Raw genomic sequence first — 56,977 nt, 5'->3', positions numbered from 1 at the left:
CACGTCGACCTGCGCGTAGTCCTCGCGGTAGCGCAGCGCCAGGGCCCAGGTGTGCGGCGGGGTCCAGAAGAAGACGACCATGAACAGGATCAGCGGCTCCCAGTTCACCGAGTTGGTGACAGCGGTCCAGCCGATCAGTGTCGGGAAGCAGCCGGCGATGCCGCCCCAGACGATGTTCTGCGTGGTGCGCCGCTTGAGCAGCATGGTGTAGACGAAGACGTAGAAGGCGTTGGCGGCCAGCGACAGGCCCGCGGAGAGCCAGTTCACGAAGAACCCGAGCACCAGCACCGACAGCACGGCGAGCACCGACCCGAAGATGAGGGCCGCCCGCGGGGTGACCACGTGCCGCGGCAGAGCCCGGCGTCGCGTACGCCTCATCTGCTCGTCGATGTCGCGGTCGTAGACGCAGTTGAAGACCGAGGCCGAACCGGCCGAGAAGATCCCGCCGACGACCGTGGCCGCGACCAGGCCGACACCCGGCACACCCTGGGCGGCGAAGAACATCACCGGCACGGTGGTGAGCAGCAGCAGCTCGATCACGCGGGGCTTCGTCAAGGAGACGTACGCCGAGATGACATCGCGCATTGACGCGCGGTCGCTACGCTGGTCGAGGTCGGGGACCGGCTGTTCGACGTGCGTCACTGAGAAGATCCTTCTCGATCGGGTTGAGGCTTCACATGCGGCTCATACAGGCAGTTCACAGCATGCGGCTCGCAGTCTAACCCGGGGCGTGAGTAGGCTCGGATTCGGCAGCCCCCCACGGCCAGCCCAAGAACTTCCCAAGTGGACTCTACGATTTGAAAAGGCACCTCGTGAGCACCAAACCTGTACTCGAGTGGACCGATCTGGACAGCAAGGCCGTGGACACCGTCCGCGTACTCGCCATGGACTCCGTGCAGAAGGTCGGCAACGGCCACCCTGGCACCGCGATGAGCCTGGCCCCGGCTGCCTATCTGCTCTTCCAGAAGGTGATGAAGCACAACCCGGCCGACACCGACTGGCTCGGTCGTGACCGGTTCGTGCTCTCCGTCGGCCACTCCAGCGTCACCCTCTACATCCAGCTCTACCTCGGCGGCTTCGGTCTCGAGCTCGGCGACCTGGAGAGCCTGCGCACCTGGGGCTCGCTGACCCCGGGCCACCCCGAGCGCGGCCACACCCGCGGCGTGGAGGTGACCACCGGCCCGCTCGGCCAGGGTGTCGCCAACGCCGTCGGCATCGCGATGGCCCAGCGCCGGCTGCGCGGCCTGCTCGACCCGGACACCCCGGTCGACCAGCCGAGCCCGTTCGACCACAAGACGTACGTCCTGGCCGGCGACGGCGACCTGCAGGAGGGCGTCAGCAGCGAGGCGAGCTCGATCGCCGGCACCCAGAAGCTCGGCAACCTCACGATGATCTACGACGCCAACCGGATCTCGATCGAGGGTGACACTAACGTCGCGTTCACCGAGGACGTCGCCGCTCGCTACCGCGCCTACGGCTGGCACGTCCAGGAGGTCGACTGGACCCACGACGGCACCGGCTACTCCGAGGACGTCCCGGCGCTGTTCGACGCGATCAACGCCGCCGGCAAGGTCACCGACCAGCCGTCGCTGATCGTGCTGCGCACCGTCATCGCCTGGCCCGCCCCCAACGCACAGAACACCGAGGCGGCCCACGGATCGGCGCTCGGCGCCGAGGAGGTCGCGGCGACCAAGGAGATCCTGGGCTTCGACCCGGCGAAGTCCTTCGACGTCGACCCCGAGGTGCTCGCCCACACCCGCAAGCTCATCGAGCGCGGCGAGAAGGCCGAGCAGGCCTGGCGCGCCGAGGAGGCCGCCTGGGCCGAGGCCAACCCCGAGGGCGCCAAGCTCCTCGAGCGGATGCAGGCAGGGGAGCTTCCCGCCGACATCGCCGACGCGCTGCCGTTCTTCGAGGCCGACGCCAAGGGCATCGCCACCCGAGCCGCGTCCGGCAAGGTCATCAACGCGCTGGCGCCGGTGCTGCCCGAGCTGTGGGGTGGCTCGGCCGACCTCGCCGGCTCCAACAACACCACCATCTCCGGTGCGCCCAGCTTCGTCCCCGAGGACCGCTCCACCCACGAGTGGAAGGGCGACCCCTACGCCGGCCGCGTGCTCCACTTCGGCATCCGTGAGCACGCCATGGGCGCGATCCTCAACGGCATCGTGGCGCACTCGCCCACCAAGGCCTTCGGCGGCACCTTCTTCCAGTTCTCCGACTACATGCGCGGCGCCGTACGCGTCGGGGCGCTGTCCAAGCTGCCGGTCATCCACGTCTGGACCCACGACTCCGTCGGTCTGGGCGAGGACGGCCCGACCCACCAGCCGGTCGAGCACCTCGCCGCGGTCCGGGCCATCCCGGGACTCGACGTGGTCCGTCCCGCCGATGCCAACGAGACCGCCGCCGCCTGGCTCGAGGTGCTCAAGCACCACGACCGCCCCTCGGCGCTCATCCTGACCCGTCAGGCGCTGCCGACCTTCCCCCGCGGGAAGGACGGCTACGCCGACACCAGCGGCGTCGCGAAGGGTGGCTACGTACTCCTCGACTCCCCCACCGGCACCGTCGACGTCGTGCTGCTCGGCACCGGCTCCGAGGTGCAGTACGCAGTCGCCGCCCGCGAGGAGCTGGCGAAGGAGGGCATCGGCGCCCGCGTCGTCTCGCTGCCCTGCCTGGAGTGGTTCGAGGCCCAGGAGCAGGACTACCGGGACTCGGTGATCCCGCCCAACGTCAAGGCGCGCGTCAGCGTCGAGGCCGGTGTGAAGCAGGGCTGGCGGGAGTACGTCGGCGACGCCGGCCGGATCGTCTCGCTCGAGCACTTCGGCGCCTCGGCGTCCGGTGCGCTGCTGTTCAAGGAGTACGGCTTCACCCCCGAGGCGGTCGTCACGGCCGCCAAGGAGAGCCTCGCCGCCATCAACAAGGGAGCATGAAATATGTCTGACCGTCTCAAGGCGCTGGCCGAGGCCGGCGTATCCATCTGGCTCGACGACCTCTCCCGCGAGCGGATCGAGACCGGCAACCTCGCCGATCTCGTCAAGGAGAAGTCCGTCGTCGGGGTGACCACCAACCCGACCATCTTCGCCGCCGCGATCGCCAACGGCGAGCGCTACGACGAGCAGCTGCGCTCGCTGGTGGCCGACGGCAAGACCGTCGACGAGGTCATCTTCGGCCTCACCACCGAGGACGTACGCAACGCCTGCGACATCCTCGCGCCGGTGGCTGAGTCCACCAAGGACGACGGCCGGGTCTCGATCGAGGTCGAGCCGACCCTGGCCAACGACACCGAGGCGACCATCGCCTCCGCGAAGGCGCTGTGGGCCTCGGTCGACCGCCCCAACGCGCTGATCAAGATCCCGGCAACCCTCGAGGGGCTCCCGGCGATCACCGCAGCGATCGCCGAGGGCATCTCGGTCAACGTGACCCTGATCTTCTCGGTCGAGCGCTACCGCGCGGTGATGGACGCCTACCTGACCGGTCTGGAGCAGGCCAAGGCGGCCGGCAAGGACCTGTCGACGATCCGCAGCGTGGCGTCGTTCTTCGTCTCCCGCGTGGACACCGAGATCGACAAGCGGCTCGAGGCGATCGGCACCCCCGAGGCCAGCGCGCTGCTCGGCAAGGCCGCAGTGGCCAACGCGATCGCCGCCTACGCCGCCTTCGAGGAGGTCCACGCCAGCGAGCGCTGGACCGCCCTGGCCGGTGCGGGCGCCAACGCCCAGCGGCCGCTGTGGGCCTCGACCGGGGTCAAGAACCCGGCCTACCCCGACACCCTCTACGTCACCGACCTGGTCGTGGCCGACACGGTCAACACCATGCCGGAGAAGACGATGGAGGCCTTCGCCGACCACGGCGAGGTCAAGGGCGACGTCGTCACCGGCAAGGGCGCTGAGGCCGCTACGGTCTTCGAGTCGCTCCGCTCGGTCGGAGTAGACCTCGATGACGTCTTCCTGGTGCTGGAGACCGAGGGCGTGGACAAGTTCAAGGTCTCCTGGACCGAGCTCGTCGACACCGTCGTCGCCCAGATCGAGGCGGTCAAGAAGTGAGTGAAGGCCCGGTCGACCCGACGACGACGGACGCTTGGAAGGCACTCACCGAGCTGCGGGCCGGCTTCGAGCCAGACCTGCGCTCGTGGTTCGCCGATGATCCCGGCCGGGCCTCACGCTTCACCTTCGAGGCGGCCGACCTCCACGTCGACCTCTCCAAGGACCTCATCACCGACGACCTCCTGGCCAGCCTGCTCGCTCTCGCCGAGCAGGTCGGCCTGGAGTCGCGGCGGGACGCGATGCTCGCCGGCGAGCACATCAACGTCACCGAGGACCGCGCGGTGCTCCACACCGCCCTGCGGCTTCCCGCCGACGCCTCTCTCGAGGTCGACGGCACCGACGTCGTGCCCGCCGTCCACGAGACCCTGGCGAAGATGTACGCCTTCGCCGACCGGGTCCGCTCCGGTGAGTGGAAGGGCGTCACCGGCGAGCGGATCCACACCGTCGTCAACATCGGCATCGGCGGCTCCGACCTGGGCCCGGTGATGGCGTACGAAGCGCTCGAGCCGTTCCGTCACCCCGAGATCGAGTGCCGGTTCATCTCCAACATCGATCCCACCGACGCCGGCCAGAAGCTCAAGGGGCTCGACCCCGCCACCACCCTGTTCGTCGTCTCCTCGAAGACCTTCTCGACGCTGGAGACGCTGACCAACGCCCGCCTCGCGCGCGCCTGGCTGCTCGACGCGCTCGGTGACGACGTGGACTCCGCCGAGGCCGTGAAGAAGCACTTCGTCGCGGTCTCCACGGCGCTGGACAAGGTGGCCGCCTTCGGGATCGACCCTGAGAACGCCTTCGGCTTCTGGGACTGGGTCGGCGGCCGCTACTCCGTCGACTCCGCGATCGGCACCTCCCTGGCGATCGCCATCGGTCCGGAGGGGTTCGCCGAGTTCCTCGGCGGGTTCCACGCGATCGACGAGCACTTCGCGAAGACGCCGCTCGCGCAGAACGTGCCGGCGCTGATGGGTCTCCTGAACGTCTGGTACGTCAACTTCCTCGACGCTCAGACCCACGCCGTGCTGCCCTACTCCCAGCTGCTGCACCGGTTCCCTGCGTACCTCCAGCAGCTGACGATGGAGTCCAACGGCAAGTCGGTGCGCTGGGACGGCACCGCGGTCACCACCGATACCGGCGAGGTGTTCTGGGGCGAGCCCGGCACCAACGGACAGCACGCGTTCTACCAGCTGATCCACCAGGGCACCCGGGTGATCCCGGCCGACTTCATCGCGTTCGCCAACCCCGCCTATCCGCTCGTGGACGCCAGCGATGGGCAGAGCGTCGACGTGCACGAGCTGCTTCTGGCCAACTTCTTCGCCCAGACCCAGGCGCTCGCCTTCGGCAAGACCGCCGAGCAGGTGCGCGCCGAGGGCACCGCGGAGGACATCGTCAACGCGCGGGTCTTCTCCGGCAACCGGCCGACCACCTCGATCATGGCGCCGTCGCTGACCCCCGGCGTACTGGGCCAGCTGATCGCGCTCTACGAGCACATCACCTTCACCCAGGGCGTGGTGTGGGGCATCGACTCCTTCGACCAGTGGGGCGTCGAGCTCGGCAAGCAGCTCGCCGTCCAGATCAGCCCGGCGGTCTCCGGTGACGCGGACACCGCCAAGCGGCAGGACACCTCCACCCAATCCCTCATCGCCTACTACAGAGAGAAGCGCAAGTGACCAGCGACGGTCATCCCGAGTCACTCATCGAGGTCCACGACACCGCTGAGGCCCTGGCCTCGGCGGTCGCCGGAGAGTTCCTCAGCCGCCTTGCCGACCTGCAGGCGGCCGGCGACGTCCCCACCATCGGCCTGACCGGCGGCACGATCGCCGAGGCGATCCATCGCGAGATCGCCCGCCTCGCACCCGAGTCGGGTGTCGACTGGGGCGCGGTCGAGTTCTTCTTCGGCGACGAGCGCTACGTCGCCGCCGACTCCCCCGACCGCAACGCCGGACAGGCCCGCGCCGCCTTCCTGACCGAGGTCGGCGTCCCGGACCACCGCATCCACGAGATGCCCGCCACCGACTCCGGCCTGAGCGTCGACGAGGCCGCGGCACAGTTCTCCGAGGACGTACGCAGCCACGGCTCCGGCGGCTTCGACATCCTGATGCTCGGCGTCGGCCCCGACGGCCACATCGCCTCCCTCTTCCCCGGCTTCCCGCAGCTCGAGGCGAAGGGCGCGATCGCCGTCGGAGTCACCGGCTCCCCCAAGCCCCCGCCCGAGCGCATCACCTTCACCTTCGAGGCGCTGCGCCGGTCCACGACCGTCTGGTTCCTGGTCAGCGGCGAGGGCAAGGCCGAAGCCGTGGCCAAGGCACATGCCGGCGCTCCGATCACCGAGATCCCCGCCACCGGCGTCACCGGCACCACCGAGACCACCTGGTTCCTGGATCGGGCCGCCGCCTCGAAGCTCTGACCGACGCCGAGTCGGCGCGAACGTCTCGGGAATTCAGTTACCCAGCATGCTAACGCCGGGTAAATCTTTCCCGCATCGGGTGCCGCGCACCCCTTCGGACCTGCCACCATCCGAGCATGTCCTTCAGCGCCTCTCGGCGGCTCGGCCTGACCCTGGCCAGCCTCGTTGCCCTCGCCCTGGCGAGCTTCATGGCGGTCGTGATCACGACCGCCCCGGCCCAGGCGGCCACGATCAACGTCACCACGGCGATCGCCACCCAGAACGGCTCGACGGCCACCGTACGCGGCTACGTCGTCGGCCAGCCCACAGCGACCAGCACGGTCGTGACCAGCAACTACCCCAACGACTACGCTCTCGCGATCGCTGACTCGGCATCGGAGACCAGCACGTCCAAGATGCTCTACGTGCAGATCCCCGACGCGTTCCGCAGCGCGTGGGGCCTCCGGTCCAACCCGGGCCTCAAGGGGCGTCAGATCGACGTGACCGGCACCCTGACGGCGTACTTCTCCCATCCCGGCCACAAGAACGCCACCGCCTTCGCGTTCGCCGGCTCCACGCCGACCCCGACCCCGACTCCGACCGCTACCCCGACCGCGGACCCGAACATCCCGGCGGGCTACTACGACTCGGCCGCCGGCCTGTCCGGCTCGTCGCTGAAGTCGGCGCTGCACAACATCATCGACGGCCACACCACGCTGTCCTACAGCGCGGTCTGGGAGGCGCTGAAGGTCCTCGATCAGGACCCGAACAACTCCGCGAACGTCATCGAGTTCTACTCCGGGCTCTCCACCCCGAAGACCAACAACGGCGGAGACGCCAACAACTGGAACCGCGAGCACACCTGGCCGCAGAGCCATGGCGACTTCGGCACCAGCAACGGTCCCGGCACCGACGTACACCACCTGCGGCCCGAGGACGTCACCGTCAACTCCACCCGCGGCAACAAGGACTTCGACCTGGGCGGGTCGGCAGTCTCGGAGTGCAGCGACTGCTGGACCGACGCCGACTCCTTCGAGCCCCGTGACAGCGTCAAGGGCGACCTCGCCCGCGGCATCCTCTACATGGCCGTGCGCTACAACGGCGACGACGGCTTCGCCGACCTGGAGGTCAACAACTCCATCAACGGCTCGACCAACTACCTCGGCAAGGTCTGCGTCCTGCTCGGCTGGCACAACGCCGACCCCGTCACCGCAGCCGAACGCACCCGCAACAACACCATCTACTCGACCTACCAGCGCAACCGGAACCCCTTCATCGACCACCCGGAGTACGCCCAGTCCATCTTCGGCGCCACCTGCTGACCCCCGCGCCGAGTCGGCTCATCCTGACCGATATCGGTGCCGAGTCGGCTCGTCCTGACAAGATCCAGCGCCGAGTCGGCTCGTCATAACGAGCCGACTCGGCGTTCTAAGTTAAATGTCGGTGGTCCCGCTCATGCTGGGCGCATGGATATCGAACAGATGCAGTTCACCCGTACGCTCGGCCCCGACTTTCCGCTGGCGCCGACGCTACCGTTCACCGCCAAGATGGCGCTCGAGTCCGGCGTGACCTATCGGCAGTTGCGCGAACTCGTACATCTCGGCCTCATCCGCCGCCTGATCAAGGGCGTCTATGTCGCGACGGAGATCGGCGACACGCTAGACCTGCGGGTCGCGGGGCTCAAGCTTGTCGTACCCAAGGACGCTGTGGTGGTCGATCGGCATGCCGGATGGCTTCTCGGCGCCGAGATGATGCTCGCCCCCGGCGAGCACCTCGACCTGCAGCCACTCTCCGTCTTCCTCCCCGCCGGCCGAGGACGTCTACGCAACGACCTCGCTGCCAGCGGCGAACGTACCTTCCGCGACGATGACATCGTCGAGGTCGAAGGTCTGCTGGTCACCAGCGCGCTCCGCACAGCCTGGGACGTCGGCCGGGTGCGCTGGCCGGAGCGGGCCATCGCCGCGATCGACCAGATACACCGGCTCGGGCGCTACGACTGCGACGAGTTCCTCGCTGGAATCAACAGATTCCGCGGCCAGCGGTACGTCACCACGCTGAGGGCGGTCGGACCGCTCGCCGATGGTCGCGCCGAGTCACCTCCGGAGTCGGTGCTGCGGATCTGGTCGAAAGAGGTGAGGGGCCTCGACCTCGTACCTCAGCTCGAGGTCCGTCGAGGGAGCCGATTCCTCGGACGCCTCGACCTCGGCAACGAGCACCTGAAGATAGGCGTCGAATACGACGGGGCAGAGTGGCACAGCACCCCCGATCAGCTGGAGCGTGACCGGAACCGACGAGCCGCGATGATCGACGACGGCTGGCTCATCGAGGTCTTCACCAAGGACGACACCTTTCGCAGGCTCGCTGATCCCGGGGTACGGCTGCGGCAGCTGCGTGACCGCGCCTATCAGCGCCTCAACGACGTCGCGGCGGCCTGACAGTGCCGAGTCGTCTCGTCCTGACCAGACCCAGCGCCGAGTCGGCGCGTCATAACGAGCCGGCTCGGCGCGGGTTGTGGTCAGAATGCGCCGAGTCGGCGCCTCTGCTTGGAGCAGATGCGCCGACTCGGCGGGTGTTTCAGAAGATGATCTCGCCGGACTTGCGGCGGGAGCGGAGGAGGGCGATTGCCTCCTCCAGGATGTCCTCGGCCTCGGCGTCGGAGCGGCGCTCCTTCACGTAGGCGAGGTGGGTCTTGTAAGGCTCGATCTTCGGCGCCGGGGGCGCGTTCTCCTCGTCCAGACCAGCTGGGAGCCCACACTTGGGGCAGTCCCAGGAGTCCGGTGGCGTCGCCTCGACGGCGAAGGTGATGACCGAGCGATGTGCGTTGGTGCAGAAGTAGGTGACGGCCTTTCGTGGCGCAGCTTCGCCGCGCTCCGCCTCACCCATCGGCCCAGCACCGACTCGGGAGCCCCGAATCGCGTTCCCTCCACCTGCCATGGTGCTGCGGTGTCCTCTCTCAACTTAGATTTCGCAGCCCCGAGAGGCCACTTTGGGGGAATCGGACGGCAAAATCTCCGTCCAGCGTCGAAGAGTTTAGACGCTATCGCGCGTGCGCTGAAGGGGAATGTTTCAGTAGGCCATCAGCAGGCCGAGCGCGATCACACAGGCGAACCAGATGACACCGATGCCGATGGTGAGCCGGTCGAGGTTGCGCTCGACGACTGAGGATCCACCCAGCGAGCTCGAGACACCGCCACCGAACATGTCGGAGAGTCCGCCACCGCGGCCCTTGTGAAGCAGCACGAGCAGGATCATCAGCGCACTCGCGATGACCAGGATGATGGTGAAGAGAAGTTCCACGTCTGAAATCCTATCTGGAGAGCCCGAAACCTACAGCACCGGCCTAGAGGACCGGCTTAGAGGACGGGCAGGTCGTAGTAGCGCGAGATTGCCGCGAAGTCCTCGACCGAGAGGCTCGCCCCGCCGACCAGCGCCCCGTCGACGTCGGCCTCCTGCATCAGCGCGGCCACGTTGTTGGGCTTCACCGAGCCGCCGTAGAGGATGCGTACGCCATCGGCGATCTCCGCGCCGTAGCTCTTCTCGAGCTGGTCCCGGATGCCGGCGCAGACCTCCTGAGCGTCCTGTGCGGTGGCGGTCTCCCCCGTGCCGATCGCCCAGACCGGCTCGTAGGCGATCACGACCTGGCCGACCTCGGCGTCGGTGAGCCCGGCCAGCGAGCCCTCGACCTGGGCGGTGCAGTGGTCGAGGTGGTTGCCTGCCTGGCGGACCTCGAGGCCCTCGCCGACGCAGACGATCGGGATCATGTTGTGCTTGAGCGCGATCTTGGCCTTGAGCGCGACGATCTCGTCGGTCTCGCCATAGTGCTCACGACGCTCGGAGTGACCCACGATCACGTAGGAGCAGCCGAGCTTGGCCAGCATCGCGGCCGAGACCTCGCCGGTGTATGCGCCGGACTCCTGGGTGGAGACGTTCTGGGCACCGTAGGTGATGCGCATCTTGTCGCCGTCGACCAGCGTCTGCACCGAACGGATGTCGGTGAACGGCGGGAAGACCGCCACCTCCACGGCAGCGAAGTCGTGGCGCTTGTCGGAGAGCGTCCAGGCGAGCTTCTGGACCAGGACCACCGCTTCTTGGTGGTTGAGGTTCATCTTCCAGTTGCCGGCGATGAGCGGGGTGCGCCCCGTGGCCGGCTTCTTGGCCGCCATCAGCCCAGTCCCCCGACCACGGTCGCCTCGTCCAGCACGGCGACGCCCGGAAGGGTCTTGCCCTCCAGGTATTCGAGCGAAGCACCCCCGCCGGTCGAGATGTGACCGAACTGGTCATCGGCGAACCCGAGCTGGCGGATCGCCGCGGCGGAGTCGCCACCGCCGACGACGGAGAGACCGTCGATCGTGGTGAGCGCCTGGGCGACCGCGCGGGTGCCCTCGGCGAAGGCGGCCTGCTCGAAGACGCCCATCGGGCCATTCCAGAAGACCGTCTTGGCCCCCTCGAGCGCGGCGGCGTAGGTCTGGGCCGACTCCGGACCGATGTCGAGCCCGAGCGAGTCGGACGGGATCGCGTTGGCCGCGACCACTCGGGCGGAGGCCTCGTCGCCGAAGGAGTCGGCGACCACGACGTCGGTCGGAAGCAGGATCTCGACGCCGATCTCCTCGGCGCGCTCGAGGTAGCCGAGCACGGTGAGGATCTGGTCCTCCTCGAGCAGCGACTGGCCGACCTCGTAGCCCTGGGCCTTGAGGAAGGTGAAGACCATGCCGCCCCCGATGAGCAGCTTGTCCGCCTTGCCGAGCAGGTTGTCGATCACGCCGAGCTTGTCGGACACCTTCGAGCCGCCGAGGACGACCACGTAGGGGCGCTCAGGGGTCTCGGTGAGCCGCTTGAGCACCTCGATCTCGGTGGTCACCAGGCCACCCTGCGCGCTCGGGAGCAGCTTGGCGACGTCGTAGACGGAGGCCTGCTTGCGGTGGACCACGCCGAAGCCGTCGGAGACGAAGGCGTCGGCCAGGGCGGCGAGCTCGGCGGCGAAGGTCGCCCGCTCGTGGTCGTCCTTGCTCGTCTCACCGGCATTGAAGCGTACGTTCTCCAGCAGCGCGACCTGGCCGTCGGCGAGGCCGCCGACGACCGAGCTGGCGGAGTCGCCGACGGTGTCGGTCGCGAAGGCGACCTCGGCACCGAGCAGCTCACCGAGGCGGACCGCCACGGGGGCCAGCGAGTAGGCCGGGTCCGGCTCTCCCTTCGGCCGACCGAGGTGGGCGACCACCACGACCTTGGCGCCGGCGTCGGCCAGCGCCTTGATCGTGGGCACCGAGGCACGGATACGACCGTCGTCGGTGATCGTGGTGCCTTCCAACGGGACGTTGAGGTCGGAGCGCACGAGAACTCGCTTGCCCGCGACACCCTGCTCGATGAGCTGCGTGAGATTCAGAGACATAACGGGCTAGACCCTAACCTGTGAGGCAGGTCGCTGGGTCACAGGCTCGCGCCAACGTACGCCACCAGGTCACCGAGTCGGTTGGAGTAGCCCCACTCGTTGTCGTACCACGCCGCGACCTTGACCTGGTTGCCGATCACCTTGGTCAGCGGGGCGTCGAAGATCGAGGACGCCGGGTTGGTGACGATGTCGGAGGAGACGATCGGGTCGGTCGAGTAGACGAGGAACTTCCCGTCGGCGGCCTTCTCCATAATCGAGTTGATCTCCTCGACCGAGGTCTCGCGCGAGGCCTCGAAGGAGAGGTCGACGATCGAGCCGGTCGGGACCGGCACGCGCAGGGCGTAGCCGTCGAGCTTGCCCTTCAGCTCCGGCAGCACCAGGCCGATGGCCTTGGCGGCGCCGGTCGAGGTGGGCACGACGTTGAGCGCGGCAGCACGGGCGCGGCGCATGTCCTTGTGGATGTTGTCCTGAAGGTTCTGGTCGGCGGTGTAGGCGTGCACGGTCGTCATCAGGCCCTGGTTGATGCCGACGCCGTCGTTGAGCGCCTTCGCCAGCGGCGCCAGGCAGTTGGTCGTGCACGAGGCGTTGGAGATCACCGTGTGGGCCTCGGGGTCGTAAATCGACTCGTTGACGCCCATCACGATGGTGGCGTCCTCGTTCTTCGCCGGCGCGGAGATGATCACCTTCTTCGCCCCGCCGGAGTCGATGTGAGCGCGTGCCTTGGTCGCGTCGGTGAAGAACCCGGTCGACTCGATCACGACGTCGACGTCGAGGTCCTTCCAGGGGATGTTGGCCGGGTCGCGCTCTGCGTACGCCTTGATCTCCTTGCCGTCGACGACGATCGCGTCCTCGGTGGCGGACACGTCGGCGCCGAGCGGGCCGAGGATCGAGTCGAACTTCAGCAGCGTCGCGAGCGTTGCGTTGTCGCTGAGGTCGTTCACCCCGACGATCTCGATGTCGAGGTCGGAGGCGCGCACCGCGCGGAAGAAGTTGCGGCCGATCCGGCCGAATCCGTTGATGCCTACTCGAACTGTCACGTGGACTCCTGGTTCGCGTCGAAAAGATTGTGCGCGGGATCACCCGCTGACGCCGACACTACCCAGCGCCTCTGAACAGCGGGAGACTGGGTTGGATCGTTCCAAAAGACGGACGAGTAGCAAACGGCCCGAGCCCCTCGATCAGTCGAGGGGCTCGGGCCGGTTTCAGGTCGTGGATGCGGCTCTCAGGCGTCCTCGGCGAGCATCTCCGCGGTCAGCGACGCCTCGGTGTCGGGGATGCCGAGCTCCTCGGCCCGCTTGTCGGCCATCGCCAGCAGGCGGCGGATGCGGCCGGCGATCGCGTCCTTGGTCAGCACCGGGTCGTGAAGCTGGCCCAGCTCCTCGAGCGAGGCCTGCTTGTGCTCCAGGCGGAGCTTGCCAGCCTGGCGCAGGTGGTCGGGGATGTCCTCGCCGAGGATCTCCAGGGCGCGCTCGACGCGAGCACCGGCAGCGACGGCCGCACGGGCCGAGCGGCGCAGGTTGGCGTCATCGAAGTTGGCGAGCCGGTTGGCGGTGGCGCGGACCTCACGGCGCATCCGGCGCTCCTCCCAGGCCATCAGCGACTCGTGGGCGCCCAGGCGGGTCAGCAACTGGCCGATCGCGTCACCGTCGCGGATGACGACACGGTCCACGCCGCGTACCTCCCTCGGCTTCGCCGAGATGCCGATACGGCGGGCGACGCCGACGAGGGCGAGGGCCGACTCCGAGCCCGGGCAGGTCACCTCCATCGAGGAGGATCGGCCCGGCTCGGTGAGCGAGCCGTGGGCCAGGAAGGCACCGCGCCAGGCGGCCACCGCGTCGCAGGCCCCGCCCGAGACGACGGCAGGCGGAAGACCTCGCACCGGCCGGCCACGCTGGTCGAGAAGGCCGGTCTGACGCGCCAGCGCCTCACCGTCCTTGACCACGCGCACGATGTAGCGGCTGCCCTTACGAAGCCCGCTCGCCTGGATGAGAGCCACCTCTGCCTCGTGACCGAAGACGTCGGCGATGTCTCGCTTCAGTCTCCTGGCGGCCAGACCGGTGTCGAGCTCAGCCTCGACCACGATCCTGCCTGCCACGATGTGGATCCCCCCAGCGAACCTCAACGTCGAGGCAACCTCTGCCTTCCGGCAGCATGTCTTGGTGATCTGAGTGGAGGCCAGCTCGGCCTTCACCTGTCCCGTCATCGCCATGCCGGAGAGTCTTTCATTGATGTCAACGACCCTCGAATCGGTTCCACGTCGGAGCCCGCGCTAACCCGCCCCGATCACCCTCGCGTACGCAGCTGCCAGCCGCTCCGGGTCGTGGCGAGGGGTGCCGTCGCCGACGGCGACATCGGCGACCTCGACCTGCGCACCGCACTTCTCGGCCACCCGCGACAGCTCGTCGAGGCCGTCGAGGGAGGAGTCGACGAGGACGGTGTGGATGCGGAGGTCGGGGGCGTGCTCGAGGAGGACGGAGAGGTGCTCGGCGGGGCCGAAGCCGGTCGTCTCCCCCGGCTGCTCGCCGAGGTTGAGCACGACGACGATCTTCGCGGAGGTCGCGACCAGGGCCTCGCGCAGGGCACGGACCATCAGGTGCGGCAGGACGGAGGTGAACCAGGAGCCGGGCCCCAGGAACACCCACTCGGCCTCGCAGATCGCCTTGACGGCGTCGGGGGCGGCCGGTGGGTTGTCGGGGACCAGCTGGATGGACTCGATCCGGCCGTCGGTGGTGGCGACCTCGACCTGCCCGCTGATCTCCAGCCGCGCCTCCGGGTCGCCCGGGACCAGCCCGCTGACCTCGGCGACGATGTCCATGGGCACCAGCGCCATCGGCAGAACCCGGCCCTTGGCGCCCAGCAGGCGGCCGACCCAGTCGAGGGCCTCGACGTGGTCGCCGAGCTGCTCCCACAGGCCCACGATCAGCAGGTTGCCGAGGTTGTGGCCGCGCATCTCGCCCTCGCCGGCGAAGCGGTGCTGCAGCACCTGCGCCCAGGTGTCGTCCCAGCGGTCCGCGCCGCACAGCGCGGCGAGCGCCATCCGCAGGTCGCCCGGCGGGAGCACGCCGAACTCCCGTCGGAGTCGGCCGCTGGAGCCGCCGTTGTCGGCGACCGTCACGATCGCGGTGAGCTGGTCGACGGTCAGGTCGTCGACCAGCAGCCGCAGCGCGCTCAACGACGCGTGCAGTCCGTGCCCTCCCCCCAGGGCGACGACGGCCTGGGCATCTGCCCCGGGTCGGTCGGCCCCGGCCACTCTCACTCCCGCCCGAGGTCTCGGTGGATCGCCTTCGCATCCAGGCCGGCATCTCGCAGCCGCCTGGAGATCTCCTCCGCCATCGCCACGCTGCGGTGCTTGCCGCCCGTGCACCCGATCGCCACGCGCATGAACCTCTTTCCTTCGTGGAGGTAGCCCTTGGTCACTCCGATGAGCACCGGAACATACCCGCTCAGGAACTCCTCCGCACCAGGGCGCGAGTAGACGTACGCGGCTACGTCGGGGTTGTCACGTCCGTTGCCGTCCTTCAGCTCCGGCACCCAGTGCGGGTTGGGCAGGAAACGCATGTCGGCCATGAAGTCGGCGTCGACCGGGATCCCGTACTTGAACCCGAAGCTCACCACCGACACCTTCAAGGTGGTGCGTTCAGGGGTGCCGAACGCCTCCGCGATCCTCGCGGTGAGCTGGTGCACGTTGAGCTGGGTCGTGTCGATGACCAGGTCGGCTGCGCCACGCAGGCTGGCCAGCACCACCCGCTCCCGCTCGAGCGCGTCCAGCAGCCGCTCGTTGCCCCGCTGCATCGGGTGCGGCCGCCGCGCGGCCTCCTGACGGCGGACCAGCGTGTCGTCGGCGGCGTCGAGGAAGACCAGCGTCGTACGCCGCCCGGTGGCTCCCTTCGCCACGATCTCCTCGAGCTCGGCGAAGAAGGACCCGGAACGTACGTCGGTCACGACCGCCACCGGCTGCTCCGGGCCGCGGGCCGCGTCGACCCGCTCGACCACCTGCGGGAGCAGGCTCGGCGGCAGGTTGTCGACGACGTAGTAGCCGAGATCCTCCAGCTCCTTGGCGGCGGTGCTCCGCCCGGCACCGGTCATGCCTGTGATGACGACGACCTCCCCCTTGTGCATGACCTACTCCTCGATGATCTCGCCAGTGGTGACGTTGATGGCGCTAACCTTGCCATTCTTCGCGGTCTGCTCCACAGCGGTCTTGATCGCTGTCGCGGTGCCGGGGCCGATGCCGGGCACCTGAGCGATCTCCTCGACGGTCGCCGCCTTGAGCTTCTTGAGCGAGCCGAAGTGCTTCATCAGCGTCCTACGGCGCACCTCGCCGAGGCCGGGTACGTCGTCGAGCAGGCTCTCCACCATGGACTTCGACCGGCGGCCTCGGTGGTGGGTGATCGCGAACCGGTGCGCCTCGTCGCGGACCCGCTGCAGCAGGTAGAGCCCCTCGGAGCTGCGCGGCAGGATCACCGGGTCCTCCTCGTCGGGGACCCAGACCTCCTCCAGCCGCTTGGCCAGGCCGACGACCGGGATGTCATTGATGCCGAGCTCGGTCAGGGCGCGCTGCGCGGCCGCCACCTGGGGTGCGCCGCCGTCGACGACGACCAGGCCGGGGGCGTAGGCGAACTTGCGGGGCCGGCCGGTCTCCGGGTCAACCAGCATCGGACCGCTGGCCCCTTCGACCTCGGTCGACACGATCGACGTCGACTGCTCGTCCAGCAGCCGCTTGAACCGCCTGGTGATCACCTCGTGCATCGCCCGGACGTCGTCGGAGCCGTCCTGGCCCTTGATGATGAACCGGCGATACTCGGACTTGCGGGCGAGGCCGTCCTCGAAGACCACCATGCTGGCCACGATCTCGGTGCCCTGCAGGTGGGAGATGTCGTAGCACTCGATCCGGAGCGGCACCTCGTCGAGCTCGAGCGCCTCCTGGATCTCCTCGAGCGCGCGGTTGCGGATGGTCAGATCGCTGGCGCGCTTGGTCTTGTGGAGAGCGAGGGCCTGCTTGGCGTTGTTGGCGACGGTCTCCTGGAGCGTCTTCTTGTCGCCGCGCTGCGGGACCCGGATCCTGACCTTCGCCTTCCGTACGTCCGAGAGCAGCTCCTCGAAGGTCTCGTGGTCGGGCGGCAGCGCCGGGACCAGGATCTCGCGGGGGATCGCCTCGGCGTCCTCGCCGGCGTAGAGCTGGAGCAGGAAGTGCTCGACCAGGCCGGCGGTGTCGGCGTCGTCCATCCGGTCCGCGACCCAGCCGCGCTGTCCCTTGATGCGGCCGCCGCGTACGTAGAAGATCTGCACGCCGACCTCGAGCGGGTCCTCGGCCAGGGCGATCACGTCGGCGTCGGCACCGTCGCCGAGCACCACCGCCTGCTTCTCCAGGGCCCGCTGCATCGCGGCGAGGTCGTCACGCAGCCGCGCGGCCTTCTCGAAGTCAAGGGCCTCGGACGCGGCGTACATCTCCTTCTCGATCCGCTTGGTGAAGGTCGTGGTGTGGCCGGCCATGAAGTCGCAGAAGTCGTCGACGATCTCCCGGTGCTCCTCGGCGGAGATGTTGCCGACGCACGGGGCGGTGCACTTGTCGATGTAGCCGAGCAGGCAGGGGCGGCCGATCTGCTGCGAGCGCTTGAAGACGCCGTTGCTGCACGAGCGCATCGGGAAGACCCGCAGCAGGATGTCGACGGTCTCGCGGATCGCCCAGGCGTGGCCGTAGGGGCCGAAGTATCGGGTGCCCTTGCGCTTGGCGCCGCGACCGACCATGACCCGCGGGAACTCCTCGCCGACGGTGACCGCGAGCCAGGGGTAGGACTTGTCGTCGCGGTACTTGACGTTGAACCGCGGGTCGAACTCCTTGATCCAGGTGTATTCGAGCTGGAGCGCCTCGATGTCGTTGTTGACCGTCGTCCACTCGACGCTGGCCGCGGTGGTCACCATCGTGGCCGTGCGCGGGTGAAGACTGGGGATCGGCTGGAAGTAGTTCGCGAGCCGTTGACGCAGGTTGATCGCCTTGCCGACATAGATCACCCGCCCCTTGGGATCGCGGAACCGGTAGACCCCGGGCTGGGTGGGGATGCTCCCAGCTTTCGGGCGATAGCTCTGCGGATCGGGCACGTCCGCCAGCCTATCGGCGAGGACCGACAGGCTGGCGGTACGCAGGGGGTGCCCGGGTCGGCTAGCCGAGCAGCTCCACCTCCGAGAGCGTGATCTGCTCCGCGGATGTCCCGGTGAACTCGATCCGGATCCGGTTGAACCTCGACTCCGACTCGAGCTTGAACGGCCGGGTGGCCTGCTGCCAGGCGAACTCCTCACCCGAGCGCCGGTCGAGCACCTTCCAGTCGGTGCCGTCGTTGGAACCCTTGACGACCCAGCCGTTCGGCGAGCCACCGTCGGCGCCGTTGGTGAGGGTGTAGAAGGACACCGGCACCTTGGTCCCTGAGAACCGGTACTCGACCCAGCCGTCACCGGCCACGGTCGTCTGCGTCCCGGAGTCGTTGTCGACCAGCGTCTCGCCGTCGTTTCCGCTGGCCGACACCGTGCCCTTGCCCGGGCCCGACTTGTCGGCGATCGGCGTGGCCGGATCCGACCCGGTGGTCAGCGAGGGCGGGACGGCGCTGGGCGAGGTGCCCCAGCGCGACGGCCTCGAGCCCATGTCGAACTCGATGGTGCCGCCGTCGGCGAGCTCCTGGTGGGAGACGTACGTCTTGTCCCAGGTCTTGCCGTCGATCTTGACGCCCTGGACGTAGATGTTCTCGTTGCTGTTCTTCGGTGCCTTGATCACCAGGTCGTTGCCGCCCTCGAGGTGGAGGGTGGCCTTGGTGAACTGCGGCGAGCCGAGCACGAGGTTCTCGCTGCCCATCTGCAGCGGGTAGAGGCCGAGGGCGGCGAAGAGGTACCACGCCGAGGTCTCGCCGTTGTCCTCGTCACCGGCGTAGCCCTGCCCGATCTCGGAGCCGGTGTACATCCGGCGCAGGGTCTCGCGGACGATCTCCTGCGTCTTCCAGGGCTGCCCGGTGTAGCTGTACATCCACGGGATGTGGTGGCTGACCTGGTTGGAGAAGCCCCACTGCCCCATGCGTACGTCGCGGGCCTCGCGGATCTCGTGGATGATGCCGCCGTAGGAGCCCGGGTACTCCCCCGTCTCCGGGGTCGCGAAGAACGTGTCCAGCTTCTTCGCGAGCCCGCCGCGACCGCCGTAGAGGTTGGCCAGGCCCTGGCCGTCCTGCGGGGTGTGGAACGCGAAGTTCCACCCGTTGGTCTCGGTGTAGTCGTGGTCGCTGCCCCACACCAGCGGGTTGTAGTCCGCCGGCGACTTCTTGAAGGTGCCGTCGGCGTTGCGGCCCTGGAAGAAGCCGACCTTGGTGTCGAAGGTGTTGACGTAGTTGCGGGCCCGGCCGAGGAAGTACTCCGACTCCTCCCGCAGCCGCTTCCGCTCGGCCGAGGAGATCCCCTCGCGCTTGGCGAGCTTCGCGGCCATGTTCCCGATGCCGTAGTCGTTGATGTAGCCCTCGAGCCCCCAGGAGACGCCCTCGCTCACGGCCGCAGGCGTGTAGCCGAGGAACACCGAGGTCTGCATGCCCTTGCGGCCGACGTTGGAGTTGGTCGCGGAGCCCGGAGGCCGGACGGTGGCGTTCTTCACGGCGGCCGCATAGGCGGCCTCGGCGTCGATCCCCTCCACTCCCTTGACGTACGCGTCGGCGAAGGAGACGTCCGAGCTGGTGCCGGTCATCAGGTTGGCGTAGCCCGGCGAGGACCAGCGCGAGATCCAGCCATTGTCCTTGTACTGCTGCACGAAGCCGTTGACCATCTCGGCCGCCTGGCTCGGCTCCAGGAGCGAGTAGGCCGCCCAGGTGGTGCGGTAGGTGTCCCAGAAGCCGTTGTTCACGTAGACCTTGCCGTCCACGATGTCGGCCCCGGTGTGGGTGGGCGTCGTGCCCGGCGGGTTGGTGTCACCGGAGGTGGACTGCACGGCGTGCTTCCAGACCGGCTCGTCCTCGGTGCCGGTGTTCTCGTGGCCGGAGTTCGGGTAGAGGAAGAGCCGGGCGAGGTTGGAGTAGACGGTCGTCTTCTGGTCCTTGGTCGCACCCTGGATGTCGAGCACGTCGAGCTTGTCCTGCCACAGCGCCTTCGCCTTCTCCTTGACCGTGTCGAAGGAGTCGTCGCCGACCTCGAGCTCGAGGTTGCGCTTGGCCTGGTCGATGCCGATCAGGCTGGTGGCGATGCGCATCGTCACGGTCCGGTCCGCGCCGGCGTCGAACTCGAGATGGCCCTGTACGTTCGGGCGCTCGCCGGTGGCGTACTTGCCGCCGCCGGTGACCGGCTGGTCGAAGGTCGCGTAGACGTACATCCGGGTGGCGCCGTTGGACAGGCCGCTGCGGGTGTCGGTGAAGCCGGTCAGCGTCCCGGCCGCCGGGTCGAGGGTCAGCCCGCCGTCGTTGTTGACGTTGTCGAACACCAGCCGCGCGGAGTCGCCGGGGTAGGTGAACCGGAAGACGGCCGCATGGTCGGTCGGTGCGATCTCGGCACTCTGCCCGTTGTCGAAGCCGACCTTGTAATAGTGCGGCCGGGCGGTCTCGTTCTCGTGCTCGAAGGTGAGCTCACGCGCGTTGCGGCCCGGGTCGGGGATGCCCTCGGCGGCCGACGGCATCACCTGGAAGGTCTGCCGGTCACCCATCCACGGGCTGGTCTCGTGGCTCAGCGTCAGCGCCTGCAGGCTGGTCCGGTTCTGGGCGTCGTTGTCCTGGTGGTAGCGGTAGAACCACGACAGCGAGCCGGCGTTGGTCATCGGCGCCCAGAAGTTGAAGCCGTGCGGGACCGCGGTCGCGGGGATGTTGTTGCCTCGCGAGAAGCTGCCGCTGGACTGGGTGCCACGGGTGGTGACGGCGTAGTCGACACGGCTGGTGATCTGGGGTTCGTCCGGGGAGGCCGTGATCGCGATGTCGTCGTACCAGCCACGGAACTTCGTCGGGCCGCTCGGGGCGTCGACGGCGACCAGGATCCGGTCGATCGTCCTGCCCGCGGCGACCTCGCCGATGACGGAGGTCTTCTTGTTCCACTGGTTGGTGTAGAGCGACTTCGACTCGCCCTGGCCCTCCGGCGACAGTACGTAGCCCTGCGCGTCGAGCGCGCCGAGCTCCGAGAGCAGGGTGCCGTCGGTGAAGACAAGGTCGACGGCCGTGTACGTGCTCGGGTAGCTCAGGTCGCCCTCGATGAACTCCGGGAAGACCAGGTAGGACAGCTCGGTCTCAGCGCCGACCGGGATGTCGACGTCGAAGACGCGGTTGTAGGAGTGACCCTTGTCGGCCGTGATCTTGCCGGCGTACTCGAAGGCGTGCACGCCGGTGAACCCGACCTTCGACTTCGCGGCGTACGCCGTGGCAGGGCCGTCGTCGGGATGGCTGGTCATGTTCTTCAGCGGCGGCGGGGGCTCGGAGCCGTCGGAGAGCTGCCACTCGGCGAGCTGGATGATGCCGCCGCTCTGGTTGGCGGAGATGTCGATGCGGTAGTGGGAGTACGCCTGCGGTGAGGCGATCTCGAACTCTCGGGTCTGGAAGCGCTCGTCCCAGGACTGGCCGGTGCGGGTGTCGACGGTCGTCCAGGTCTGGCCGTCGGTGGAGCCCTGGATCACCCAGTTCTTGGGATCGCGCTCGGCGGCGTCGTTGGCCGAGGTGAGGGCGTACCTGACGACGTTGACGGGCTGGTCGAGCTCGATCTGCACCCAGCCGGTGGTCGCGAAGGTGAGCCACTTGGTGTTGATGTCGCCGTCGACGAGCTCGGCGGCCCCCTCGCCCGAGCCCGAGTTCTCTCCGCTGGCGGTGACACCGGTGATGTGCTCGGAGATGTCACCGGGGATGCCGAAGGGGTCGGGTCCGGTGACGCCCGCGGTGCGGGGGTTGCCGTCGTCGTCGGTGTCGACGAGGTCGGCCCAGGTGGGCTGCGGGTCGCCCTCCTCGAAGGAGGTGGCCCAGTCGCCGCCCTCGGCGGCCTGCTGGGGGTCGGCGGTGTTGCTCTTCGGCGCGGAGGGCTCAGGCGCTTCCGGCGTCGCGAGCGCGGGCGCGGTGCCGGTCATCGCGACCATCAGCGCCGCCGTAGCGGCGATCATCGCGGCCAGGCGGGCCCGGCCTCTCGTTCTGCGTGGTACGTCCCAACGATGCATCGGTGTGATCTCCTTCACATGGGGGCCATCCCAGATGGAACCGTGAGATGACAACGTTGTCAACGACGTTTGCGAAGGATTTACGCGTGCACTGCGGAGATGCCTCGTGATTTGTGCCGACACACGGGAAGAATCGAGACATCGTTGTCGCGCTCGGATCGACGTCTACGCTGAGCACGTGGCATCACCCCCGTCCGAGCAGACCCGTCAGCAGCGCCGCCCGACCATGAAGGACGTCGCGGCGTCGGCCGGGGTGAGCCTGAAGACCGTCTCGCGGGTGGTCAACGGCGAGTCGAACGTCAACGACGACCTACGCGCAGCCGTGCTCGAGTCGATCGCCGCGCTCGGCTTCCGGCGCAACGCCAGCGCTCGTGACCTGCGGCAGGGACGGTCGGGCACCGTCGGGCTGCTGCTCGAGGACGTCGCCGACCCGTTCTACTCGATCCTGTCCCGCGCGGTCGAGGAGGTCGCCCGGGAGCATGGGACGATGGTCTTCGCCGGATCCTCGGCCGAGGACGCCGACCGGGAGCGCGAGCTCGCCCTCGCGTTCTGCGAGCGGCGCGTCGACGGGCTGATCGTCGTACCGGCCGGCACCAGCCACTCCTACCTCCTCCCCGAGATGCGGGCCGGCATCCCGGTCGTGTTCGTCGACCGCCCGCCCGGGGACATCGAGGCCGACATGATCCTCACCGACAACCGCGGTGGCAGCCGGCGCGGCGTGGAGCATCTGCTCTCCCACGGACATCGCCGTATCGGCTTCATCGGCGACGCGCCGGAGATCTACACCGCCGGCGAGCGCCTGCGCGGCTATCGCGACGCGCTCGAGTCCGCCGGGATCCCCTTCTTCGATGATCTCGTCACGCAGGCACCGCCGTCCCCCGCGTCGACCGCCGACGCACTGGACCGGCTGCTCGACGGACCGTCACCGGCGACGGCGCTGCTGTGCGGCAACAGTCGCACCACCGTCAGCGTGCTCCGCGAGGTCGCCCGGCGCTCGACGCGACTGGCCCTGGTCGGGTTCGACGACGTCGAGCTCGGCGATCTCCTCCAGCCGGGGCTCACCGTCGTCGCCCAGGATCCCGGCGCCATGGGCGCGGCCGCTGCGCGACTCCTCTTCCAGCGCATCGCCGGCGACACCGCAGGCCCGCCCCAGACGGTCACCATCGGCGCCCGGCTGATCCCCCGGGGCTCCGGCGAGCTCCCGGTTCCCTGAGTCTGGGGAAATCTGCCGCGCCGGCCTGGGTTTTAAAGTCTAGTGGTCTAGTATGGTTATGTGCCTTGTCGTGACCGCTACGGATACGCGCTGACCACCAGTGACGAAGCTGCCCTGGCCTACTCCCAGGGGCTGCTCGACGTGCTTCGTCTACGGGACGGCGCCCTCGCCTCCTTCGCGGCCTCGATCGTCCTCGACCCGACGTTCGCGCTCGGACACGCCGCGCTGGCACTGCTCGGCCACGAGATGTGCGCGCCCGTCGACGTCGGCGCTCGTCTGAAGCAGGCTCGGCTGCACGCTCGGCGGGCGACCGAGCGCGAGCGCAGCCACGTCCACGCGGTCGAGGCCCACATCGGCGGCAACCCGCGGCCACTGATCGACCACCTGGCGGCCTTCCCGCGAGATGCGCTGCTGCTCTCGACCGCGGTGCCGACCATCGCCTTCGCCGGGGCCACCGAGGTGCCCGAGGAGGCGTGGGCGATCGTCGAACGCGCCAGGCCCGCCTACGGCGACGACTGGTGGTTCGCCGGCCTGCTCGCTTTCGTACGCCAGGAGCAGCGCCGCTTCGACGACGCGATGTCGCTCTCCTGTGCCTCGCTGGCGGTGGAGCCCGGCGCCGGCCACTCCGCCCACGCCCGCGCACACGCCCACTACGAGACCGGCGACCACGAGGCCGGTCTCACCTGGATGTCCTCGTGGGTGCTCGGCGACGGCGCCCAGATCGACTCGCTGTCCCACTTCTCCTGGCACGCCGCGCTGCACGAGCTCTCGCTCGGCGACCTGGACGCCGTACGCCGCCGCTACGAGACCCAGCTCCAGCCCGGCCACGCGCTGGGATGCCGGGCGCTGGTCGACTCCGGCTCGTTGCTCTTCCGGTGGGCGCTCACGCCGGGTGCTCGCGACGTGCCCGACATCGCCGAGGTCGTACGCGTCACCGGCCGCGAGACGATGATCCGGCCCGCCACCCCGTTCCTGGCGATGCACACCGCAGTCACGCACCTCGCCACCGGTGACGCCGGGGCGCTCGACGAGTTGAGGTCGTGGGCCGCCGGCCACGTACATCCGACCATGGCCACGGTCGTCTCCCCGCTCGCCGAGGCGCTGGGGATGATGGCCCGCGACGAGAACTCGGCTGCCGCCGACCGGCTCGCCGCGCTCGCCCCGTCGATCCGCCGCCTCGGCGGCTCCGACGCGCAGCGGGAGATCATCGAGGAGGCCCGCATCGCCGCCCTGCTCCGCGCCGACCGCTGGGACGAGGCCCGGGTGTTACTGGACGCTCGTCTCGACCGCCGCCGCTCGCCGCGCGACGAGCTGTGGCGGGCTCAGGCCCTCGCACGCGCCTGATCCAATCCCGCCGAAACGTCACTTCTGCAGGTCGAAACGTCACTTCTGCAGGTCGAGTGGGCAGCGCGTGACGTGTCGGCCTGCAGAGCTGACGCCTCGATCTGTGCGCGTGACGCCTCGGCCTGCGGGGGCGACGTCTCGACCAGGCTGGCTCAGCTGGGGACGATCTCGCCGTCGGTGACCTCGAAGGCGACCTCCTCCAGGGCACTCGTCGCCGGGCCCTGCGTCACCGAGCCGTCCTCGATCGAGAAGCGGCTGCCGTGACACGGGCAGTCGATGGTGCCGCCGGCGACCTTCGTGACCGGGCAGCTCCGATGGGTGCAGATCGCGGAGAAGACCTTGAACGTGCCCTCGGTCGGCTGGGTGGCCACCAGGTTGCGGTCGGCGACGATCACTCCCCCGCCGACCGGGACCTCGCTGGTCGCGACCAGCGGACCGCTGCCACCTGATCCGCTGTCACCCGAGGAGCCGGTGCCCGAGTCGTCACCGCTGCCGCATGCTGCCAGGAGAGGCACGCCGACCGCGGTCATCGCGGTGCCGGTGACGACCTTCCGCCGGGTGATTCGAGATTCACTCATGCGGCCCAGAATAGGCACGTCAGCGACGCACGTCCCCCGCCGAGCGCAAACCGTCGGGCAAATCTCGACCTCAGGTCAGGACGCGCTGACCTTCTTCCGCGTCGCCGGCTTCTTCTTGGCCGCCGTCTTCTTGGCTGGGGTCTTGGCCGGCTCCGCCTTCGCCTTCACCGGCTTGTCCGGCGGCTGCTCAGCGGCCTTGCCGTCGAGCAGCGGGGCGAGGAAGCCGCCGGTGTGGCTGCCAGGGGTCTCGGCGACGGTCTCGGGAGTGCCCTCGGCGATCACCGTGCCGCCGCGATTGCCGCCCTCCGGACCCATGTCGATGATCCAGTCGGCGGTCTTGATCACGTCGAGGTTGTGCTCGATCACCAGCACCGTGTTGCCCTTGTCGACCAGCGAGGAGAGCACACCGATGAGCTTGCGGATGTCCTCGAAGTGGAGGCCGGTGGTCGGCTCGTCGAGGACGTAGAGCGTCTTGCCGGTCGAGCGCTTCTGCAGCTCAGCGGAGAGCTTGACCCGCTGTGCCTCACCACCGGACAGCGTGGTCGCGGGCTGCCCCAGCCGCACGTAGCCCAAACCGACCTCGACCAGGGTCTTCATGTGGCGCGCGATCGCGGGCACGGCGGCGAAGAACTCCACCGCCTCCTCGATCGGCATGTCGAGCACCTCGGCGATCGACTTGCCCTTGTAGTGGACCTCGAGGGTCTCGCGGTTGTAGCGCGCGCCGTGGCAGACCTCGCACGGGACGTACACGTCGGGCAGGAAGTTCATCTCGATCTTGATCGTGCCGTCACCCGAGCAGGCCTCGCAGCGGCCGCCCTTGACGTTGAACGAGAACCGGCCCTGCAGGTAGCCCCGCATCTTGGCCTCCGGGGTGGAGGCGAAGAGCTTGCGGATGTGGTCGAAGACGCCGGTGTAGGTGGCCGGGTTTGACCGCGGCGTGCGCCCGATCGGGGACTGGTCGACGTGGATCACCTTGTCGACGTTGTCCAGACCGGAGATCTTGGTGTGCCGGCCCGGGACCGTCCGGGCGCGGTAGAACTCCTTGGCCAGGGCGGTGTAGAGGATGTCGTTGACCAGCGTCGACTTGCCCGAGCCGGAGACGCCGGTGACCGCGAGGAAGAGCCCCAGCGGGAAGGTGACGTCGATGTCCTTGAGGTTGTTCTCCTTGGCACCGTGGACGGTCAGCTCGCGCCCGGCGGTGCGGGGGCGACGTACGGCCGGGACGGCGATCTCGCGGCGACCCGCCAGATACTGACCGGTCACGGACTGCTCGTTGGCGAGCAGCTCCTCGACCGTGCCGGAGTGGATCACCTGGCCGCCGTGCTCACCGGCGCCGGGGCCGATGTCGACGACCCAGTCGGCGACCTTGATGGTGTCCTCGTCGTGCTCGACGACGATCAGGGTGTTGCCGAGCCGCTTGAGCCGCTCGAGGGTCTCGATCAGCCGGTGGTTGTCGCGCTGGTGGAGGCCGATGGAGGGCTCGTCCAGGACGTAGAGGACGCCGACCAGACCGGACCCGATCTGGGTCGCCAGCCGGATCCGCTGGGCCTCGCCGCCGGAGAGCGAACCCGAGGGCCGCTCCAGGGAGAGGTAGTCGAGGCCGACGTCGAGGAGGAAGCGCAGCCGCGCCTGGATCTCCTTGAGGACCTGCTCGGCGATCTGCCGCTCCCGGCCGCTGAGCTCGACCTGGTCGAGCCAGTCCGCGGCCTCGTTGATCGGCAGCGCGCACAGCTCGGCGATGTTGAGACCGCCCTCACTCCGCTCGCCCAGTGTCACCGAGGTCGAGACGGGCTTGAGCCGGGTGCCCTTGCAGGTCGGGCACGGCACTTGGCGCATGTAGCCCTCGAAGCGCTCCCGGGTGGTATCGGACTCGGCCTCCTTGTGGCGGCGCTCCACCCAGCGGCGTACGCCCTCGAACTCGGCGTCGTAGGAACGGCGGCGGCCGTAGCGGTTGACCGAGACCACGTGCACCTTGCGCCCGTGACCGTCGAGGATCGCCTTCTGCCCGGCGGCCGGGATGTCGTCCCAGGGGGTGTCCAGGTCGAAGCCGAGCTCACCGCCGAGAGCCTCCAGGAGCCGCAGGAAGTATTCGGCGACGTGGGCCTGGGACCAGGGCTGCAGCGCGCCTTCGGCGAGGGTGGCTGCCGGGTTGGGGACGACCAGCTCGGGGTCGACCTCCATCCGGGTGCCGAGGCCGGTGCAGGCCGGGCAGGCACCGAAGGGCGAGTTGAAGGAGAACGACCGCGGCTCGAGCTCGTCGGTGTCGAGCAGGTGGTCGTTGGGGCACGACATCCGCTCGGAGAACTTCATCTGCTCGCCGGTGTCGACGAAGTCGAAGACGACCAGGCCGCCGGCGAGCTCCAGCGCGGTCTCGACCGAGTCGGTCAGCCGCCGCTTGGAGGACTCCTTGACCGCGAGCCGGTCGATGACCACCTCGATGGTGTGCTTCTTCTGCTTCTCGAGCTTCGGCGGAGCGTCGAGCTGGTGGGTCTCGCCGTCGACCCGCACGCGGGAGTAGCCCTGCTGCTGCAGCTGGCTGAAGAGCTCGACGTACTCCCCCTTGCGGGCCCGGATCACCGGGCTCAGCACCTGGAAGCGGCGCCCCTCCTCCAGCGTGAGCACGTGGTCGACGATCTGCTGCGGCGTCTGCCGCTCGATCGGCGCACCACAGGTCGGGCAGTGCGGACGGCCCGCGCGCGCGTAGAGCAGACGCAGGTAGTCGTAGACCTCGGTGATGGTGCCGACCGTCGAGCGCGGGTTCTTCGAGGTCGACTTCTGGTCGATCGAGACCGCCGGGGAGAGCCCCTCGATGAAGTCGACGTCGGGCTTGTCCATCTGACCGAGGAACTGCCGAGCGTAGGCCGACAGCGACTCGACGTAGCGACGCTGGCCCTCCGCGAAGATGGTGTCGAACGCGAGACTCGACTTCCCACTTCCGGACAGGCCGGTGAACACGATCATCGAGTCCCGAGGCAGGTCGAGGGAGACATCCTTCAGGTTGTGCTCCCGGGCTCCCCGGATGATCAGCTGCTGCTCCGCCACGTTCTTTCCTCGTCCAGTGCTTATCGCATCGCGCTACTGCGTCGAACAGATGTTCGCATCATACGACGCCGGGAAGACTCCCAGATGGCACCCTCTCACGGAGCACCGACATTTTACTTCTGGTCGTGTCCGACGTGCTTGCATAGACGCATGAGCGATGCCCCTACCACTTATACAGGCGCGGTGAAACCGGGCGGCCCGGCCGACGTACGCGAGCTCGACCGGCTGACCGTCACGAAGGTCGCCGTCGACGCGCAGATGTCCAACAACTGCTACCTGCTGCGCTGCCGCACGACCGGCGAGCAGCTCCTCATCGACGCCGCGGCCGAGCCGGAGACCCTGCTCCCCCTCATCGGCGAGGAACTGGCCACCGTCGTCACCACCCACCAGCACTGGGACCACCACCGGGCCCTGGCCGACGTGACCGCCGCGACCGGTGCCGCCGCCCTCGCCGGAGAGCCCGATGCCGCCGCGATCACGGAGGCCACCGGCGTACCGATCTCTCGCACGCTCTCCCACGGAGACACGGTCGCCGTCGGCGACTGCACGCTCGAGGTCATCGCGCTGCGCGGGCACACACCCGGGTCGGTCGCTCTGGTCTACCGCGACCCCGAGGGCACGCCTCACCTGTGGACCGGCGACAGCCTCTTCCCGGGCGGCGTGGGAAACACGCAGCAGGATCCCGTACGTTTCACCCAACTCCTCGACGATGTCGAGGAGCGCATCTTCGCCACCCTCCCCGACGAGACCTGGTTCTACCCGGGCCACGGCGACGACTCCACGCTCGGCGCCGAGCGTCCGCACCTCGCTGAATGGCGCGCGCGAGGATGGTGACTACGGCTCCGTAGTCGGGGTCGCGGTCTCCGTCGGCGTCGGATCCGTGGTCGGATCGGCCGACTCGGTCGGCTCGGCGGTCGGCTCCGGTTCCGTCGTCAGCGTGGGCCTGGAGGTGGGCGTCGAGCCACCGGTCTCGGCGGGCTCGTCCGGCTCACGCGACGCCGTCGGCCGGTCCGGGTCGCCAGCCGTGGACGGGTCCGTCTCCTCGGGTCCGTACGTCGGGCCGCCGCGATCGGCCCCCGCGCCATGCGGACGCGCCGAATAGCCGGCGGAGGGCTCCTCCGACGGCTTCGAGCCGGGCGGCGGCAACGGATCCACATCGGGATAGACGTTCCCGACGTCCTCGAAACCCGTGACCGGGTCACGATCGGGTCGCTCGGCCTCCGCCAGGCCGGCGAGTAGGACGACCACCCCGAGACCGGTGATGACCGCGCCGGTCAGGATGCCTGCCACGGCGACCTGCTTGCTCTGCAACTCGACTCCCTGTACCCGCCCCGCGCCTGGTGTGGCGCACAGCGTAGGGCAGCGACGCCTCGAGCGTTATCCACCCCGGGGCATCGCGGCACCACACCCGGGAGCCCGGGTCAGTCGGTCGGGCTCTCGCTCGGCGACTCGCTGGGCTCGCTCGGCGACTCGGTCGGCTCGCTCGGCGACTCGCTGGGCTCGCTCGGCGACTCGCTGGGGTCGCTCGGGCTCTCGCTCGGCGACTCGCTGGGCTCGCTCGGCGACTCGGTCGGCCTGCCCGACGGCCTCGGCTCCGACGGCACCTGAGTGGGTCGCGCCGGGAGCGGAGACATGGAGCCGCCTGCCGACTCCTCGACCGACCGCGGGCTCGCCGGGACCGGCTCAGCGACCTCGGGAACCTCGCTCCCGGGACCCATCTGGCTGGGTGGACCAGCCTGCGAAGGCGTCGAGGACGACTTCTCCAGCGGTGCCACCGGCGAGACCGGCGAGATCAGGCTGACCCCGGACTCTTCCGTGGCGTAACTGTGTCCTGGCTCTTCCGCTCCGGCGTTGCCGACGATCAGGCCACCAATCCCGATGCTCGTCATGGCCAGCCCCGTTGCCATTCCAGCCAAGGCGATCTGCTTGCGATGCAACACGATTCCCCCGTGATACCAACGACTCGACAAGTTCTCTGGTCGTGCACAGTAGACCTACAAAGATCGAAACTGTGCGACCACTATCGGGGTGTCGGGCCTCGCTGGCAAGTCCTTGTCATCTATCGTTCGACCGATATAACCCCTGGTAAGAGGTCTGTTCGCCGGGCGCGAACGGCCCGTTCGGCCCTCGTGTGGAGCGCTACTGTGTTGGCATGGGCGAAGTAATCAGATTTCCCGGCCATCCGCTGCCGGACCACGACAAGCCGGCGCCGCTGTGGCGTGAGGCCGCCGGCCAGGTGATCCGTGACGAGCGGTCCCGCCAGGAACGTACGCTCGCCGACGTCGCCGGCGATGCCGGTGTCTCGACGCAGTATCTCTCCGAGATCGAGCGCGGCCGCAAGGAGCCGAGCTCCGAGGTGCTCGAGGCGGTCGGTGGTGCGCTGGGCCTCGGCCTCGTCGACCTCACCGAGCGGGTCACCCGCACGCTGCGCGCGGGCGCCCGCCCGTCCGGCCCCATGGCTCTCGCCGCCTGACCTCCGCAGGCCAGGTCACCCCAGGTCACACCGAGGCGAGCTTGCGGCTCTCCAGCACCGCGTCCACCAGCCCGTACGCCACCGCCTCCTCGGCACCGAGGACGAGGTCGCGCTCGGTGTCGGCGTGGATCTGGTCGGTGCCGTGGCCGGTGTGGCGCGCAAGCAGCGTATCCATCTCGGCTCGCACCCGGCCGATCTCCTTCGCCGCGACCTGCAGGTCGGTGACATCGCCCCGCTGACCGTCCTGGCCCGGCTGCTGCAGCACGACCCGCGCGTGCGGGAGGACCGTACGCCGCCCCGGCTCCCCCGCGGCAAGCAGCACGGCCGCCGAGCCCGCCGCCTGGCCCACGCAGGTGGTCGCCACCGGAGAACGCAGGAACTGCATCGTGTCGTAGATGCCCAGCATCGCGGTCGGGTCACCGCCGGGAGAGTTGAGATAGAGCTCGATCTGCCTGTCGGGCGCGTCCGACTCCAGGTGGATCAGCTGCGCGATGACCACGTTGGCGACCCCGTCGTCGATCGGCGTTCCGAGATAGACGATCCGGTCCGAGAGCAGGCGGCTGTAGACATCGAGCGCCCGCTCGCCACGTGGGGTCTTCTCGATGACCGAGGGAATCGTGTACGAGCTCATCGGGCCACCTCCGTAGCGCAAGCGCCAGAATACGGACGCGGCCCGATGAAAGATCCAATGTTCGCTCGCTGACGCTCGCTCATCGGACACCCCCAGCCGAGGTGAGACCGAAGGCGGCGCTGCGCTGCTGCACCGGCGTCACCGACTGCACGTCGTTGAGCACCTCGTCCACGAATCCGTACTCGCGCGCCTCCTCGGCGGTGAACCACCGGTCGCGCAGCGAGTCCTGGTCGATCTGCTCGACGCTCTGACCGGTGTGGGCGGCGGTGATCCGGAGCATCTGCTCGGTCATCCGCGCCAGCCGCGCGGCCTGCACCTCGATGTCGGCCGCCGAGCCGCCGATCCCCGCGGACCCCTTGTGCAGCAGCACCTCGGTGTGCGGCAGGACGTAGCGCTTGCCCGGCGTGCCCGCGGTGAGCAGGAACTGCCCCATGCTGGCCGCCATCCCCATCCCCAGCGTGGAGACGTCGTTGGGGATCAGGTGCATCACGTCGTAGATCGCCATCCCGGCCGTCACCGAGCCGCCGGGTGAGTTGATGTAGAGAGAGATGTCGCGGTGCGGGTCCTCAGCGCTGAGCAGGAGCAGCTGCGCGCAGATCCGGTTTGCGATCGCGTCGTCCACCTCCTGGCCGAGCACGATGATCCTCTGGTTCTGCAGTCGCGCCGTGAGCTGCTCGTCGAGCGGCCCGGCCGTGATGGGTGTCTGGGTCATGCTGTCGAGCCTGATCCAGGCGTACGCCGGATTCCAGCGAATCTGCCGCAGGCAGATCTGCCCACAGCAGATCGCGCAGTCCGGCCCCGTTCCAGCCGGGGCTTCGGCACACTCTCACCCATGCTCGCCGACATCGGAGTCGTTCACATCCTGGCCGCGGCAGTGCTTGCCTACGGTCTCTACGCCGCCGTGGTGGCGACGACGACGGGCGTCAAGATGCGCCGACTCGTCCGAGAATCCGGCCCCGACGCCGCGTATGCAGCCCTGTGCGCGAGTCGCGGCTGGACGTACACCAGCAAGGGCGAGAGCGCCCCGACGAGGTTCCAGCTGATGCCGACTGAAGTGGACTCCGCGCTCACCCCCGGACCACAGGCGATCGACGTGGTCACCGGCACTCACGCCGGCCTGCCCTTCCTCTCCTACGAGCACAGGTCGTGGTCGCGCGAACGCATGATCCAAGGCCTCTACTGTTATCGATCGGAGCGCGTCCACCTGGTCGGGTTCGACCTCGGGCATCTCCATCCGTGGCTGCACCTCCGGCCGAAGCCCCGCCCCACTGGCCTGTGGCGGCTGGTCTCCCGCAGCGAGGACTCCTTCGAACGCGCGTACTTCGTGGAGACGACCCGCAAGGCGTTTGCCACGGCTGTGCTCCACGAGGAGATGCGCGACCACCTCTTACGCAACGTGGCGCGCTATCAGTTCGACGGGACCTGGCTGGTCATGGTCGTCGACGGACCCGCGCGACCCGAGGAGCTCGAACCACGTCTGGCCGACCTGACCGCCTTCCTCGACCTCGTGCCCGATCACCTTCTGAATCGCTACTGACCCACCTCGTACGCTCTGCACGTGCGCTGCGTGATTCTCGACGACTATCAGGATGTGGCGAGGACGTACGCCGCATGGGACTCTCTAGATGGGGTCGAGGTGATCTCGCTGGCCGAGCACCTGGGGCCGGACGCGCTGGTCCGGGCGCTCGACGGCGCCGAGATCGTGGTGGCGATGCGGGAGCGTACGCCGTTCCCGGCGGCCGTCCTGGAGCGGCTGACGGACCTGAAGCTGCTGGTCACGACCGGGATGCGCAACGCCTCGATCGATCTCGCCGCGGCCGCCCGGCTCGGGGTCACGGTGTGCGGCACCCCGTCGAGCCCGCATCCGCCGGTCGAGCTGACCTGGGCGCTGATCCACGCGCTGACCCGCCACGTCGTCACCGAGGCGACCGGTCGCGGCTGGCAGCGGACGGTCGGGAGCGACCTCCACGGCCGCACCCTCGGTCTGCTCGGGCTCGGCAAGATCGGGACTCGGGTCGCGGCCGTCGGGCAGGCGTTCGGGATGGAGGTGATCGCCTGGAGCCCGCACCTCACCGCCGAGCGCGCCGAGCCGCTCGGGGTGCGCGCGGTCGACAAGGCCACGCTGTTCGAGACCAGCGACATCGTCTCGCTCCATCTCGTGCTCTCGGAGACCACGCGACACGTCGTCGGACATGCCGACCTGGCATCGATGAAGCCGACCGCCCACCTGGTCAACACCTCGCGCGCGGGGCTGGTCGACACCGAGGCGCTCATCGCCCACCTCGGCTCCGGCACGATCGCCGGCGCGGGCCTGGACGTCTTCGACGTCGAGCCGCTGCCCGCCGACGACGTGCTGCGCCATCTCCCGAACGTGGTCGCGACGCCGCACCTCGGCTACGTCACCGAGGACAACTACCACCGCTTCTACGGCGGCGCCGTCGAGGACATCGCCGCCTGGCTGGCCGGTGACCCGATCCGCACCCTCCTGCCGAAGGACCCTGATGCCTGACCCGATCCAGATCGCCGCCGATCTGGCACCGACCGGAACCCTGCGCGCCTCGATCAACCTGGGCAACCCGGTCCTCGCCCAGGGCACGCCCGACGCGCCGAGCGGGGTCACCGTGGACATCGCCCGGGAGTTGGCGCGCCGGCTCGGCGTACCGGTCTCCTTCCAGTGCTTCGACGCCGCCCGCAAGTCCTTCGAGGTGCTGCGGAGCGGGTCCGCCGACGTCGCCTTCCTCGCGATCGAGCCCGCCCGGGCCGCAGAGGTCGAGTTCACCGCGCCGTACGTCCTCATCGAGGGCGTCTACGCCGTCGCGGCCGACTCCCCGATCCGGACCGCGGACGACGTCGATCGCCCGGGCGTTCGGGTCGGCGTGAAGGAGGGCTCGGCCTACGACCTCTTCCTGACCCGCACGCTGGAGAACGCAGAAGTCGTACGCGGCGCCGACGGGATCGACGCCTTCCGCGAGCACGGGCTCGAGGTCGCCGCCGGGATCCGGCAGCCTCTCAGCCGGCACGTCGCCGCCGACCCCGGTCTGCGGCTGGTCGAGCCGCGGTTCATGCAGATCCGCCAGGCCGTGGCGGTCGCGCGGGATCATCGTCCAGCCACCGTGCGCTTCCTGCACGATCTGGTCGAGGACCTGAAGGCGAGCGGACGGATCGCCGAGTCGCTGGCCACCTCGGGGCAGGACGCGTCGGTCGCTCCCTGATCACCGAGAGCTGCGCCGGACGTAGGGCGTCGTGGTGCCGATCTTCGCCAGCCCCGAGCGCTCCAGGATCGGCCGGGAGAACTCGGTGGAGTCGCTGTGGATGTAGCGCTTGCCGCGGGCGATGGCGGTGCGGGCGCGAGCGGCGGTGAGGGCGCGGTAGATGCCGCGGCCGCGCCACTTCTCCAGCGTCGCTCCGCCCCAGATGCCGGCGAACTCCGTTCCGGGCACCATGTCGATCCGGCCTGCACTGACGATCTCGCCGTCCGCCTCGGCGACCCACATCTCGCTCTCCCCCGCCGCGATCCCACGCAACTGGCTCTCGACCCGAGCCTCCGAGGGCGGCGAGCCGAAGACGCCGTCCTGCACGATGCTCGCGGCGCGTACGTCCTGCTCGCTGGTGATGGCACGCAGGCCGATCCCGTCCGGCAGGGGCACGTCGACGGCCAGAAGCGCAGCCTCACCGACCATGATCGACTCCGGCTCGTCGGGCGCGAAGCCGTGCCTCAGCAGCGTGTCGTGCAGTCTCGGGGCGTGGTCGTGGCCGCGGGTCTTCCACTCGACCTCGTCGATCGCCGGGTCGGCATCGAAGTGCGTGACCGCCGCGGCGACCAGCTCCTCGACGCCGGCTGCGTCGGCCCCACCGAGATCCTGGTAGGAGATGAATCCGCGCCCGCCACCGAAGGTCGCGAGGCGCAGCGGTCCGTGCCGGGTCACCGACACCGCCCCGGCGGTCTCGGCATCGGTTCGCAGCTGTTCGTCATAGGCCTTGAGCACGGCGAGAAACCTACGCCGAAGTCGTACGCCGAAGCATGTAGTTATCGCGCCGCCGGCTCCGTTCCCCTCGTGAATGGCGCTTACAAGGAGCGCCCGAAGTGGAAGGGTGAGGACATGCCTCGCTACCTGATGATCCTCGACTACCAAGCCGGCAACGACGAGACTCCCGGCGGGATGGCCGGGTGGAAGCCGGAGGAGGTGCAAGGCCACATGAGCTACTACGAAGCGCTCAACAAGGCCCTGACCGAGTCCGGCGAGCTCGTGCACGTCGAGGCCCTGACGCCGCCCGACCAGGCGTTCGTGGTGACCTCTGACGGCACCGACAAGACCGTCACCGACGGACCGTTCCAGGAGTTCAAGGAGTGGGTCGCCGGCTACATGATCATCGACGCCGAGACCCAGGAGCGCGCCCTGGAGATCGCCGGGCTCTACTCCGCCGCCCCCGGCCCCGGCGGGCGGCCGATCGAGCAGCCGATCCAGGTGCGCCGGATGTACCACGGCACCGACGGCTCCTCGGTCGATGACACGATCGCCTTCGGCGAGGCGAGCATCGAGTGACCGAGGCGTTGCCGGGTGACCTCTTGCGCGACCTCACTCCGCAGGTCGTCGCCGTCGTCACCCGGCGCTGCGGGGATTTCGACGCCGCGGAGGACGCCGTCCAGGAGGCGCTCGTCGAGGCGGTACGCACCTGGCCGGAGCGCGGCGTCCCGGAGAACCCTCGCGGCTGGCTGATCGCCACGGCGATGCACCGTCTCATCGACGCCAAGCGCAGCGAGTCGCGTCGCCGCGACCGCGAGCAGGCCGATCAGCTGGCGGAGCCAGAGGGGCAGGAGACGTACGAAGGGGACGACTCCCTCGACGTACTCCTGCTCTGCTGCCATCCCAGCCTGACCCCGGCCTCGGCGGTGGCGCTGACCCTGCGGGCGGTCGGCGGGCTCACCACCCGGGAGATCGCGAGCGCCTACCTCGTCCCGGAGAAGACGATGGCGCAGCGGATCTCCCGGGCGAAGGCGACGATCAAGGGCCGCTCGCTCGGGATCGACGGCGCCGCCGACCTCGCCGCGCGGATCCCGGCGATGATGAAGGTGCTCTACCTGCTCTTCAACGAGGGGTACGTCGCGACCGAGGGCGACCAGCTGCAGCGGGTCGACCTGTGCGCCGAGGCGATCCGGTTGACCCGCCTCGCCCGCACCGCGCTCGCCCGCATGACCGGGAGCGCACACGGCGAGCTCGGTGGTCTGCTCGCACTGATGCTGCTGCTCGATGCTCGGCGCCCCGCCCGGATCGACGCGCACGGCGCCGTGGTGCCACTGGCCGACCAGGACCGGAGCCTGTGGCGCCACGAGGCCACTCGCGAAGGCGTCGCGCTGGTCGACGCCGTCATCGGCACCGGCCGGCCGGGGACCTACCAGATCCAGGCCGCCATCGCCGCGCTCCACAATCGCGCGCCCACCGCGGAGACGACCGACTGGCTACAGATCACCGCGCTCTACGGGTTGCTGGAGAAGGTCGCGCCCGGGCCGATCGTGACGCTCAACAAGGCTGTCGCGGTCGGGTACGCCGACGGCCCGGGCCCCGCGCTCGCGCTGCTCGACGAGCTCCTGCGCGACTGCGCCGAGAACGGAGCCGGCGGCTTCGCCGACCATCCCCGGGTGCCGGCGGTGCGCGCTCATCTGCTGGAGCTCGCCGGCGACCTGGACGGTGCTGCCGCTGCGTACGATCTCGCCTCGGTGCGGGCCACGAACCTCGCCGAGCGCCGATTTCTCACGTCGAAGGCGGCCGCGCTGCGGGACGCTCGCTGCTGAGTTCTACTGAGAACCGTTCTCAGGATACGCTGTGCCTGTGATCGAACTGCGCACCCCGACCCAGATCGAGCAGATGAAGCCCGCCGGCCGATTCGTGGCCGATGTCCTGACCGCACTCCGCGAGCACGCTGCCGTGGGTGTCAACCTGCTCGAGCTCGACGAGCTGGCGCACAAGATGATCAAGGACCGCGGCGCGGAGTCCTGCTACATCGACTACCACCCGAGCTTCGGCGCGATGCCGTTCGGGAAGGTGCTCTGCACCTCGGTCAACGACGGCGTGCTGCACGGCCTGCCCTTCGACTACAAGCTGCAGGACGGCGACCTCCTCAGCGTGGACTTCGCGGCCAGCGTCGACGGTTGGGTCTCCGACTCGGCCCTCTCCGTCGTCGTCGGTACGCCCCGCCAGGAGGACCTCGACCTGATCGAGACCACCACCCAGGCGCTCGCCGCCGGCATCGACGCCGCACGCGTCGGCAACAAGGTCGGTGACATCTCCCACGCGATCGCCAGCGTCGCCCGCGCGAAGGGTCTCAAGATCAACACCCAGTTCGGCGGCCACGGCGTCGGCCGCACCATGCACGGCGACCCGCACATCGCCAACGACGGCCGCCCCGGCCGCGGCTTCAAGCTGCAGCCCGGTCTCGTCATCGCGATCGAGCCGTGGTTCCTGCACACCACCGACGAGATCTTCACCGACCCCGACGGCTGGACCCTGCGCAGCGCCGACGGCTCCCGTGGCGCTCACATGGAGCACACCGTCGCGATAACCGAGGACGGGCCGCTCATCCTCACCGCCCGCGACTGACCAACCCCTGCCGAGGCGTCACTGCCGTCGGCCGAAGCGTCACTGCCGTCGGCCGACTGGGCAGCGGCGTGCCGTCTCGGCCTGCGCGGCTGACGTCTCGGCCTGCGCGGCTGACGCCTCGGCGCAAAGGCGGCAAAACAGAAGTCAGCCGCTGGCGTCTCGGGTCACCAGCGGCTGACAAGAAGAACGTTAGCCGACGAGGTCGAACATGTGCAAGCATCTGCAATGCATAAGACTGCAAATGACCCGACCGGGCTACTCGGACCACCCGAGAGGGCTATGAGCGCGGGTTCTTCGAGCGCTGCGTACGCCGCGCGTCGCGCTGCCGCCGCAGCCGGCGCACCAGGACGCCGTCGTAGGCGAGCGCCTCAGGCTTGTCGATCAGGTCGTTGACGGCTCGGTGATATTCGGCCGCGCTCATCCCGAGCTGCTCTCGGACCGCCTCGTCGCGGCCGGTGCCGGCCGACCACCAGGAGCGCTCGAAGTCCAGCAGCTGCTTCTCGTTCTCGGAAAGGCCCGGCTGCCCGTCGGCAGACCCGGGGCTGTGGGGCGCCTCGGTCATGCGTACATCATCCCAGGCGTGACGGGCGGCCTCGAAACCGCCACGCGCCACCGTCTCGAACTACCCGGCATAGCCCATCTGGGCCATCTTCATAAAAGTGCAGATCAACTCTTTGAAGCTCGCCAGACCGTCCGCTAATCTCTTCCATGTCAGCCGCTGGTGACCCGAGACGCCAGCGGCTGACTTCTATTTCAGCGGGTGTCACGCCTCCGCGGTGTCCTCGCCGTGCGTCCCCGGACGCGGCGCCCACGGCAGCTCCCTCGCGGCCCGCACGACGACCAGCCGGTCCCCGCGCGACAGGGTGCCGACGACCGGGTCGAAGTAGCGGAAGACCTTCTCGTCGCGTACGACCGCGATCACCTGGTCAGCCAGCTGCTGCGGCTGCTTACCGACCTCGTTGACCAGCAGGTCGCGCTCGGCGACCTCCAGGCCGGTGCCGGAGTTGAGCAGGTCCTCCATGACCGATCCCAGGGTCGGCGAGATGGTGGAAAGGCCCATCAGCCGGCCGACCGCGTCGGCGGAGGTGATCACCGAGTCGGCTCCGGACTGCTTCATCAAGGGCGCGTTCTCGCGCTCGCGCGCGGCAGCGACGATCCACGCCTCGGGGTTGATCTGCCGCACCGTCAGGATCGTGAGCACGTTGGAGTCGTCACGGTTGGTGGTGATGATGACCTGCTCGGCGTCCTTGACGCCCGCGCGCATCAGCACCTCGCGCCGGGTCGCATCACCGGTGACCACCGCGATCCCGTCGGAGTGGGCGTCCGAGCGCGCCACCGGGTCCGGGTCGACCACGACGAACTCCTCCGGATCCGCTCCGCTGGTGAGCAGCGTCTCCACGGCGCTACGGCCCTTCGTGCCGTAACCGACGACGACGATGTGCTGGGACATCTTCTTCCTCCAGCGAGCGACTCGGATGAGGTCACGGCCCTGCTTGGTGAGGACCTCGAGGGTGGTGCCGATCAGCAGCACCAGGAAGGCGATGCGGGCCGGCGTGATGATGAACGCGTTGATCATCCGCGCGTGCGCCTCGACCGGGGCGATGTCGCCGTAGCCGGTCGTGCTCAGCGTCACCGTCGTGTAGTAGATCGCGTCGACCAGGCTGATCTGACCCGTGGGGTCGTTGTTGTCTGCGTACGCGTCGCGGTCGAGGTAGACCAGCAGGACCGTCCCTACCAGGATCGCCAGCGCGGCCAGCAGACGCCGTCCGAGCTGCCACCACGGCGACCGCACCGTCTCGGGAAGAGCGACCTGCTCGACACCGGCCCACTTCGGGGCGTATGCAGATGTCTCGGACACATCTGTGACCCTATCCGCCGCGCTCTATCGTCTGTTGCATGAGTGCCTCCGACATCCGCCGTGTCACCAACCAGGCGCCCGCGCTCGCGGGTCACAACGTGGTCACCGGGGATGCCGCGTTGTCGGCGGCGGTCCTGCGTCACGCGGGCGAGGAGACCCTCGACTCGCTCGTCTCCCTGGGCGCCGAGGCCGGCACCGCCGAGGCGCAGGAGCACGGCCGCCTCGCCAACCGCTTCCACCCCGAGCTGCTCCCCTACGACCGCTACGGCAACCGGATCGACGAGGTCGCCTTCCACCCCTCCTGGCACTGGCTGATGGACAGGGCCGTCGGCCACGGCCTGGCCGCCGCGCCCTGGACGCTGGCCGAGAAGGGCGAGGAGCACGCCCACGTACGCCGCGCCGCCGGGTTCCTGGCCTGGTCCCAGACCGAGCCCGGCCACCTGTGCCCGATCTCCATGACGTACGCCGCGGTCCCCGCGCTCCGCGCCGACGAGTGCCTCGCCGAGGAGTGGGTGCCGAGGCTCGCCTCCACGACCTACGACTTCGGTCTCCGCGACCCCGCCGCGAAGCTCGGCGCCCTTGCGGGCATGGGGATGACCGAGAAGCAGGGCGGCTCGGACGTACGCCAGAACATCACCGAGGCGCATCCCGTCGGCGACGGCGTCTACGAGCTGCACGGGCACAAGTGGTTCACCTCGGCCCCGATGAACGATGTCTTCCTGGTCCTCGCCCAGGCGCCGAGTGGCCTCACCTGCTTCCTCCTCCCCCGTGTCCTTCCCTCGGGAGCGCGAAACCGACTGGACGTGGTGCGACTCAAGGACAAGCTCGGCAACCGCTCCAACGCCAGCTCCGAGCTCGAGTTCCGCGGCACCACGGCCTACCGGCTGGGCGAGGAGGGCCGCGGCGTACGCACCATCATCGAGATGGTCGCCGCCACCCGCCTCGACTGCGTGCTGGGCTCGGCCTCCCTGATGCGCCGGGCCGTGGCCGAGGCGAGCTGGCACGTCGCCCACCGCTCCGCGTTCGGTGGCCGCCTGGCCGACAAGCCGCTGATGCAGAACGTGATCGCCGACCTGGCCGTCGAGTCCGAGGCGGCCACGACCCTGGCGATGCGCCTGGCCTCCGCCGTCGACCGACCGGACGACGAGCACGAGCGGGCTCTGCGCCGCATCGGCCTGCCGCTGGCGAAGTTCTGGGTCTGCAAGCGCACCCCGGCGATGGTCGCGGAGGCGCTGGAGTGTCTGGGCGGCAACGGCTACGTGGAGGAGTCGGTGATGCCGCTGCTCTTCCGCGAGTCCCCGCTCAACTCGGTCTGGGAGGGCTCCGGCAACGTCAACGCCCTCGACGTCCTGCGCGCCATCCAGCGCGAACCCGGGGTCCTCGACGCGTGGATCACCGAGGTCGGCAAGGCCAAGGGCGCCGACCGGCGCTACGACCGCGCCGTCGACACCACCCTCTCCCTCCTGGGCGAGTCGATGACCAGTCCCGAGGAGCTGGAGCGCTCCGCCCGGCGTCTGGCCTGCAGCATGGCCACCCTTCTCCAGGGGAGCCTCCTGGTCCAGCACGGCCCCGACGAGGTGGCCGACGTCTTCTGCGCCAGCCGCCTGCCGGGCCACAGCGGGACGTACGGCATGCTCGCCGGCGGCGACCAGAGGACGGTCGTGCAGCGGGCGACGCCGACCCTGTAGAGGTGCCTGGACGCGCAACGGGCGCCATGCCTCGAAGGAGACATGGCGCCCGCCGCTTGCGGACCGAACCCTCAGCCCTTGACGGACCCGGCCGTGAGCCCACGGACGAAGTAGCGCTGCAGCGAGAAGAACACGATCAGCGGCACTGTCATCGTGATGAACGCACCAGCAGTGAGCAGGTGCCACTCCTGGCCACGGTCGCCGATCAGGTCGCGCAACGTGATCGTGACGACCTCGTTGTCACCCGCCCCGAGGAAGATGAGCGCGACGAGAAGGTCGTTCCAGACCCAGAGGAACTGGAAGATCGCGAACGCTGCCAGCGCGGGCACCGACATCGGCACGATCAGCCTCCAGAAGGTCTGGTAGTGGGAGGCCCCGTCGATCTCGGCGGACTCGATGATCTCCTGCGGCAGGGTCGCCATGTAGTTGCGCAGGATGAAGACCGCCAACGGCATCCCGAACGCCGTGTGGGCCAGCCACACCGCGAGGAAGGTGCCGTTGAGGTCGTATAGCCCGAACAGGTTGAGCAGCGGCACGAACGCCACCTGCAGCGGGACCACCAGCAACCCGACGATCACCATGAACAGCACGTTGCGCCCCGGGAACCGCATGAACGTGAACGCGTACGCAGCGAACGCAGCGATCATGATCGGCAGCACCGTCGCGGGGACGGAGACGACGATCGAGTTCACGAAGGCGTTGGCCATCCCGCTCTCGAGGACCTGCGAGTAGCTGTCGAGGGTCCACTGGGAGAACGGGTCGGTGATGACCGTCCACCAGCCCGACGACTTCACGTCGGCCTCGTCGCGGAACGACGAGATCAGCAGACCCAGCGTCGGGATGAACCAGAGGACGCACAGCAGGACGATGCCCACGCGGACAGCGACGCTGCCGAGGGTGAAGCTCCTCATCGACCGGCCTCCTGCTTCTTGAACTGGCGCATCTGGTAGATCATCACCGGGATCACGGCGACCATCAGGACCACGACCACCGCGGCCGCTCGTCCGGCGTCACCGAACTCGAAGAGCTCGAGGACGAAGGTGTTGGCCAGCACCGAGGTGCCGGACCGACCACCGGTCATCACGTAGACGATGTCGAAAACCTTCATCACCAGGATGAGGATGGTCACGAAGACCACGATCACCGTCGGCCAGATCTGCGGTACGACGACCTTGAAGAAGATCTGGACCTCGCTGGCCCCGTCGATGCGCGCGGCCTCCACGGTGTCCTCGGGGACGCCCTTGATCGCCGAGGAGAGCAGCACCATCGCGAACCCCGCCTGCAACCAGATCATGATGACGATCAGGAGCAGGTCGTTGAGGTTGCCGGTCTGGATGCGGAGCCAGGCGACCGGCTCGAACCCGAGACTGGTCGAGATCGCCGAGAGGAGCCCGATCTGCTTGTCGCCCTGCGCGAACCTGGTCGCGTAGACGAAGCCCCAGATCGTGCTCGCCCCGACGAAGCTGATCGCCATCGGCATGAAGATGACCGATTTCGCGACCCGCTCCGGGAACGCCTTGAGCTGGTCGGCCAGCACCGCCACGAGCAGGCCGACGATGACGCTGGCCGCCGGGACGATGAGGATCCAGAGCAGGTTGTTGACCAACGTGCCGATGAACTCATCGTCCCGGAAGAGCGCCGTGTAGTTCCCGAACCCAACCCAGTTGATGCTGTTGTCATCGGCGAAGCTGTAGATCACCGTCATCACGGCCGGGTAGACCAGGAAGACGGTGACCACCAGGATGGCCGGGCCGATGAAGACGTACGGCTTGACGCGCCTGTCCCACTTGCCGGGCAGGAGGCCCGAGAGGAAGTTGAGCAGCCAGTAGAGGGCGGCGGTGCCGCCGACCCCGAGGACGATCGCTATCAGGCCGTTGAGGATCTTCAGGTAAGGATCATCGCTCATCCTCGCCAGCTCTCCTCGATCGCGTCGGCCGCCTCCTGAGCGCTCTTCTCACCTCCGACGTAGGCGTTCATCTCGCTCCAGAACGTCCCGGCGCCCACCTGCGCGGGCATCAGGTCCGAACCGTCGAAGCGGAACGTGTCGGCGTCCTGCAGCAGCGTCGCGATCTCACCGAACATCGGGTCGGCGTAGTTGGAGTTGTCGAACTCGACGCTCGGCGAGAGCCAGCCGCCGGACTTGGCCCACTCGGCACCGAAGTCGGGGGACGCGAAGAACTCCATCAGCTCCACCACGTCGGTGTCGTTGGTGAAGGCGGTCGCCATGTCACCGCCGCCGAGCACCGGGTTGCCCTCGAAGCCGCCCTCCATGCTGCCCGGGAGCGCGAAGACGCCGACGTTGCCGGCCAGGTCCGCCTGGACGTCCTTCGGGAAGAAGGTGGTGATGAAGTTGGCCTGGCGGTGCATCTCGCAGCCCGGCTTCGCGTCGAAGAGCGGGAGCGGGGAGTCGCCGAAGGGCTCGCTCAGGGTGCCGTCGGCGCCGCCGCGTACGTTCTTCGGCTTGTTGATGATGTCGCCCATGGTCTCGATCGCCTCGACGATCTTCGGGTCGTTGAAGGGGACCTCGTGGGAGACCCAGTCGTCGTAGAACTCCGGGCCCTCCTGGCGCAGGACGATCTCCTCGACCCAGTCGGTGTAGACCCAGCCGGTGTCGGCACCGGCCTCGGCGCCGAGGCACCACGGGGTCTGGCCCTTGGAGATCATCTGGTCCTCGAGGCTCCGCAGCTCGTCCCAGGTCGTGGGCGTCTTGTAGCCGGACTGCTCGAAGTTCTTCGGGGTCCAGACCAGCGACTTCATCGAGACGCGGATCGGGACGCCGTAGGTCTTGTCGTCGATCTCGACCGAGTCCATCAGGCCGGGGATCATGGTGTCGTCGAGCGAGCCGACGTCGATGAGGTCATCGAGCGGGAGCGTGTCACCCGACTCGGTCAGGTCACCGACCAGACCGGGCTGCGGGAAGAGCGCGATGTCCGGCGCGTCGTTTCCGTTGACCTTGGTGCGGATCTCGGTGGTGAAGTCCGTGGAGGGGGTGTAGGTCACCTCGATCCCCGTCTCCTTGGTGAACGTGTCGAGGGCCGCGTTGAGCCCCACTGCCTCGCCCTCGGGGATCGCGCCGAGGATCTGGATGCTGCCGTCTCCCTCTTCGGTGTCGCCGGCATCGTTGCTGCCACCGCCACCGGGGACGCCGCAGCCGGTCACAGCGAGCAGACCCGCGACTACTGCTCCGATTTGCCACTTTCGCACGTGCATCTGATTGCACCCTCCATCGTCGTGTTGATCCACGGAGTCGTGCCACGCAGGCCGCGTCGGGTCCACGAGGCAGCGCCTCGTTATGTGATCTCCATAACATTAGTCGTTATGGTCCATCGCTGTCCCGGGCAAATTGTCGAACACTCACCCGAGAACGCGCAGGACGATACCTGTCACGCACTCCGGCACCCTGACGACCCGCCATCCCGGTGTGGCTCCGGCGGCGGAGTTAGGCCAGAATCAGCGCCCAAATGAACTATCCGCACCCTCCCCATCAAAGCCCCGGCGAAGGGCCCCATCACCAGCCGCCTCGCGACCCGCTGGCCGTGGCCGGCCGGCTGGCCGCTGTCATCTGCTCGATCCTCTTCTGGCTGATCGGAGCGATCGCCGTGATCGCCGCCGTCATCGGCATCTTCCGTGCCTTCGGCGGCGACCTGGCCTGGCGTACGGTCGGGATCTGGGCCGTCGCCGGTCTCGGCTGCTTCGCGTTCTCCTGGATCGTCGCCACCCTCGGCCGGATCGGGCTCGACGACGAGCCGATCGGCTCGTGGCGCGTCGCGCCGTTCGAGCTGGCGCGGATCCTCTACCGCAACCGATGACGACAGCAGGCCGTACGTCGCGCGTGTCCGCGCGGCGTACGGCCTGTTGGCGTGGGGTCTAGACGAGCGCCTTGTCGGTCTCCGCCGCGGGTGGGGCGGCGTGGTCGTCGACCATTGTCGTCTCGTCGAACGGGTCCTGACCGTCCAGGACACGGTCGAGCTGGCTGTGGTCGATGGTCTTGGTCCAGTGGCCGACCAGGACGGTGGCGACCGAGTTGCCGGCGAAGTTGGTCAGCGCACGGGCCTCGGACATGAACCGGTCGATGCCCACGATGAGCCCGACCCCGTCGACCATCTCCGGGCGGTGGGACTGCAGCCCGCCGGCCAGGGTCGCCAGGCCGGCACCGGTGACACCGGCGGCACCCTTGGAGGCGATCATCATGAACAGCAGCAGGCCGATCTGCTCGCCGATGCTCAGCGGGTCACCCATCGCGTCGGCGATGAAGATCGAGGCCATCGTCAGGTAGATCGCGGTGCCGTCGAGGTTGAACGAGTAGCCCGTGGGGACCACGACACCGACGGTCGCCTTCTCGACACCGGCGTGCTCCATCTTCGCGATCAGGCGCGGGAGGGCCGACTCGGACGAGCTGGTGGAGAGGATGAGCAGGAACTCGCGGGCGAGGTACTTGAGCAGCTTGAAGAGGTTGACGCCGGTGGCCAGCTTGAGGATCACGCCGAGGATGCCGAAGACGAAGATCGCGCAGGTGACGTAGAAGGCGATCATGATGACGGCGAGGCTCTTCAGGGCGTCGATGCCGGTCTCGCCGACCACACCGGCGATGGCGCCGAAGGCGCCGACCGGGGCGGCCCACATGATCATCGCGAGCACCCGGAAGATCAGGTTCTGGATCATGGTGATCGCCTTGAGGATCGGCTTGCCCGACTCACCCATCCGCTGCAGCGCGAAGCCGACCAGCAGCGCGACCAGGAGGGTCTGCAGCACAACGCCGGAGGTCAGCGCCGAGAATAGCGAGGTCGGGATGATGCTCAGGAGGAAGTCGGTCGTGCTCGCGTGCCCCTCCGAGGCAGCCTCCTGGCCCGCGCTGGACGCGTCCGAGCTCAGCTGGAGGCCGGTGCCCGGGTCGATGATGTTGCCGACGATCACGCCGATCGCCAGGGCGACCGTGGACATCACGATGAAGTAGGCCAGCGCCAGGCCACCGACTTTGCCGACCTTGGCCGCGTTGGCGACCGAGCCGACGCCGATGACCAGGGTGCAGAAGATGATCGGCTGGATCATCATCTTGATCAGGTTCACGAAGGCCGTGCCGATCGGCTTCAGCTCCACCGCGAACGACGGGGCGATCAACCCGACCAGAATGCCGAGGACCACCGCGGCGATCACCGCGATGTAGAGATAATGTGTCCGGTCCTTCTTGGGTCTTGTCTCAGTGGTGGTCGTACTCATCGTTCCTCCTGGTCCGGTGTGTCCTGCCCTCCGGGGCAACTCGGGCAACTCTCCGGGAGAACGTGACGACCGTCACTGTTGTGTTCGTTGTGTTCGTGGCCACGATCACATCCACGCAACGGAGGTGGTCCAGAATGTTGTCGTGCCCCGTGTCCACCCGTTCCGCCCCCGCGTTCTCCGCGATCGGCCGGTGGCCCAGCAGGTGCTTCTCCTCCAGTTCGCCACGGTGCTGCTGCTTGTCGTCACGGGCATCCTGATGGCCTCCTACGACGCCCAGCGCGACTCCTACAGCCGCGCCACCCAGCGAGCGGTGGCCGTCGCCCAGACCGTCGCCGACTCCCCCACCGTCAGCACGGCGCTGCGTGGCGAGGACCCGACGGCGACCCTCCAGCCCTGGACCGAGCAGGTACGCCGCGACACCGACACCGACTTCGTCGTGGTGATGGATTTGGACCGCACCCGCTACACCCACACCGACCCGCGTCAGATCGGCGGAAAGTTCGTCGGCGATCTCGGCGGCGCGCCCGACGGCGAGGTCTTCACCCAGCAGTACACCGGGACGCTCGGCCCGTCGGTCCGCTCGGTGGTGCCGGTCGAGGAGGGCGACGAGGTCGTCGCGCTCGTGTCCGTCGGCATCACGGTCAGCGACATCAACCGCGGTCTCAGGCGCGACGTCACCATCGTGCTGCTGTGCGGCGCGCTGGTGCTGGCCGTCGGGCTGACCGGTGCCTGGCTGCTAAGTCGGCGGCTGCACCGGCTGACCCATGGCATGGGCGAGCGTGAGCTGGCCCGGATGTACGAGTACTACTCCGCCGTCCTCCACTCGGTCCGCGAAGGTCTGCTCCTACTCGACGGAGAGGGGCGCGTGCAGCTGGTCAACGACGAGGCGCGGCGCCTGCTGGCGCTGCCGGAGGACGTGATCGGCACCCGGATCGAGGACCTCGACCTGGCGCCCGGACTGGTCGCCGCCGCCCGCGGCCGCACCGCCGAGTCCGACGACCTCTACCTCGCCGGCGAGCGGATCCTGGTGGTCTCCTCGGCCCCGGCGCTGTGGGACGGCCGAGAGGTCGGCGCGGTGGTGACGCTGCGCGACCACACCGAGCTGCGCTCGGTGACCGGCGAGCTCGAGGTCGTACGCCGCCTCACCGAGTCGCTCCGGTCGCAGAACCACGAGGCGGCCAACCGGCTCCACACCGTTGTCTCCCTCATCGAGATGGGCCGCGAGCAGGACGCCGTCGAGTTCGCCACCGAGGAGCTCCAGGTCGCCCAGCTCCTCACCGACCGGGTCGTCGGCGCGGTCGAGGATCCCGTCGTGGCCGCGCTCCTGCTCGGCAAGTCGGCCGAGGCGGCCGAACAGGGCGTCGAGTTCCGCATCGTCGGCGAGGTGCCACCCGGCACGGGCATCCCGCCCCGCGACCTGGTGACGGTGCTGGGCAACCTCGTCGACAACGCCTTCGATGCCGTCTCCGGCTTCGAGTCCAAACAGGTCGAGGTCCACCTCACCGGTGACGACGACACCCTCACGGTGCGCGTGGGCGACAGCGGACCCGGCCTGGACGACGCCGACTCGGCGCGTGTCCTCGACCGTGGCTGGACCACGAAGGCCGAGCCCGGCACCGGCCGCGGCCTGGGCCTCGCGCTGGTCGGGCAGATCGCCCGGCGTCATGGTGGCGAGGTCGTCATCGGCCGCTCGCACCTCGGCGGGGCCGAGTTCACAGTCACGCTCGGCAGGGAGGTGGCGGCATGACGGTGCGTGTCCTGGTCGTCGAGGACGAGGCGCTCGCTGCCGAGGCCCACGCGGCGTACGTCGGCCGGGTCTCGGGCTTCGCCCTGGCCGGGATCGCGCGGTCGGCGCGCGAGGCGGTCCGCGCGCTCGATGCGGCCCGCGACGCCGGCACTCCGGTCGACCTGATCCTGCTCGACATGAACCTGCCCGACGGGCACGGGCTCGGGCTGCTCAGCCGGCTGCGCGCCGCCGGGCATCTGTGCGACGTGATCGCGGTGACGGCGGCGCGGGACACCAAGGTGGTGCGGCAGGCCGTCGTGCAGGGGGTCGTGCTCTACCTGCTCAAGCCGTTCACGTTCGCGACGTTCCGGGACAAGCTCGAGCAGTACGCCGACTACCGCGCCCGCTTGGACGCTGCCCCCGAGGAGGTCGTCCAGGACGAGGTCGACCAGCTGCTGGGGTCGCTGCGGCCCACCGGCAGCACACCGCTGCCCAAGGGCATGAGCGCGGAGACGCTGCGGGCGGTGACGGCCGCGTTGCGCGAGGCCGAGCGCGACCTGTCCGCGAGCGAGGTCGCCGCGGTGGTCGGTGCGTCGCGGGTGACAGCGCGGCGCTACCTCGAGCATCTCGCCGACAAGGGCCTGGCCGCACGCGGGGTCCGTTACGGTCCCAGCGGCGGCCGCCCCGAGGTCGGCTACTCCTGGCTCTGAACCGGGCGTCAGGCCGACTTAAATGGTTCGCGCACCGCATGTGTCGCCGGGCAGAGTCGATGCCCATGACCAGCAGCGACCTGTGGACCCGCGACGACGCCGAGCGCTACGACGACCCCGACGACTGGGTCAACTCGGCCGAGGTGACCGGGCCGGTGGCCCGCTTCCTCGCCGAGCTCGCCGACGGCGGCCCCGCGCTCGAGCTCGCCATCGGGACGGGCCGGATCGGCGTACCGCTGCGGGAGCTGGGGGTGCCGGTCACCGGCATCGAGCTGTCCCAGCCGATGGTCGACGTCCTACGGCGCAAGGTCACCGAGGAGGAGATCCCGGTCGTGGTCGGCGACATGGCCTCCGCCGAGGCGCCGGGGGTGGGGGCGTACTCGTTGGTCTATCTGGTCTTCAACACGATCGGGAACCTGCGTACGCAGGAGGAGCAGGTCGCCTGCTTCGCCAACGCCGCCCGTCATCTGGCGCCGGGCGGGCGCTTCCTGGTCGAGGTCGGCGTGCCCGGACTGCGACGGCTTCCCCCGGGCAGCCCGGCGATCCCGTTCGACGTCTCCGCCGCGCACCTCGGGTTCGACACCTACGACCTGGTCACCCAGCAGGCGATCTCGCACCACTACACCCGCGAGGCCGACGGCCGCTTCCGGTACGGGCCACACAACTTCCGGTTCGTATGGCCATCCGAGCTCGACCTGATGGCGCGGTTGGCCGGGATGACGCTGGAGGCGAGGTGCGCCGGCTGGGACCGCTCCGAGTTCACCAACGACTCCACGAGTCACGTGTCGGTGTGGCGCAAGCCGGACTAGCGCTGGAACTCCCAGGCGAGCCGGATCGCCTCACGGACGGCATCCGGGGCGGCGCGGTCCAGGTAGGCCTCGATCTTGTGGTGGGCCTCCAGCCTCGGCGGGATGCCGAAGGCGTCCGGCCAGCGTTCGATCAGCTCCTCGCGGCGCTCGATCGGTACCCGGACGAGCAGGGTCGACGCATCGACCAGCCTGGCGACGAGGCGGTCGTGGACATACCAGCCGCGTGGTTTGTGGCGGCAGCCGTCCAGCGAGGACACGAAGGCGTCGACCTCGTCCGGAGTCATGCCTCCGGAGCGTACGCCGTCCGCCACAGGCCGAGTCCAGGGCCGCCACAGGCCGATCTCCGCCGCGAAGCGAGCGGCGATGGACTCGATCACGCCACCGGCGGCGAGCAGCGCCTCGGGCTCGTCCGTGGTCCCGTCGCCGCTGTCGGACAGGGTCCGGAGCCTGGCCAGCTCTGGTGCCAGCGCCGGTTCGATCTCGCTCCAGCGGGCGGCGGACGTGAAACGGTCGGTGGTCCAGGTGCCGTCGTGGACGCTGACCAGGCCGGCCAGGGCGAGAAGGGACTTGCGCGCGATCCGGAGGGAGAGGTCGCTCGGGTCGTCGCGGCCGAGGGCGGCACGCCACCTGCGCAGGGCACGCTCGATGTCACCGTTGAAACCGCGGGCGGCACGAGCGTCCGCCGGGAACCCCGGCAAGGCTTCGCCCGGGTCGGGGCCGGCGAGATGCGCGCAGTAGTGGCGCAGGAAGACCCGGTTGCCGTACGCCTCGTCGCCCTCTCCGGCGTAGTCATCGGAGGACACAGCCGCGATCTCCACGCCGCGGCAGACGTCGGCGAACGCCGCCGACGCCTCGGCGCCGAGCACGGAGGCGTCCGCCGCCGGGAGTCCGATCGTCAGCAGATCGACGTCGGAGCCGGGCACGGAGGCCGTGCCGTTGGCCACCGAGCCGTAGACGTGGACCGACACCTCCGGCGCGACCCGCCCGAGGACGTACGCCAGGACCGGCTCATACGCGGAGGGCACTCGATCGCGCCGCGCTCCCGTGACGATCAGACCGTCGGGGGTCACGCCCTCGCGTGGGTCGGCCATCGCGGTCAGGTGAGGCGGAGCGCCATCTTCGACTCGGTGCGCGGGTCACCCTCGGGGAAGGGCTGCGTCTCACCGGTGAGCTCGAAGCCGAGGCGCTCGTAGAGGCGGCGCCCGGACTCGTTGCCGTCGACGACCCACAGGGTCAGCACCGAGGCACCGTCACGACGCGCCCAGCCGGCGACGGCCAGGATGAGTCCCTCGGCGAGGCCGTGACCACGCGCCTCGGGGGCGAGCCACATGTTGATCAGGTGGTGCTCGTCTTCATGGATGATCCCGGCGGCGAGCCCAGAGGGCTTCTCGCCGAGCCAGGCGATGTAGGCCGAACCGGACGCGGCCCACAGCCGCCAACGCTCGTCGGGCCAGGTCACCACTTCGTCGTAGGAGGCCCAGAACGCACGAGGGGTGTCCTGGAGAGCCGCGAGGCGCACCTTCTTGAGCGCCGGCCACTCGTCCTCGACGACGACACGCACCTCCGCCGTCGGGACCACCTTCTCAGGGGCCCCGACGCCGGGTATCGAGCTGGGTCGCTTCGGAACAGGCACGGGATCAGGCGAGGTCGAGACCGGGGTACAGCGGGAACTTCGCGAGCAGCTCCGCCGCGGCGGCCTTGGTGTTGTCGGCGACGGAGTCCTCGATGGCGTAGGACGCCTTGGACGGGCCGCCGGCCTTCGTGGTGCCGGGGGTCGTCTTCGAGAGCACGTCGACGATGAGCTCGGCGACGCGGTCGAACTCGTCGGCACCGAAGCCGCGGGTGGTCAGCGCCGGGGTGCCGAGGCGGATGCCCGAGGTGTACCAGGCTCCGTTCGGGTCGGACGGGACCGAGTTGCGGTTGGTGACCACACCCGAGTCGAGCAGCGCCGACTCGGCCTGGCGACCGGTGAGGCCGAAGCTGGTCACGTCCAGCAGGACGAGGTGGTTGTCGGTGCCGCCGGTGACGAGCTTGGCGCCGCGCTTGAGGAAGCCCTCAGCGAGCGACTTCGCGTTGTCGGCGACCTCCTGGGCGTAGACCTGGAAGCTCTCCTGCTTCGCCTCGGCGAAGGCGACGGCCTTCGCGGCCATGACGTGGGAGAGCGGGCCGCCGAGGACCATCGGGCAGCCGCGGTCGACGCTCGGGGCGTACTCCTCGGTGGCCAGGATGAAGCCGCCGCGCGGTCCGCGGAGCGACTTGTGGGAGGTCGAGGTGACGACGTGGGCGTAGGGAACCGGGTTCTCCTCGCCCTGGAACACCTTGCCGGCGACGAGGCCGGCGAAGTGGGCCATGTCGACCATCAAGGTGGCGCCGACCTCGTCGGCGATCTCGCGCATCTTGGCGAAGTTCACCCGGCGCGGGTAGGCGGAGTAGCCGGCCACGATGATCAGCGGCTGGAACTCCTTGGCCTTGGCACGCAGCGAGTCGTAGTCGAGCAGCCCGGTCTCCGGGTCGGTGCCGTACTGGTTCTGGTGGAACATCTTGCCGGAGATGTTCGGGCGGAAGCCGTGGGTGAGGTGGCCGCCGGCGTCCAGCGACATGCCCAGCAGGCGCTGGTTGCCGAGCTCGGAGCGCAGCGTCTCCCAGTCGGCCTCGGAGAGCTCGTTCATGTTCTTGACGGCCATCTTCTCCAGCCACGGGCCCTCGACCCGGTGGGCGAGGATGGCCCAGTACGCCGTCAGGTTGGCGTCGATGCCGGAGTGCGGCTGCACGTAGGCGTACTCCGCGCCGAAGAGTTCCTTGGCGTGCTCGGCGGCGATCTGCTCGACGGTGTCGACGTTCTGGCAGCCGGCGTAGAAGCGGTGACCGACGGTGCCCTCGGCGTACTTGTCGGAGAACCAGGTGCCCATCGTCATCAGCGTGGCGGGGCTCGCGTAGTTCTCGCTCGCGATCAGCTTGAGGCTGGCGCGCTGGTCAGCGAGCTCCTGCTTGGTCGCCTCGGCGATGCGGGGCTCCACGGAGGCGATGACCTCGAGGGCTTGGTTGTAGGCAGAACTCACAGTGCCTGAATTGACCGGGGCAGACAGATCGCTCATGGATCACAGCCTAGTCAGCCGCGCGGATGAGAGCAGCATCGTGGTCGCCCGGTGCGTTGCGTACGTCCTCTATCACCGCCCGCGGGAATGACCGACTGCTCAGCCTGGTTAAGAGACCGTGACCAGATGGTGACCTCGGCCACACCGCCCGCGTGAACAAGCGGGAACGTCCCACATAACGGACCGATGTCTCATATATCGGGATTCCAGATTGCGTGCGGGCCGTCCGCTACCTGAGACTCCTTGACATGGTCACTGCTGCAACACATGCGCACCTCGTGGTTCGACGCCACGTGGACTATTGCCGCATCCGCAGCTCGATCTGTTGGCGCCACTGACGCCCAGCGCTCCGCATCCCCCGCGTCGAGCCGCTGGCCCGCCGCCCGACAGACATCCCGGGCGCCCGCCGCGAGCACGTCCCTGCTCCGCCGTGCGTCCACGACCGACGCAAAGGTTTCTCTGACATGAGCGACAACCGGTTTCAGGCCAAGCGCGCCACCCGAACCGAGATCCCCCGCCCCAAGAAGGGCGAGGGCCAGTGGGCCCTCGGCTACACCGAGCCGCTGAACAAGAACGAGGAGTCGAAGAAGAACGACGACCCGCTCAACGTTCGCGACCGGATCCTCTACACCTACTCCAAGCGCGGGTTCGACTCGATCGACCCGGCCGACATGCGCGGCCGCTTCCGCTGGTTCGGCCTCTACACCCAGCGCAAGCCCGGGATCGACGGCGGCAAGACCGCCATCCTCGACGAGGAGGAGCTCGACGACCGCTACTTCATGATGCGCGTACGCTCCGACGGCAAGCTCCTTTCCCCCGCCGCGGTGCGCACACTGGGTCAGATCGGCGTCGACTTCGCGCGAGACACCGCGGACATCACCGACCGCGAGAACATCCAGTACCACTGGATCGACATCGTGAACGTCCCGGAGATCTGGTCGCGCCTCGAGGAGGTCGGGCTGCACTCGACCGAGGCCTGCGGCGACTCGCCGCGTCCGTTCCTCGGCTCGCCTGTCGCCGGCGTCGCCGCCGACGAGATCATCGACGGCACCTCGGCGCTGCGCGAGATCGAGTCCCGCTACCTGGGCGACCCCGCCTTCTCGAACTTCCCGCGCAAGTTCAAGACCGCGCTGACCGGCCACCCCTCCCACGACGTGGCGCCCGAGATCAACGACATCGCCTTCGTCGGCACCGTCCACCCCGAGCACGGCCCCGGCTTCGACGTCTGGGTCGGCGGCGGTCTCTCCACCAACCCGCGCCTGGCCGAGAAGCTCGGCGTGTGGGTGCCGATCGACGAGGTCGCCGACGTGTGGGCCGGTGTCGCGGGCATCTTCCGCGACTACGGCTACCGCCGGCTCCGCTCGCGGGCCCGGCTGAAGTTCCTGGTCGCCGACTGGGGCAAGGAGAAGTTCCGCGAGGTCCTCGAGAACGAGTACCTCGACCGTCAGCTCGTCTCCAACCCCTCCCCCGAGTCGCCCCTGGGCCACCGCGACCACGTCGGCATCCACGACCAGAAGGACGGCAAGAAGTACGTCGGCCTGGCCCCGATCGCCGGTCGCATCTCCGGCACCCACCTGGTCGAGCTCGCCGGCGTCATGGAGAAGTTCGCCGTCGAGGGCGCTCGGCTCACTCCGTACCAGAAGATCGTGCTCATCGGTGTCGACCCCGCGGTCGTCGAGGACCTCGTCGCCGCGCTGGACGCGATCGGCTTCTCGGCCCGGCCCTCCAACTGGCGCCAGAACACGATGGCCTGCACCGGGATCGAGTTCTGCAAGCTCGCGATCGTGGACACCAAGGACCGGGCCCGCGACCTGATCGCCTCGCTCGAGTCGCGGTTCCCGGAGCTCGACGCCTCGATCACGGTCAACGTCAACGGCTGCCCCAACGCCTGCGCGCGGACCCAGGTCGCCGACATCGGGCTCAAGGGCCAGCTGGTCCTCGACGACGAGGGCAACCAGGTCGAGGGCTTCCAGGTGCACCTGGGCGGCGCTACCGGGCTGACCGCCAACTTCGGGCGCAAGCTGCGCGCGCACAAGGTCACCTCGGCCGGGCTCGACGACTACATCTCCGCGCTGGTCGTCAACTACCTGGCCGACCGCGAGGAGGCCGAGACCTTCTCGGCCTGGACCGCGCGGGCCGACGAGGTCCTGCTGCGCGGCGAGAAGACCTTGGACGAGGTGACCGCATGAGTGAGCGCGCAAGCACCCCGTTCCACTGCCCGTTCTGTGGCGAGACCGACCTGTGGCCGCACGAGGCCACGCACGGGTCCTGGGAATGCCGCGCCTGCCTGCGCGCCTTCCAGCTGAAGTCACTTGGCCAGATTTCTCGGGCACAGATCTCTCGGGCAACTACGAAGGAGGCGCACCGATGAGCGTCAGCACAGCAGCCGCCCGGGCCAACCGCGCGGTGGACACCGAGGGACGTACGCCCGAGGAGCTGCGCGAGATCGTCTCCCACTGGGGAGCCGAGCTCGAGCTCGCCCCGGCCGAGACGATCATCGAGTGGGCCGCCGCCACCTTCGGTGAGCGGTTCGCGATCACGTCCTCCATGGGTGACGCGGTCCTGGCTCATCTCGCCTCGAAGGTCGTACCCGGGATCGACGTGGTCTTCCTCGACACCGGCTACCACTTCATCGAGACGATCGGCACCCGCGACGCCGTCGAGGCGACGATGCCGGTCAACCTCCTCACGATCACGCCCGTGCAGAGCGTGGCGGAGCAGGACGCCGAATACGGCAAGGACCTCTACCGGACCGACCCCGACCTGTGCTGCGCGCTGCGCAAGGTCAAGCCTCTGGCCGACTCGCTCGCCTCCTACGACGCCTGGGCCACCGGCCTGCGCCGCGCGGAGACGAAGAACCGGGTCATCGCCCCGGTCATCGGCTGGGACGCCAAGCGCCAGAAGGTCAAGGTGTCGCCGATGGCGCGATGGTCCGACGAGCAGGTCGAGCGATATATCGAGGACAACGGAGTGCTCGTGAACCCGCTCGTCTACGACGGGTATCCCTCGATCGGCTGCGCGCCGTGCACCCGCCGGGTAGCCCCCGGCGAGGACCCGCGCAGCGGGCGATGGGCCGGCACCGGCAAGACCGAGTGCGGCATCCACGCCTGATCCTCCCCATCACAGACTTTCCGCCCGCGTGGCAACACAGACCCGCAACACCCGAAGGATGAAGACAATGGCAGCTCCTGCACTGGTAGCCCTGGCTCACGGCAGCCGCGATCCGCAGTCGGCCGCGACCATCAACGCCCTCGTGGCCGAGGTTCGCGCCCTGCGCCCCGACCTCCGTATCGAAGCCGCCTTCCTCGACCACTCCCGGCCGCGTTTCCAGGCCGTCGTCGACAAGCTGGTCAAGGCCGGCCACGACGAGATCGTCGTCGTGCCCCTGCTCCTGACCGAGGCGTTCCACGCCCGCGTCGACGTACCCTCGGTCATCGCCGAGGCCACCGCGCGCCACTCCGGCCTGCGCATCCACACCAGCGAGATCCTCGGCCTCGAGAGCGTCTTCCTGCAGGTGCTCGACGAGCGGCTCCGGGCGTCGTTGAAGGCCGCGCGGGTGCGCGAGCTCGACGCGCTCGTCCTGGCCGCCGCCGGCTCCTCGGACTCGCTGGCCAACCAGTCGGTCGCCCGTCTGGCCCGGATCTGGGGTGCCCACCACAAGCTCCCGGTCGTGGCTGCGTACGCCTCGGCTGCTCCGCCGGCCACCGGCGAGGCCGTCCGTGCCTTCCGCGCCGAGGGCCGCCGCCACATCGCCGTCGGCATGCTCTTCCTGGCGCCCGGGCAGCTGCCCGACCGCGCCAAGGAGCTCGCCCTCGAGGCCGGCGCCGTCGCGGTCAGCGACCCGATGGGCGCCCACCCCGAGGTCGCCCGCACCATCCTGGCCCGCTACGCCGTCGGTGCCGTCGAGCTCGTCCCGGTCTGATCTGACCCGCCCCGCGCCGAGTCGGCGCATCCTGACGACAATCCCCGCCGAGTCGGCTCGTTATGTAGGCGGCGGTCGAGAAGACCCGGGTCGCGGTCATGACGCCGATGTTCTCGCCGTACGTCGTGGTCGCC

General features: G+C 69.0%; 51 protein-coding genes (1 of these 51 cut by a window edge). 24 read left to right on the top strand and 27 right to left on the bottom strand.

Annotated elements, in window-relative coordinates:
• Positions 1-642, bottom strand: the 5' portion of a protein-coding gene (locus ABZY89_RS13095) for a heme o synthase (protein WP_355020796.1). 297 nt of this gene lie to the left of the window's left edge; 642 of the gene's 939 nt are visible here — the first part of the coding sequence; it begins with the start codon at positions 640-642; its stop codon lies off the left edge, out of view.
• A 170-nt stretch (positions 643-812) separates the two neighbouring features.
• On the opposite strand from ABZY89_RS13095, the gene tkt reads away from it, so the two are divergent.
• The 6 genes from tkt (at position 813) to ABZY89_RS13065 (ending at position 8,849) form a co-directional block, all read left to right on the top strand.
• Positions 813-2,924, top strand: coding sequence for a transketolase (gene tkt / locus ABZY89_RS13090; RefSeq protein ID WP_355227716.1), 2,112 nt, complete (start codon positions 813-815; stop codon positions 2,922-2,924).
• 3 nt (positions 2,925-2,927) lie between these two features.
• Positions 2,928-4,034, top strand: a complete 1,107-nt coding sequence (gene tal / locus ABZY89_RS13085; protein WP_355227715.1) for a transaldolase — start codon at positions 2,928-2,930, stop codon at positions 4,032-4,034.
• The gene (gene pgi, locus ABZY89_RS13080) at positions 4,031-5,698 is read left to right on the top strand and encodes a glucose-6-phosphate isomerase (RefSeq protein WP_355227713.1); all 1,668 of its coding nucleotides are present in this window, start codon (positions 4,031-4,033) and stop codon (positions 5,696-5,698) included. The genes tal and pgi overlap by 4 nt, the downstream gene beginning before the upstream one ends.
• Positions 5,695-6,435: a 6-phosphogluconolactonase gene (pgl, locus tag ABZY89_RS13075; RefSeq protein WP_355227712.1), complete on the top strand. Its 741-nt coding sequence runs from the start codon at positions 5,695-5,697 to the stop codon at positions 6,433-6,435. The genes pgi and pgl overlap by 4 nt, the downstream gene beginning before the upstream one ends.
• Positions 6,436-6,551: 116 nt before the next feature.
• A complete protein-coding gene (locus ABZY89_RS13070; protein WP_355227711.1) occupies positions 6,552-7,736 on the top strand; it encodes an endonuclease in 1,185 nt (394 codons plus the stop codon).
• Positions 7,737-7,880: 144 nt separating this feature from the next.
• The gene (locus ABZY89_RS13065; protein WP_355227709.1) at positions 7,881-8,849 is read left to right on the top strand and encodes a hypothetical protein; all 969 of its coding nucleotides are present in this window, start codon (positions 7,881-7,883) and stop codon (positions 8,847-8,849) included.
• Positions 8,850-8,988: 139 nt separating this feature from the next.
• Here the strand turns inward: ABZY89_RS13065 and ABZY89_RS13060 are convergent, their stop codons facing one another.
• From ABZY89_RS13060 to ABZY89_RS13015, 10 genes are all read right to left on the bottom strand, one after another.
• The gene (locus tag ABZY89_RS13060; protein ID WP_160022595.1) at positions 8,989-9,348 is read right to left on the bottom strand and encodes an RNA polymerase-binding protein RbpA; all 360 of its coding nucleotides are present in this window, start codon (positions 9,346-9,348) and stop codon (positions 8,989-8,991) included.
• 132 nt (positions 9,349-9,480) lie between these two features.
• Positions 9,481-9,711, bottom strand: coding sequence for a preprotein translocase subunit SecG (gene secG, locus ABZY89_RS13055; protein WP_008357155.1), 231 nt, complete (start codon positions 9,709-9,711; stop codon positions 9,481-9,483).
• 56 nt (positions 9,712-9,767) lie between these two features.
• Positions 9,768-10,577: a triose-phosphate isomerase gene (gene tpiA, locus ABZY89_RS13050; protein ID WP_350840483.1), complete on the bottom strand. Its 810-nt coding sequence runs from the start codon at positions 10,575-10,577 to the stop codon at positions 9,768-9,770.
• Entirely contained in the window at positions 10,577-11,800 is a 1,224-nt protein-coding gene (locus ABZY89_RS13045) for a phosphoglycerate kinase (RefSeq protein ID WP_355227708.1), read from the bottom strand. Before ABZY89_RS13045 ends, tpiA begins: the two co-directional genes overlap by 1 nt.
• 38 nt (positions 11,801-11,838) lie before the next feature.
• Positions 11,839-12,837, bottom strand: a complete 999-nt coding sequence (gene gap, locus ABZY89_RS13040; protein WP_355227707.1) for a type I glyceraldehyde-3-phosphate dehydrogenase — start codon at positions 12,835-12,837, stop codon at positions 11,839-11,841.
• Between the two features lie 185 nt (positions 12,838-13,022).
• The gene (whiA, locus tag ABZY89_RS13035) at positions 13,023-14,009 is read right to left on the bottom strand and encodes a DNA-binding protein WhiA (protein ID WP_045547796.1); all 987 of its coding nucleotides are present in this window, start codon (positions 14,007-14,009) and stop codon (positions 13,023-13,025) included.
• Positions 14,010-14,069: 60 nt separating this feature from the next.
• A complete protein-coding gene (gene yvcK / locus ABZY89_RS13030; RefSeq protein ID WP_355227705.1) occupies positions 14,070-15,050 on the bottom strand; it encodes a uridine diphosphate-N-acetylglucosamine-binding protein YvcK in 981 nt (326 codons plus the stop codon).
• Positions 15,051-15,052: 2 nt separating this feature from the next.
• Complete coding sequence (gene rapZ / locus ABZY89_RS13025; RefSeq protein ID WP_141792971.1) at positions 15,053-15,919, bottom strand: RNase adapter RapZ; 867 nt, start codon at positions 15,917-15,919, stop codon at positions 15,053-15,055.
• 3 nt (positions 15,920-15,922) lie between these two features.
• A complete protein-coding gene (gene uvrC / locus ABZY89_RS13020) occupies positions 15,923-17,899 on the bottom strand; it encodes an excinuclease ABC subunit UvrC (RefSeq protein WP_355227702.1) in 1,977 nt (658 codons plus the stop codon).
• 61 nt (positions 17,900-17,960) lie between these two features.
• Entirely contained in the window at positions 17,961-21,887 is a 3,927-nt protein-coding gene (locus ABZY89_RS13015) for a GH92 family glycosyl hydrolase (protein ID WP_355227700.1), read from the bottom strand.
• Between the two features lie 232 nt (positions 21,888-22,119).
• Here ABZY89_RS13015 and ABZY89_RS13010 point away from each other — a divergent pair, with 232 nt between their 5' ends.
• Positions 22,120-23,154: a LacI family DNA-binding transcriptional regulator gene (locus tag ABZY89_RS13010; RefSeq protein ID WP_355227698.1), complete on the top strand. Its 1,035-nt coding sequence runs from the start codon at positions 22,120-22,122 to the stop codon at positions 23,152-23,154.
• A gap of 60 nt (positions 23,155-23,214) precedes the next feature.
• The gene (locus tag ABZY89_RS13005) at positions 23,215-24,498 is read left to right on the top strand and encodes a pyridine nucleotide-disulfide oxidoreductase (protein ID WP_355227696.1); all 1,284 of its coding nucleotides are present in this window, start codon (positions 23,215-23,217) and stop codon (positions 24,496-24,498) included.
• A gap of 152 nt (positions 24,499-24,650) precedes the next feature.
• Here ABZY89_RS13005 and ABZY89_RS13000 read toward each other — a convergent pair whose 3' ends face one another.
• Both ABZY89_RS13000 and uvrA read right to left on the bottom strand, forming a co-directional pair.
• Positions 24,651-25,076 carry a Rieske (2Fe-2S) protein gene (locus tag ABZY89_RS13000; RefSeq protein WP_355227694.1) on the bottom strand — a complete coding sequence of 142 codons (426 nt, stop codon included), beginning with the start codon at positions 25,074-25,076 and terminating at the stop codon, positions 24,651-24,653.
• Positions 25,077-25,151: 75 nt separating this feature from the next.
• Complete coding sequence (gene uvrA / locus ABZY89_RS12995) at positions 25,152-28,118, bottom strand: excinuclease ABC subunit UvrA (RefSeq protein ID WP_355227692.1); 2,967 nt, start codon at positions 28,116-28,118, stop codon at positions 25,152-25,154.
• Between the two features lie 150 nt (positions 28,119-28,268).
• Here uvrA and ABZY89_RS12990 point away from each other — a divergent pair, with 150 nt between their 5' ends.
• On the top strand, positions 28,269-28,952 hold the full coding sequence (locus ABZY89_RS12990; protein WP_355227690.1) for an MBL fold metallo-hydrolase: 684 nt from the start codon (positions 28,269-28,271) through the stop codon (positions 28,950-28,952).
• Here ABZY89_RS12990 and ABZY89_RS12985 read toward each other — a convergent pair whose 3' ends face one another.
• Positions 28,953-29,429: a hypothetical protein gene (locus tag ABZY89_RS12985; RefSeq protein ID WP_355227688.1), complete on the bottom strand. Its 477-nt coding sequence runs from the start codon at positions 29,427-29,429 to the stop codon at positions 28,953-28,955.
• A gap of 110 nt (positions 29,430-29,539) precedes the next feature.
• Positions 29,540-30,007: a hypothetical protein gene (locus tag ABZY89_RS12980; RefSeq protein ID WP_355227686.1), complete on the bottom strand. Its 468-nt coding sequence runs from the start codon at positions 30,005-30,007 to the stop codon at positions 29,540-29,542.
• A gap of 263 nt (positions 30,008-30,270) precedes the next feature.
• On the opposite strand from ABZY89_RS12980, the gene ABZY89_RS12975 reads away from it, so the two are divergent.
• The gene (locus ABZY89_RS12975) at positions 30,271-30,591 is read left to right on the top strand and encodes a helix-turn-helix transcriptional regulator (protein ID WP_355227684.1); all 321 of its coding nucleotides are present in this window, start codon (positions 30,271-30,273) and stop codon (positions 30,589-30,591) included.
• 25 nt (positions 30,592-30,616) lie between these two features.
• Here the strand turns inward: ABZY89_RS12975 and ABZY89_RS12970 are convergent, their stop codons facing one another.
• Positions 30,617-31,222 (bottom strand): ATP-dependent Clp protease proteolytic subunit, encoded by a 606-nt coding sequence (locus ABZY89_RS12970; protein ID WP_355227682.1) that lies wholly within the window; start codon positions 31,220-31,222, stop codon positions 30,617-30,619.
• 79 nt (positions 31,223-31,301) lie between these two features.
• Positions 31,302-31,934, bottom strand: a complete 633-nt coding sequence (locus tag ABZY89_RS12965) for an ATP-dependent Clp protease proteolytic subunit (RefSeq protein ID WP_355227681.1) — start codon at positions 31,932-31,934, stop codon at positions 31,302-31,304.
• 120 nt (positions 31,935-32,054) lie between these two features.
• On the opposite strand from ABZY89_RS12965, the gene ABZY89_RS12960 reads away from it, so the two are divergent.
• Genes ABZY89_RS12960 through ABZY89_RS12950 form a run of 3 tightly spaced genes read left to right on the top strand, consistent with a single transcriptional unit; the run spans position 32,055 to position 34,434 of the window.
• Complete coding sequence (locus tag ABZY89_RS12960; RefSeq protein WP_355227679.1) at positions 32,055-32,759, top strand: hypothetical protein; 705 nt, start codon at positions 32,055-32,057, stop codon at positions 32,757-32,759.
• Between the two features lie 21 nt (positions 32,760-32,780).
• A complete protein-coding gene (locus ABZY89_RS12955; RefSeq protein WP_355227677.1) occupies positions 32,781-33,731 on the top strand; it encodes a D-2-hydroxyacid dehydrogenase family protein in 951 nt (316 codons plus the stop codon).
• Positions 33,724-34,434: a transporter substrate-binding domain-containing protein gene (locus tag ABZY89_RS12950; RefSeq protein WP_355227675.1), complete on the top strand. Its 711-nt coding sequence runs from the start codon at positions 33,724-33,726 to the stop codon at positions 34,432-34,434. The genes ABZY89_RS12955 and ABZY89_RS12950 overlap by 8 nt, the downstream gene beginning before the upstream one ends.
• Here ABZY89_RS12950 and ABZY89_RS12945 read toward each other — a convergent pair whose 3' ends face one another.
• Positions 34,435-35,208 (bottom strand): GNAT family N-acetyltransferase, encoded by a 774-nt coding sequence (locus ABZY89_RS12945; RefSeq protein WP_355227673.1) that lies wholly within the window; start codon positions 35,206-35,208, stop codon positions 34,435-34,437. It lies immediately after the preceding gene.
• Between the two features lie 114 nt (positions 35,209-35,322).
• Between ABZY89_RS12945 and ABZY89_RS12940 the strand changes: the two genes are divergently transcribed.
• From ABZY89_RS12940 to map, 3 genes are read left to right on the top strand one after another with little or no spacing between them, the layout of a single operon-like run.
• Entirely contained in the window at positions 35,323-35,766 is a 444-nt protein-coding gene (locus ABZY89_RS12940) for a YciI family protein (protein ID WP_355227671.1), read from the top strand.
• The gene (locus ABZY89_RS12935; protein WP_355227670.1) at positions 35,763-37,013 is read left to right on the top strand and encodes a sigma-70 family RNA polymerase sigma factor; all 1,251 of its coding nucleotides are present in this window, start codon (positions 35,763-35,765) and stop codon (positions 37,011-37,013) included. The genes ABZY89_RS12940 and ABZY89_RS12935 overlap by 4 nt, the downstream gene beginning before the upstream one ends.
• 37 nt (positions 37,014-37,050) lie before the next feature.
• Positions 37,051-37,818, top strand: a complete 768-nt coding sequence (map, locus tag ABZY89_RS12930; protein WP_355227830.1) for a type I methionyl aminopeptidase — start codon at positions 37,051-37,053, stop codon at positions 37,816-37,818.
• A 277-nt stretch (positions 37,819-38,095) separates the two neighbouring features.
• Here the strand turns inward: map and ABZY89_RS12925 are convergent, their stop codons facing one another.
• Together ABZY89_RS12925 and ABZY89_RS12920 are read right to left on the bottom strand one after the other, a co-directional pair.
• Positions 38,096-38,380 (bottom strand): DUF3263 domain-containing protein, encoded by a 285-nt coding sequence (locus ABZY89_RS12925; protein ID WP_160022554.1) that lies wholly within the window; start codon positions 38,378-38,380, stop codon positions 38,096-38,098.
• 201 nt (positions 38,381-38,581) lie between these two features.
• Entirely contained in the window at positions 38,582-39,676 is a 1,095-nt protein-coding gene (locus ABZY89_RS12920) for a potassium channel family protein (protein ID WP_355227668.1), read from the bottom strand.
• A gap of 38 nt (positions 39,677-39,714) precedes the next feature.
• On the opposite strand from ABZY89_RS12920, the gene ABZY89_RS12915 reads away from it, so the two are divergent.
• Positions 39,715-41,364, top strand: coding sequence for an acyl-CoA dehydrogenase family protein (locus ABZY89_RS12915; protein WP_355227666.1), 1,650 nt, complete (start codon positions 39,715-39,717; stop codon positions 41,362-41,364).
• Positions 41,365-41,435: 71 nt separating this feature from the next.
• Here the strand turns inward: ABZY89_RS12915 and ABZY89_RS12910 are convergent, their stop codons facing one another.
• Genes ABZY89_RS12910 through ABZY89_RS12900 form a run of 3 tightly spaced genes read right to left on the bottom strand, consistent with a single transcriptional unit; the run spans position 41,436 to position 44,574 of the window.
• Positions 41,436-42,275, bottom strand: a complete 840-nt coding sequence (locus tag ABZY89_RS12910) for a carbohydrate ABC transporter permease (protein ID WP_355227664.1) — start codon at positions 42,273-42,275, stop codon at positions 41,436-41,438.
• Positions 42,272-43,270, bottom strand: a complete 999-nt coding sequence (locus ABZY89_RS12905; RefSeq protein ID WP_355227662.1) for a sugar ABC transporter permease — start codon at positions 43,268-43,270, stop codon at positions 42,272-42,274. Before ABZY89_RS12905 ends, ABZY89_RS12910 begins: the two co-directional genes overlap by 4 nt.
• Positions 43,267-44,574 (bottom strand): extracellular solute-binding protein, encoded by a 1,308-nt coding sequence (locus ABZY89_RS12900; RefSeq protein WP_355227660.1) that lies wholly within the window; start codon positions 44,572-44,574, stop codon positions 43,267-43,269. The genes ABZY89_RS12905 and ABZY89_RS12900 overlap by 4 nt, the downstream gene beginning before the upstream one ends.
• 251 nt (positions 44,575-44,825) lie before the next feature.
• On the opposite strand from ABZY89_RS12900, the gene ABZY89_RS12895 reads away from it, so the two are divergent.
• Positions 44,826-45,173: a hypothetical protein gene (locus ABZY89_RS12895; protein WP_355227659.1), complete on the top strand. Its 348-nt coding sequence runs from the start codon at positions 44,826-44,828 to the stop codon at positions 45,171-45,173.
• Positions 45,174-45,231: 58 nt separating this feature from the next.
• Here the strand turns inward: ABZY89_RS12895 and ABZY89_RS12890 are convergent, their stop codons facing one another.
• Positions 45,232-46,581 carry a cation:dicarboxylase symporter family transporter gene (locus ABZY89_RS12890; RefSeq protein WP_355227658.1) on the bottom strand — a complete coding sequence of 450 codons (1,350 nt, stop codon included), beginning with the start codon at positions 46,579-46,581 and terminating at the stop codon, positions 45,232-45,234.
• 142 nt (positions 46,582-46,723) lie between these two features.
• Between ABZY89_RS12890 and ABZY89_RS12885 the strand changes: the two genes are divergently transcribed.
• The 3 genes from ABZY89_RS12885 (at position 46,724) to ABZY89_RS12875 (ending at position 49,826) form a co-directional block, all read left to right on the top strand.
• Entirely contained in the window at positions 46,724-48,328 is a 1,605-nt protein-coding gene (locus ABZY89_RS12885; protein ID WP_355227656.1) for a sensor histidine kinase, read from the top strand.
• Positions 48,325-49,017, top strand: coding sequence for a response regulator (locus ABZY89_RS12880; RefSeq protein ID WP_355227654.1), 693 nt, complete (start codon positions 48,325-48,327; stop codon positions 49,015-49,017). The genes ABZY89_RS12885 and ABZY89_RS12880 overlap by 4 nt, the downstream gene beginning before the upstream one ends.
• A gap of 65 nt (positions 49,018-49,082) precedes the next feature.
• Positions 49,083-49,826, top strand: coding sequence for a class I SAM-dependent methyltransferase (locus ABZY89_RS12875; protein ID WP_355227653.1), 744 nt, complete (start codon positions 49,083-49,085; stop codon positions 49,824-49,826).
• On the opposite strand, the gene ABZY89_RS12870 is transcribed toward ABZY89_RS12875, so the two are convergent.
• Genes ABZY89_RS12870 through ABZY89_RS12860 form a run of 3 tightly spaced genes read right to left on the bottom strand, consistent with a single transcriptional unit; the run spans position 49,823 to position 52,921 of the window.
• On the bottom strand, positions 49,823-50,917 hold the full coding sequence (locus tag ABZY89_RS12870) for a hypothetical protein (protein WP_355227651.1): 1,095 nt from the start codon (positions 50,915-50,917) through the stop codon (positions 49,823-49,825). The two genes, ABZY89_RS12875 and ABZY89_RS12870, sit on opposite strands and share 4 nt — an antisense overlap.
• Positions 50,918-50,922: 5 nt before the next feature.
• Positions 50,923-51,459, bottom strand: a complete 537-nt coding sequence (locus ABZY89_RS12865; protein WP_355227649.1) for a GNAT family N-acetyltransferase — start codon at positions 51,457-51,459, stop codon at positions 50,923-50,925.
• Between the two features lie 4 nt (positions 51,460-51,463).
• The gene (locus ABZY89_RS12860) at positions 51,464-52,921 is read right to left on the bottom strand and encodes a glycine hydroxymethyltransferase (protein WP_355227647.1); all 1,458 of its coding nucleotides are present in this window, start codon (positions 52,919-52,921) and stop codon (positions 51,464-51,466) included.
• Between the two features lie 464 nt (positions 52,922-53,385).
• On the opposite strand from ABZY89_RS12860, the gene ABZY89_RS12855 reads away from it, so the two are divergent.
• From ABZY89_RS12855 to ABZY89_RS12845, 3 genes are all read left to right on the top strand, one after another.
• A complete protein-coding gene (locus ABZY89_RS12855; RefSeq protein WP_355227646.1) occupies positions 53,386-55,110 on the top strand; it encodes a nitrite/sulfite reductase in 1,725 nt (574 codons plus the stop codon).
• A 178-nt stretch (positions 55,111-55,288) separates the two neighbouring features.
• Entirely contained in the window at positions 55,289-56,032 is a 744-nt protein-coding gene (locus ABZY89_RS12850) for a phosphoadenylyl-sulfate reductase (RefSeq protein ID WP_141792939.1), read from the top strand.
• Positions 56,033-56,099: 67 nt separating this feature from the next.
• On the top strand, positions 56,100-56,843 hold the full coding sequence (locus ABZY89_RS12845) for a CbiX/SirB N-terminal domain-containing protein (protein ID WP_160022518.1): 744 nt from the start codon (positions 56,100-56,102) through the stop codon (positions 56,841-56,843).
• Positions 56,844-56,977 lie beyond the last annotated feature (134 nt).

It is taken from the genome of Nocardioides sp. NPDC006303 (assembly GCF_040613175.1).
Lineage (GTDB): Bacteria > Actinomycetota > Actinomycetes > Propionibacteriales > Nocardioidaceae > Nocardioides.
Note: the sequence above shows the minus strand (reverse complement) of the source record. Positions and strands in the feature narration are given on the sequence as shown.

What these genes read in the sequence shown, in the direction of transcription:
- ABZY89_RS13065 (WP_355227709.1), top strand. Translation starts at nt 7,881, where the DNA reads ATGGATATCGAACAGATGCAGTTCACCCGTACGCTCGGCCCCGACTTT.
- tpiA (WP_350840483.1), bottom strand. Translation starts at nt 10,577, where the DNA reads ATGGCGGCCAAGAAGCCGGCCACGGGGCGCACCCCGCTCATCGCCGGC.
- ABZY89_RS13045 (WP_355227708.1), bottom strand. Translation starts at nt 11,800, where the DNA reads ATGTCTCTGAATCTCACGCAGCTCATCGAGCAGGGTGTCGCGGGCAAG.
- ABZY89_RS12845 (WP_160022518.1), top strand. Translation starts at nt 56,100, where the DNA reads ATGGCAGCTCCTGCACTGGTAGCCCTGGCTCACGGCAGCCGCGATCCG.
- ABZY89_RS12890 (WP_355227658.1), bottom strand. Translation starts at nt 46,581, where the DNA reads ATGAGTACGACCACCACTGAGACAAGACCCAAGAAGGACCGGACACAT.
- ABZY89_RS12880 (WP_355227654.1), top strand. Translation starts at nt 48,325, where the DNA reads ATGACGGTGCGTGTCCTGGTCGTCGAGGACGAGGCGCTCGCTGCCGAG.
- ABZY89_RS12965 (WP_355227681.1), bottom strand. Translation starts at nt 31,934, where the DNA reads ATGACCCAGACACCCATCACGGCCGGGCCGCTCGACGAGCAGCTCACG.
- ABZY89_RS13070 (WP_355227711.1), top strand. Translation starts at nt 6,552, where the DNA reads ATGTCCTTCAGCGCCTCTCGGCGGCTCGGCCTGACCCTGGCCAGCCTC.
- ABZY89_RS12910 (WP_355227664.1), bottom strand. Translation starts at nt 42,275, where the DNA reads ATGAGGAGCTTCACCCTCGGCAGCGTCGCTGTCCGCGTGGGCATCGTC.
- ABZY89_RS13000 (WP_355227694.1), bottom strand. Translation starts at nt 25,076, where the DNA reads ATGAGTGAATCTCGAATCACCCGGCGGAAGGTCGTCACCGGCACCGCG.
- ABZY89_RS12860 (WP_355227647.1), bottom strand. Translation starts at nt 52,921, where the DNA reads ATGAGCGATCTGTCTGCCCCGGTCAATTCAGGCACTGTGAGTTCTGCC.
- ABZY89_RS12900 (WP_355227660.1), bottom strand. Translation starts at nt 44,574, where the DNA reads ATGCACGTGCGAAAGTGGCAAATCGGAGCAGTAGTCGCGGGTCTGCTC.
- ABZY89_RS12940 (WP_355227671.1), top strand. Translation starts at nt 35,323, where the DNA reads ATGCCTCGCTACCTGATGATCCTCGACTACCAAGCCGGCAACGACGAG.
- ABZY89_RS12950 (WP_355227675.1), top strand. Translation starts at nt 33,724, where the DNA reads ATGCCTGACCCGATCCAGATCGCCGCCGATCTGGCACCGACCGGAACC.
- ABZY89_RS12870 (WP_355227651.1), bottom strand. Translation starts at nt 50,917, where the DNA reads ATGGCCGACCCACGCGAGGGCGTGACCCCCGACGGTCTGATCGTCACG.
- ABZY89_RS12850 (WP_141792939.1), top strand. Translation starts at nt 55,289, where the DNA reads ATGAGCGTCAGCACAGCAGCCGCCCGGGCCAACCGCGCGGTGGACACC.
- ABZY89_RS12915 (WP_355227666.1), top strand. Translation starts at nt 39,715, where the DNA reads ATGAGTGCCTCCGACATCCGCCGTGTCACCAACCAGGCGCCCGCGCTC.
- rapZ (WP_141792971.1), bottom strand. Translation starts at nt 15,919, where the DNA reads ATGCACAAGGGGGAGGTCGTCGTCATCACAGGCATGACCGGTGCCGGG.
- ABZY89_RS12855 (WP_355227646.1), top strand. Translation starts at nt 53,386, where the DNA reads ATGAGCGACAACCGGTTTCAGGCCAAGCGCGCCACCCGAACCGAGATC.
- ABZY89_RS12905 (WP_355227662.1), bottom strand. Translation starts at nt 43,270, where the DNA reads ATGAGCGATGATCCTTACCTGAAGATCCTCAACGGCCTGATAGCGATC.
- tal (WP_355227715.1), top strand. Translation starts at nt 2,928, where the DNA reads ATGTCTGACCGTCTCAAGGCGCTGGCCGAGGCCGGCGTATCCATCTGG.
- ABZY89_RS12875 (WP_355227653.1), top strand. Translation starts at nt 49,083, where the DNA reads ATGACCAGCAGCGACCTGTGGACCCGCGACGACGCCGAGCGCTACGAC.
- ABZY89_RS12975 (WP_355227684.1), top strand. Translation starts at nt 30,271, where the DNA reads ATGGGCGAAGTAATCAGATTTCCCGGCCATCCGCTGCCGGACCACGAC.
- ABZY89_RS12970 (WP_355227682.1), bottom strand. Translation starts at nt 31,222, where the DNA reads ATGAGCTCGTACACGATTCCCTCGGTCATCGAGAAGACCCCACGTGGC.
- whiA (WP_045547796.1), bottom strand. Translation starts at nt 14,009, where the DNA reads ATGGCGATGACGGGACAGGTGAAGGCCGAGCTGGCCTCCACTCAGATC.
- ABZY89_RS12925 (WP_160022554.1), bottom strand. Translation starts at nt 38,380, where the DNA reads ATGACCGAGGCGCCCCACAGCCCCGGGTCTGCCGACGGGCAGCCGGGC.
- ABZY89_RS13015 (WP_355227700.1), bottom strand. Translation starts at nt 21,887, where the DNA reads ATGATCGCCGCTACGGCGGCGCTGATGGTCGCGATGACCGGCACCGCG.
- ABZY89_RS12960 (WP_355227679.1), top strand. Translation starts at nt 32,055, where the DNA reads ATGCTCGCCGACATCGGAGTCGTTCACATCCTGGCCGCGGCAGTGCTT.
- ABZY89_RS12980 (WP_355227686.1), bottom strand. Translation starts at nt 30,007, where the DNA reads ATGACGAGCATCGGGATTGGTGGCCTGATCGTCGGCAACGCCGGAGCG.
- ABZY89_RS13060 (WP_160022595.1), bottom strand. Translation starts at nt 9,348, where the DNA reads ATGGCAGGTGGAGGGAACGCGATTCGGGGCTCCCGAGTCGGTGCTGGG.
- ABZY89_RS12895 (WP_355227659.1), top strand. Translation starts at nt 44,826, where the DNA reads ATGAACTATCCGCACCCTCCCCATCAAAGCCCCGGCGAAGGGCCCCAT.
- ABZY89_RS12990 (WP_355227690.1), top strand. Translation starts at nt 28,269, where the DNA reads ATGAGCGATGCCCCTACCACTTATACAGGCGCGGTGAAACCGGGCGGC.